This is a genomic window from Nocardia sp. NPDC059177 (assembly GCF_042755165.1).
Taxonomy (GTDB): domain Bacteria; phylum Actinomycetota; class Actinomycetes; order Mycobacteriales; family Mycobacteriaceae; genus Nocardia.
In genome coordinates this window covers 57,672-112,848 of sequence record NZ_JBHZBX010000005.1, presented here as the reverse complement: position 1 = coordinate 112,848, position 55,177 = coordinate 57,672, and the positions used below count along the sequence as shown (strand labels likewise).

The following is a 55,177-nucleotide window of genomic DNA, read 5'->3' as shown; positions in this document are numbered from 1 at the left end:
GCAGCGAGCCGGTGGCCCGCCTGCGCGACACGGTGCGCGAATTCCTGTGCAGCGGAGGCGGTATCGGCGCCACAGCGGCCCGTCTCGGCGTCCACGCCAACACCATCCGCTACCGCCTCCAGCAGGCGGAACGCCGCCTGGGCCACCCGATCGAAACCCGCCGCGTCCACATCGAGCTGGCCCTGCGCTGCCTACTGATCTTCGGCGACGATCTCCTCCCCGCGGCGTAGTCGGGCCCGGCGGCGAGCTCCGGCGGCCATGCCCGCATGCCGACCCAGCCCTAGGCTGTGATGAACCGATCCTGCCCCTTCCAGAAAGCCGGCTCATGACCACGGAACTGCGTCGCCTCACCGTCCGGATCGACAACGACCGGTGGCAGGAGACCGTGCTGGCGGAGGTGGACCTCGTCGTGCCGCGTGGCCGGATCACCGCCGTTCTCGGCGGGCCCGGCGCCGGTAAGACCATGCTGGCCGCAGCGCTCACCGGCAGGCTGCCGTCGACGGCGCGATGCCAGGGGCAGGTCGTCGTCGATGGTGTGGTGATCGCACCGGATCAGGGGCCGCTGCCGGAAGATGTCGTCGGCTACGTACCTCAGGAAGGTGTGGCCGCCTTCGACTCCCAGCTGACCGTCGGCTCCCAGTTTCGCGCATCGGAGCAGCGCCACGGCGCATGGACGATCGAAAGAGCCTGCGCCGCAGCACATTACCCCGTCGACGCACTCGAGCTGCTCCCCGGCCAGCACTCCGGCGGCCAGATCCAGCGCGCCGCCCTCGCCGCAGCCCTGCTCCCCGCCCCACCAATCCTCGTCGCGGACGGCCCGGCCAACTCCCTCGACGCGGGCACGTCCTACGGAGTCTGGACATCACTGCGTGCCTACGCCGATTCCGGCGCCGCAGTACTCGCGATCAGCAACGAGGTCCGCCTACTGACCACCGGCGGTTTCGCCGACCACCTCGTAGTCCTGCACGAAGGCCGGATCCTCGACCAGGGCCCCACCACCCACCTGGCCGCCTCCCCCGACCCCTACGTCCGGGCCCTGATCAACTCCGGCCGCTGACCACGAATCCCGGTGCACACGAACCCGAATCGCCTGCCTCGGTGACCGCCCCGATCTCGTTGCGGCCCTGTGCCGTAACCACCGCGTCACCGGTCATCGGAGTAGCATCCACCGGCCCCTTCCATCCGCACCAGCCACCACATTCGGCAACGGTCTGACTGCACACCCGGCCATCGGCGAACTGCGCCGTGATCAACCGGGCGCGGGCCGGATGACCACAGATCGGGCAGGCACCGAAGTAGTTGAGAACGTCCTGAACCTCCGCGGCAACGACGGTGCGTGAGCGTTCGGCCATATTCGGGTCCTCCCTGACATCGAAAGCCTAGGTGGCGAAAGGCCTGACTCCGGCCGAATCAGACGTGTCGGTCACCGGCGACTCGCTCGACACCGCCCGCCGCGGCACCGAGCACACGGTAGCAGGTCAGCTCGAGGCTGGCGTATCCTCTATACCATCGCGTGACGCACCGCCTGAGGCTGTGGCATCGTGGCTTCATGAATCGGCGTCGCATCGACCACCGACCCAGCCTGTCAGCTCAATTCAATGCCGCACAACGCGCTGCGGAGTCGCTTCAACCCGTAGATCGACGACTGCTCGATGATCGGTACTCGCGCATGTACGCCGGACGGTTTGCTCCACTGCTGGCTTTCCCGCCCCTTGCGCGTGCCGCGCTGCTGGCGTCGGACCACTACTACACAGGCCTTCATTCCCACGTCGTTCTGCGGGTCCGATACACCGACGATGCTTGCCGTCGAGCGATTGCCACCGGCATCGATCAGATCGTCCTGCTGGGGGCGGGCTTCGATACCACCAGCCTTCGGATCAAGGATGTCGGCGTATCGATATTCGAGGTCGATGCACCGTCGACCCAACTCGAGAAACTTCGTCTCAACGACAGCAACGACATCCCTGCTGATTCTCGGGTCCGATGGGTTCCTTGCGATTTCGAACACGACTCGTTGCCCGAACGTCTTACCGAAGCCGGGTTCGACCCTTCGCGGCGGTGTTTGGTGACCTGGATCGGGGTCAGCTTCTACCTGACTCCAGAGGCGTTCGAGCGTACCGTCGCGGATCTCGCGGAATTGTCCGCGCCCGGTAGCCGATTGATTCTCGATTACGGCGACCCTGAAATCGTCACCGGTGATCATGTCATCGCTGGGGCTCGCCGTACCGCCAGGTCAGGCCGGTACGGTGGTGAACCGTACCGCAGTGGCTTCACGCCACGAGGTTTGACGACTTTGTTGGCCAAATACGACTTCGCTGAATGCGATCACGCACGGATACCAGATCTGGCGAGGCGATACGCACTTGGCGGGCAATTCCCGTACTCGACCGACGACTGGATAGGAATCGTCACGGTCCAGCGTTTCGATTCCGATCACCGTGAGACGTAACCACGCCGACATCTCCTGACCTGTACGCGCACCCCGTGTTGGCAGCCGCCGCGACCGAGTCCACACCCCCGCCGGCGAACGACCGGTAGTACGAGCGCGCCGTGGCTGTGCGAATCGTCTCCGCGATCACCTGGGGAGGCTCCCGATGCGTCCGTGGTGGCGGCGCAGTTCGCGGTACTGGCGGTGGCGTCGGCCGCCGGGGCGGTGGCGGGGTCGGCCTGGAGTCGGTCCGTGGCGCGAACCGGTCGACCAGCGGCACCAGCCCCGCCAGATACCCGATCGGCCCGCACGCCAGGGCGGTCCCGATCACCGCCGCCGAGGTGCCCAGCGAACCGGCGACCTCGGCGACGGCGGGGTGCAGCACCCGGATGCACGAATCCGGCGGGAAACAGACGGCACCGTCGGCCGTCTGTCCCGGTGCGATCAGGCCGGTTCGAGGACGTCCTCGCCCGGGTTCTCGGCGTAGAGGGCAGCGATCTCGGCGGCGTACTTCTCCGCGATCACCTTGCGCTTGAGCTTCATGGTCAGGGTCACCTCGTCGCCGCCGGCTTCCCAGAACACCGGCAGGATCCGGAACCGCTTGACCTGCTCGACCCGCGCCAGCTTCGTGTTGCCCGCAGCCACTCCGGCGGCGATCTGCTTGACCACTTCCGGGTCGACGGCCAGTGCCGCGGCCGAGGCGTCGGCCAGATTGTGTTGTGCCGCATACGGTTCCGCGCTCTCGGCGTCGAGCACGATCAGCGCGGTGTTGTAGGGCCGTCCGTCGCCGATGGTGGCCATGGCGCCGATCAGCGGGGTCGCCGCCTTGATCGCGTGCTCGATGGTGGTCGGCGACATGTTCTTGCCGGAGGCGTTGATGATGAGTTCCTTCTTGCGGTCGACCACCCGCAGGTAGCCGTCCTCGTCGACGGTCACCACGTCACCGGTGCTCAGCCAGCCGTCGGCGTCGACGGCCTCGGCGGTCTTCTCCGGCTCGCCGCGGTAGCCCTTCATCACCAGCGGGCCACGCACCAGCAGTTCCCCGTCCTCGGCGATCCGCGACTCCATGCCGGCCAGCAGTTTGCCGACGGTGCCGAGGCGGGTGTCGTCCGGGTGGCTGACGCTGCAGATGCACGACAGCTCCGACATGCCCCAGATCTCGGAGATCGGCACGCCGAGTCCGGCGAAGAAGCCGAGGGTCTGCGGCGGGATCGGCGCGGCGCCCGACAGCGCGAACCGCACCCGGTCGAAACCGAGCTTGGCGCGCAGCTTCGACAGCACGAGTTCGTCGGCCTTGGCCCATTCCGCGGCCACCTCGTCGGGGATGGGCTGCCCGGCCAGCTGGTATCCGCTGCGCTTGGCACCCACCGCCAGTGCCCACTGCATACCCTGCTTGCGGGTCTCGTCGGGCTCGTTGGCGACCACGAATTCGATTGCGGCCTTGAGCTTCTCCCACACCCGCGGCACCGCGCCCCAGATGGTCGGGCGCAGATCCGCCAGCGCGCCAACGATGAGTTTCGGGTCCGACACCGCGGTGACCTGCGTGCCGAACACCTCCTGGAGGTAGAGCGCGGTGAGCCGGTCGGCGATGTGGGCGCTCGGCATGAACGAGGTGATCGAGTCACCGAACTCGAAGCCGAGCACGTCGCCGAGGCTGAAGGCCTGGAACATCAGGTTCGCGTGGGTGGTCTCGACACCCTTGGGGTTGCCGGTGGTGCCCGAGGTGTAGATCAGGGTGGCCACGTCCTCGGCCTCGACCGCGCGCCAGGCGGCGTCGAAATCGAAATCGGCCGCGCCACCGGCGATCATCTCCGCCACCGGCACGGTCCCCTCGACCGCCTCGTCGACACAGACGATGTGATCGAGCGCCACGCCGCTCTCGCGCACCCGCGCCACGTACTGCGGCTCGCAGATCACCACGCGCGCACCGGCATTGCCGAGAACGTGGGCGAGCTGGTCGGCGGAGAGCGTGTTGTAGACCGAGAACGAGGTGGCGCCGATGTGCTGGGCGCCCACCTCGAGGGGATAGAACTCGACGCGGTTGCCCATCATCAGCGCGACGGTGTCGCCGCGCCGCACACCGAGGGCGGCCAGACCGGCCGCGGCGTCGCGGACCCCGGCGGCGTATTCGCGCCAGGTCGCGGTCTGGGTGTCGCCCGGGGTGCGCAACGCGACGGCGTCGGGGTCGATGGCCGCGTTGTACTGGAATGCGGCACAGAGGGTTTCGAAACGTGGTGTCGACATGATGTGGAGTCTTTCCGTCTGTCAGACCGCGGTCGCGGCTTCGGTGTCGAGGAGAGAAGTGACGAATCGGCCCGCGGCGCCGAAGGCGAACCTGGCCTCGGGGGCGAGCGCGGGCATGACCTGGAACACGTGCATCTGATCGGCCCACACCTGTAGCTCGCACGCCGCCCCCGCGCGGCGCAGCCGGGCCGCGAGTTCGATGGCATCGGCGGCGAAGTACTCCGCGCCGCCGGTCTGGATCAGGGTGGGCGGCAGGTTCGTTCCGTGTTCGGGCCGCAGTTCGAGCTGTTCGCTGGTGAAGTGGGCGACCGCTTTGAGCGAGAGCGCGTAGGAGATCACCCCGTCACGATTGCGGTCACCGGTGTGTGCGATCCGCAGTCCGAGATCGGCCATCGGCGAGAACAGCACCAGCCCGGCCGGTGCGGGTCCGCGTCGGCCCGCCGTGGTGACGACGAGGTCGGCGGCGAGGAAGCCACCGGCCGAATCGCCGGCCACCACGATCCGGTCCGGCGCGTATCCGCGTCCCAGCAGCCAGCGGTAGGCCCGCGCGACGTCGAGCTGGGCGCACGGGCTCGGATGTTCCGGCGCCAGGCGGTAGTCGACGACGAACACCGGCGTGCGGGTCGCCGTCGACAGCCGTGAGGCCACCCCGCGATACGCGGCGACCGAGCCCGCGACGAAGCCGCCGCCGTGCACGTACAGGATCACCGCGTCGGTGCGCATCGCCTTAGGCCCGGTGACGAACTCACCGCGCACCCCGTCGTGGTCGCGGCGGTGCACGACCGTGCCCGGCAGGCTCGGCCCGACGATCCGCATCGCGGCGTCGATGACCAGCCGCGCCACCGGCAGGGTCGCGGTGTTGACCGGCAGTGCCGCCGCCAGCGGCCGCACCGTCTGCTCGGCGAACAACCGCGCGGCCCTGGCCCGCAACGACCCGCGCGCGGCCGGGGTTCTCATCCGATGGTCCGTTGCTCGACCCGCTCGAGCAGGTCCTTGACCTTTCCGCTGCCGGCCAGTTGCGCGTCCAGCACCACGTTGACCGCACCGCGCAGCAGCGCGTACGGCTCCCACCCGGCGGGGGCGATGGTCCGCGCCGCGCGCCGCGCGATCCCGTCGGCGATCACGGTCGCGGCCTGCTCGGCGCTGATCCGCACGTTCAACGGCCAGGGCAGCAGTTCGTCGAGTTCCCGGCCGAGATCGTCGCGGTCGAACATGGCGTGGGTCATCTCGGTGTCGACGACACCGAAATAGGCGACCCCGGCGCTGGCTCCGGCCGCGGCGAGCTCGACTCGCAGCGCGCGCCCGAACTGCTCGACCGCGGCCTTGCTCATCATGTACGGCGACCCGCCCATGCCCGGCGCGAACGACGCGCACGACGAGATGACCACGACATGCCCGCTCGCCGCGATGACGTGGTCCAGCGCCGGATGCACGGTGTTGAAGCAGCCTTCGAGGTTGATCGCCAGCACGCGATCGAAGTCGCCGGGGTCCATCGTGCGCACGGTCGCCGGTTTCGGGGTGACCCCGGCATTGGCCACCACGACATCGAGATGCCCGAAGGATGCCACGGCGAGCTCGGTGGCGGCGGCCATCGCCGCACGGTCGCGCACGTCGGCCCCGACGGCCAGCGCGCGCGAGCCGAGCCCCGCCGCGGCGGCCTCGGCGGCGACCGCGTCGACATCGACGACGACCACGAAAGCGCCACGCGCGTACAGGATCTCGGCCAGCTCCCGGCCGATCCCCTGGCCGGCGCCGGTGATCAGCACCGTCTTGTTACGCACGTCGTAGGACCGGCGGCCGAACAGGCCGAGCGGGTTGAACGCGGACAGCTCCATCAGGCACTCACCTCGTAGGACTCGGCGTCGAAGGCGCTGGTGCGTTTGCGGTACTCGAAACTCCAGCTCGGGTACAGACCGGCATTGCGCCCGTCCGGTGTCGTGTAATAGCTGTCGCAGCCACCGGTGAGCCACACCGTGGACTGGCTGCGGCGGTGCATCTCCTCGATGAACTCGTCCTGGGCCCGGTGCCGGACCTCCACCCGGTGCGCGCCCTGGTCACGCAGGGTGTTCAGCGCGTCGACGATGTAGGCGACCTGGGATTCGATCATGAAGATCGCCGACTGGTTACCGACCGCGCCGAACGGGCCGAGGGTGAGGAAGAAGTTGGGGAACCCGGCGATGGCGGTGCCCAGGTAGGTCTTGCGGTGTTTCCGCATGAGGTCACCGACCGAGGCTTCCTCGTTGCCGACGATGCGGTCGTAGACCGAGGGCGCGGTGTCGAATCCGGTGCCGTAGATGATCGTGTCGGCCGGGATCTCGACCCCGGCGCGGGTCACGACCGAGCGTGGCCGCACCTCGGCGATGCCGTCGGTCACCACGTCGACATTGTCCTGGTCGAGGGCGGGCAGATAGGCGTCGGAGAAGATCGCCCGCTTGCAGCCGATCATGTAGTCCGGGGTCAGCGTCTTGCGCAGCTGCGGGTCACGCACCTGACGGCGCAGCTGCCAGCGGCCGAGCAGTTCGTAGGGGTGCCGGAACCGGTTGTCGACGAAGCCGACCAGCCCGAACCCTTCGATCGCCGCGTACCAGGCACCGCGTACTGCCTTGCCCGCCAGAGGAATCCGGCGCAGCAGGAAACGTTCGAGGTCCAGTGTCGACCGGTCCATCCGGGGGATGATCCACGGCGCGGACCGCTGGAAGACGGTGAGCGCGGCCACCTTCGGCTGGATCTCCGGGATGAACTGCACCGCCGAGGCGCCGGTGCCGATCACCACGACTCGTTCGCCGGTGAGGTCGTGCTCGTGCTCCCAGTGCAGCGAGTGGAAGGTCTTGCCCGCGAAGGTGTCCAGACCGGGCAGCGTCGGGTACTTGGCTTCGGCGAAGATGCCCGCGGCCGAGATCAGGTAGTCGGCGGTGAGCGTGCCGCCGGAGGTCTCGAGCCGCCACAGCGAGCGCTTCTCGTCCCAGCGGGCGTCGAGCAGTTCGGTGTTGAGCCGGATGTGGCGGACGACGTCGAAGTCCGCCGCCACCGACCGGAGATAGGCCAGGATCTCCGACTGCTTGCCGTAGGTCCGCGACCAGTCCGGATTGGGCGCGAAGGAGTAGCTGTAGAGCTGGGAGGGCACATCGCACGCGCAGCCCGGGTAGGTATTGGCCTGCCAGGTCCCGCCCAGGTCGGCGGCGCGTTCGATGATCGTCAGATCGTCGAAGCCGGCCTCGCGCAGTTTGATCGCGAGGGCGATGCCGCCGAATCCGGCACCGATCACGACGATGTGACGGTGTTCGGTTGCTGCCATGGTTACCGATTCCTTCCGTGCAGCACGGTGACCAGGCGATCGACGATCGCGTCGGTGGTCTCGCTGCGGGTGAACGTGGTCAGGGCCAGCGGCAGCGGGAAGCGCTGCCGCGTGGTCGCCTTGGCGTAGGTGAATTCCTTGAGTCCGTCGGCGCCGTGCACGCGACCGAAGCCGGAGTCGCCGATGCCGCCCAGCGGCAGGCTGGTGATGGTGGCGTGGGCGACATAGGCATTGATGGAGGTGCCGCCGGTGCGCAGCCGGTCGGCGATCCGCTTGCCGTTGTGCCGGGAGAACACGGTGCTGCCCAGCCCGTACGCGCCGGCGTTGGTGCGTTCGATCGCCTCGTCCATGTCGCGGACGCGGGACACGGTGAGGGTGGGGCCGAAGGTCTCCTCGGTGATCGCGGCAGCGTCCTCGGGAACGTCGACCAGGATGGTCGGTTGCACGAACTGCCCGTCGATCGCGCCGGCACCCCCCAGCAGTGCCCGCGCGCCGCGTGCCAGCGCGTCCTCGATGTGGTGGCGGATGATCCCGATCTGCTTGGGCATGGTGATCGGGCCGATCTTCGCGGTCCCTGTCCCGGCCCGCAGCTCGGCCGCGCGGGCCACCAGTTCGGTCAGGAACTCGTCGTATACGTCGGTGTGTACGTACACCCGTTCCACACCCAGACAGGTCTGGCCGGCGTTCGACATCCCGCCCCAGACCGCGGCGTCGGCGGCCGCGGCCAGATCGGCGTCGGCGTCGACGATCAGCGCGTCCTTGCCGCCGAGCTCCATGAGCACCGGCGTCAGGGTCTCCGCGCACGCGGCCATGACCCGCTTGCCGGTAGCGGTGGACCCGGTGAAGCCGATCTTGCCGACCCCGGACCGGCACAGCGCCGCACCCGTTCCGCCCAAACCGGTGATCACCTGGAACACCGGCTGTTCCGGCACCACCTCGGCGAAGCGCTCCGCCAGCCACAGCCCGACCCCCGGGGTGTATTCGCTCGGCTTGAACACCACCGCGTTGCCCGCGGCGAGCGCGAACGACACCGACCCCAGCGGGGTGAACACCGGATAGTTCCACGGTCCGATCACCCCGACCACGCCGAACGGACGGTACTCGAGTGTGCATTCCTGGTTCATCGACAGCAGATTCGGCCGGACCTGACGCGGTCCGAGAACCCGACGCGCATTGGCCGCCGCCCAGGCCAGATGTTCGAGCGCCATGGCGATCTCGAGCTTGGCGTCGGAGAGCGGCTTGCCCATCTCCTCGTGTATGATCCGCGCGAGTTCGCCGCGCCCCCTGGTGATCTCGCCGCGCCAGGCATCCAGCCGGCGGGCCCGCTCGGTGAAGCCCAGTCCGGCCCACCAGTCCCCCGCCCCGCGCGCCGTGGCGACGGTGGCCTCGACCTCGGCGGTGTCGAAGATCCGGTAGCTGCCGACCACCGCGCCGGTCGCCGGGGAGACGACGTCGAACGAGGTGTCGAGCTGCAGTGTTGTTCGCCCCATGTGGACGACCTTTCTGATTCGGCCCTGCTCAGAGATCGAGGACGAGGGAGTCGCCTGCCGCGCGAGAGACGCAGGTCAGCATGTGCGAGCCGCGCTCGCCGTCGAGGAGTTTGCGGTCGCGGTGCTCGACCGCGCCGGCCAGGACGCCGACCTTGCAGGTGCCGCAGAAGCCCTGCCTGCACGAGTACACCGCGTCCGGGCGCACCCGGGTGATGGCGGCCAGCGCGGTCTCGTCGGCGCCGACCCGGACGGTGGTCCCCGATCGGGCCAGCGTCACCTCGAATTCGCGGCCGTCGACCACCGGCAGCGCGGAGAAGCGTTCGGTGTGCAGCGAACCGGTCGGATTGACCGCGAAGGCATGGCGTTGCGCGGCGTCGAGCACCGGCGGCGGACCGCAGACGTAGATCGACGCGCCCGCCTCGGCGCGAGCGAGCAGCGCGCCGAGCTCGGGGGCGCCGGACTCGTCGTCCGGACGGATCTCGACCCGGCCACGACCGCCGTCGAGCGCGGCGAGCTGGTCGAGGAACGGCATCGTCGATCGGGAACGTCCGAGGTAGATCAGCTGCCAGCGGGCACCGGCGCGGGCCGCCGCCCGGACCATGGGCAGGATCGGCGTGATCCCGATCCCGGCCGCGACGAACAGATACGAGGGGGCAGCGATGAAATCGAACGCATTGCGCGGGCCCCGGATCCGCAGGGTCGCGCCGACCGTGAGCTGGTCGTGCACCTCGATGGAGCCGCCGTCACCGTCGGCGATGCGCCGCACCGCGATCCGGTAGTGGTGGTGGTCCTCGGGGTCACCGCACAGCGAGTACTGACGCTGGCGGCCCGAGGGCAGCACGAGATCGAGGTGCGAACCGGGCCGCCACGCGGGCAGTGCGTCGCCGGTCGGCGAGGACAGCGTCAGGCAGACGACGTCCTGCGCGATCGTCTCGATCCGGCTGATCGTGAGCGGGATCTCGAAACCGCTGTGCCGCACCGGGTTCGGCCGCGAGATCAAGGTCGCGGCCGGGCCTTCGACGAACAGCTGCCGGTAGCCGTCGACGACGACGCCCAGCGCGCGCAACGCGGCCGGTGGGGTGTAGTGGCGCGCCATCGTGTCCACCGGGGCGGTCATTGCTCGGCCGCGCGGGCCGCGGGTGAGTGCGCGAGGTAGCGCAGTGCGCGGTCCATCGGGCCCAGCTGTGACGGGTGGAAACCCGGGCGCAGGTAGCGCGGGATCTCGCTGAAGAACAGCCCGAAGTTCGGCACGATGCCGCGCGCGGTCGCCCGCACCAGCTGCACCGGCCAGAACGGGCCTTTACGCGGTGAGGGGTCCTTGGCGTACAGGTAGGCCGAGGCGACCATGAAGGTGGCCAGCAGCGCGGTACTGGCGGCGACCGCGGTGCGCGCCTTGCGCACATAACCACCGTCGACGTACATGTAGGCGTCGTAGACCACGCTGCGGTGCTCGACTTCCTCGGCGCCGTGCCAGCGGATCAGGTCCAGCATGGTCGGATCCATGCCGAGGCCCTCGAATTTGTCGTTCTCCAGCAGCCATTCGCCGATGACGGCGGTGTAGTGCTCCATCCCGGCGAACAGCGCGAGCCGTTCCTTGAGCCATTCCTCCTTGGCCCGGCCGGTCAGGCCGTGATCGCCGAGGATGCGGTCGACGAACCAGGCGAAGGTCTGCACCATCGAGTCGACGTCGAGGCCGATGGACTGCAGGTGGTCGCGGGCGCCGGCGTGGCTGCTGGCATGCATCGTCTCCTGACCGACGAAGCCCTGCACCTCCTCGCGCAGTCGCTGGTCGTCGATGTAGGGCAGGGCCTCGGCGAGTGCCTGCGCCATCGCCCGTTCGCCTTCCGGCAGTACCAGGTGCATGACATTGATGACGTGCGTCGCGAAGACCTCGCCGGGGATGTAGTGCATCGGCACATCACCGAAGTCGAAGTGCACGTCCCGAGCATTGATCGCGTGCGCTTCCTCGCGGTGATGACGCCTCGTTGCGTCAGCGGAGTGAGCCATGCCTCAACCGTACGATGCGACACAAAGGATTGCAATGTTGCAGCGACAAATTCTGTAGATATGTTGCAAAGGCCCGGGAGTTGGTACCGTGGCAGCATGACCGCCGCGCCTGTCACCTCGACGAATGCCCCCGAAACCGACGATTCCGCGGCGGCACGCATTCTCGACGCGGCGCTCGTCCAGTTCGGCCAGGTCGGCGTCAAGAAGACGACCGTCGAGGACATCGCCCGGCAGGCGGGTGTCGACCGCGCCACCGTCTACCGCCGGGTCGGTTCCCGCGACGACGTGGTCACCGCCGTGTTCGCCCGCGAGGTCGCGCGCGTGCTCACCGATCTGAAGGCCCTGCCGGACAAACACGACAACCTCGACGATCTCGTCGCCGACATCCTGGTGACCGTGGTCGGCAGCTGGCGCGATCACCCGCTGGTCCAGCGCCTGCTGGTGCTCGAGCCCGACCGCGTGATGCCGCACCTCACCACCGAGAGCGGGCCGACGGTCGCGATGTCGATCCTGACCACCGAGGCCATCCTGCGCGATGCGGTCACCGCCGGGCTGCTGGCCGAGCCGCCGGACATGCTGGCACGCGCCGAAGTGCTGTGCCGCGTGGTGCATTCGATGATCCTGGCGCCGTCGGGTCTGCTCGAACTGCGCACCGACGAGGATCTGTCCGCGTTCGCGCGCACCTATCTCGTGCCGATCATCACCCGCTGAGCCATTCCGCCCACGGCGGCGCCCGCACTGCCCAGAATGCGAGGATGACTCGCGGACCGATGCAGGTGGATCTCCAACTCGACGGGCGTCCCGGCGACGCCGCGTCCCGGGCGGCGCAGCTGGTGGGCGCAGGCGCCGACGGCCTGTTCACCTTCGAAGGCCCGCACGATGTCTTCCTGCCGCTGGCGCTGGCCGCGGGCACGGTCGCCGCCGACCTGATGACCAATGTCGCCATCGCCCTGCCGCGCAGCCCCCTGCATCTGGCGCATTCCGCCTACGACCTGCACCTGCTGAGCGGTGGCCGGTTCCGGCTCGGGCTCGGTTCCCAGATCCGTCCGCATATCGAGAAGCGCTATGGCGGCACCTGGTCGCGCCCCGCCGCCCGGATGCGCGAGACCGTGCTGGCGGTGCGGGCGATCCTGAGCGCCTGGCAGGACCGGACCCCGTTGCGCTTCGAGGGCGAATTCACCCGGCACACGCTCATGGCGCCCACCTTCGATCCAGGACCCAATCCCTATGGGATGCCGCAGGTCTGCCTCGGCGCGCTCGGTCCGATCATGACCAGGACCGCCGCCGAAGTCGCCGACGGGCTGCTGGTCATGCCGTTCAACAGCGCCCGCCACCTGGCCGAGCGGACCTGGCCCGCGATCGCGGACGGCCTGGACCGGGCCGGGCGCGACCTGACTGATCTGGCCGTCTATCCGCAGGTCATCGTGGCGATGGGACGCACTGCCGCCGAACTCGACGCGGCGTCGGTGGGTGTGCGCCGCCTGCTCGCCTTCTACGGGTCGACCCCCGCCTACCGCCCGGTCCTCGAGGTCGAAGGCTGGGCCGATCTCCAGCCGAAGCTCAACGAGATGTCCAAGCGCGGCGAGGTCGCGGCCATGACCGACCTCGTCGACGAACGGATGCTCGCCACCCTCGCGGTGTACGGCACACCCGAGCAGTGCGCGGCCGCCATCCGGAACCGCTTCGGCGGGTTCGCCGACCGGATCTGTTGCTATTTCCCGGGTTACGCGGTCGCCGACGCGCATATCCGCGACCTGATCACCGCGCTGCGTTCGGCGTGACCACCCGCCAGGCTCACGGCAGGGTCCACCACACCCGGGTCACCAGGTAGAACAACACCGCGGCGAAGGTCAGGAAACCCACCGAGCAGGCGAGTCCGAGCAGATCGGTGCGCGGATCGCGGTGCGGCGACGGTCGCAGCCAGAAGCGCAGCGCGCGGGTGACGATCGGCATCACCACCCAGGTCAGCAGGCTGACCGACAGGATGTTGCCGATCAGCAGGCTGATCCACAGCGGCGCGCCGGGCCAGATCTCGTCGATGGCCAGGGTGAGGATCACGACCGTCGGATACAGGCCGACCAGCACCGACAGCGCGGTCTTCCACGACGCGGGCCCACCCTCTGCACCGGTCTCGGACGGCGGAAACCACGACCCGTACGGGTTGGCGATGCGATGCACCTCGAAGTCGTGGAAGTCCGGCGCCTCGGCGAGCAATGCCTGGCGCTGGGGTGATTCGAGCCAGCGATCGAGGTCCTCGGTCGTGGCGAAGGAGTAGATGATCGTCCAATCGTCCTGCAGGCCGGGGATCGGGCGGTGCAGTTCGGAGCCGCGGAAGCCACGGAATGTCCGTTCGACCTCGGTCACCCGGTCCTGCCAGGCGATGAATTCCGATTCGCGTCCGGCGGCCACCGAATGGGACACGACAGCGGTCACCGCCGCGCCGCCCGGCTCGTCGATCAGCACATGCTGGGTCGCGGGCCGGGCGAAGAACCCGGCGCCGCGGGCGAGGAGTTCGCGGCGGGTAGCGCTGTCGAGCCAGCGTTTCAGGTGGGTGGTGTCGTCGAAGCGGTACACGACCGACCATTCGGAGCGCACGTCACCGGGCGGGGTCACCTCGGCGCCGAGGAATCCGGGGAAACCGGCCGCTGCGTCGTCGACCGCCGCCTGCCAGCGCCGGAACTCGGCTTCGCGACCAGCGCGCGGTTGCTGGGTGACGACCACCGTCGCCGGTGCGGGTCGCGGCGGTGCCGATTCCGAGGCGGACATGTCAGTAGGGGTGCTTGTCGGCCTTTTCGGCCCAGGTCTTGTACGCCTCGGCGCCCAGGTCCTGGCGGAACTGCTCGATGCGCACCCGGCGTTCGGGCAGTGGCCGGGTGAAGTCCTCGTATTGGTACGCGTCGTCGAAGCCGATGGCGCTGGTGTCGGCCAGACCGCTCGCGAAGTGCACGGCGTCGAGCCGTGCCCAGTAGATCGCGCTCATACACATCGGGCAGGGTGCGCCGCTGATGTAGATCTCCATCCCCATCAGCATCTTCGCCCGTTCCGGGACCGGGTCCACCGATCCTTCGGGCCGCTCCACCAATTCCAGTGTCGACTCGTTCTGATGCGCTTTGGCGATGCTCGGCGCTTCGCTGTTGAGCACCTGTGACGCCTTGCGAATGGTTTCGATCTCGGCGTGCGCGGTGACGTCACCGGTGAGCAGCACCCGATTCTGTCCACGGGCGACGATCACGCCGTCTTTCGCGATGACGGCGCCGAACGGCCCGCCCCAATCGTTGTCGACCGACTCCTTGGCCAGCCGGCAAGCCTCTTCCATGAGCTCGTCCGGTGTCATCGAAGACCCACCTCGCACCATCGGCACTGCCGCGGCCCCGGCCACACCTCCACCGCCCATCCAATTTACCGCCGAGCCACCTGCCACGGAATAGCTGAACAGTTGCCCTCAGGCAGGACCGGACGTCCCACGAAGCACTTTCGCCAGCTCATCGCCATACTGCTCGGCCGGTCCTCCCGGCAGCGCGGCAGTGAAATCGATGACGAGCTGTCCCCGATAGGTGTGGATCATGTGCACCGACGTCCGCAGCAACGGATGATCCCGGTATCCCGAGGCCGCCATCATCGCGACGACCGGCGCCCAGTCGAACCGCAACGAGTGCCGCAGCGCGACGACCGCCGTTCCCTCGGGCGTGGGGATCGGCGCGACAACACCCAGGTTCGTCGCGATCGTGCGCGGCACCAACGGCCGCGGCCGGTCGACGGTGTCGGCCATGTGCAGAAAGGATTGGTGGATCACACCCGCCGCCAGGTCCTCGGCCAGCTGCCCGGTCACCCCCGACCCGATCACCACGGGATCCGAGCAAGGGCGCACCGCGACAACGGCATTCGCCATGCCGAGAATGTTCGTGCCCGCCCAGACCGGCACCGGAGGTTCCAGCCGCGTCCGGATATCCACCGGCGAGACGACATTGATCTCGGCGGCCCGGTCGTCCCCGAGCGGCAGGAATCGCCGGGTGACGACCGCGATCGCACCGGCGACAAGGCTGTGCACTGTCAGACCTCGACGTTTCGCATCGGCGAGCACCCCCGTGGTCTCCTGCGCGCTCAGCCGTATCTGCTGCCACCGCGCTGGTAGCACCGACCGTCCACTGGCGACCGCAGTGGGAGTCGCTCGTTCGAGACGACCCGGCGGCAGCGCCGTCCGCACAATGCCGTGTGCGGCGAGCAGCGTCTCCGGCGAGTCCGGTACCGGGCGCGGCCGGATCGCCGGGGCCCGCCCCGCGACGAGATCGGTGTAGTACGACCACAATTCGCGGTACCAGTAGTGTGCGAGCCGACCGTCGGCGATCGAGTGGTGGACCGCGAACGCGACCAAAGCCGGATCTCCGTCCGTGACCGTCAACATCGCGACCGGATCATCCACGCCCAGGGTCCGAACCCGGTCGTCGGCCCGCCCGATCGGTGCGGCCGCCGGCACGGCCGGAACGACGATCCGCAGCCCACGCAGTCCCACGACCGACCGGTCGTCCCGGGTGGGCGCGAGGTGGGCGGTGAGCACGGAATGGGCTCGGCACAGCAGGCCCCACGCCCGCCGTAACGTGCCGAGGTCGAGCGGGCCGCTTACCTCGCCGGTGAGCCAAATCGTCGCCGAGGTGACGGCGAAATAGGACTCGAACGGCGACAGAGGACGGTCGACGGCAACCGGCAGCGAAGAACGACCATTCACAAAGACCCCGAACCGATGCTGGTAGCCGCCAGGCTAGCGCACCGTCGTTGTCGAGTTGTGTTGTCCGGAACCGTGTTCGGGCTCGGCGGCGCGTCAGGCCGCGTGGGTGAGTTTCGTTGCGGCGGCGCCGACGGTCGGGCCCGCGCTGACCAGGGTGCGCATGAACTGGGCCTGGGCCTGGGTGCCGCGGGTGGCCGCGCGGTCGAGGCCGCCGGGGAGCAGGCGGGTGGCGGTGCGGACCATGTTGACGGGGATGCGCAGGGCCGGATACCAGGGGACGATCATCGTCGGGAGGCCGAGGGCGCGCATGGTCCGGCGGCCGAGGAAGGTGCCGGTCACCGACAGGTGCTGGGCGTAGGCGAGGCGGCGGCGCAGCGCGGGCAGCGTGTCGTAGTTCCAGGACAGCGGGTCGCGTGACATCGGGATGGCGAGCTGGCGGGTCGACTCGTCGGGGTCGGCCAGGGCCGACAGCGTGTGCACGAGCACGCGTACACCGTCGCGGAAGGAATGCGGCAGCCACTGCTCCTCGACGCCGAGCAGCCAGCCGACATAGCGGACCAGATGCGCGACGGCCTCGGTTTCGGCGGGGGTGAGCAGCAGCCCGAGGCCCATCCCGCCGATCGACGGCGCGATGAAGGCGCCGACCAGCGTGGCCGCCATATCGGTCTGGTTGATGGGCAGGCCCCAGTCCTCGGTCTGCCAATCCGGCATGGCGGCCACGTGCCTGCGGACGAACGCGTGGATCAGCCGCACCCGGATGGTGGACTGATAGCCCAGTCCCGACGGCGCCAATCCGTCTTCCGACAGCACGTCCATCGCCCACTGCATCGTCTCGGCCCACCGCTGGTTGGAGCCCTTCTCCAGTGCCCCGGTGCGCAGCAGCGTCTTGTTGAAGCCGGAGAACTGGTACCCGCCCAGCATGGCGACATCGCGGGCGACGTACATGCCGTCGGCGCCGCCGGTGCGCATGACCTTGGCTCCGCGCACGAGCTTGTCGTAGTCGACCCAGGACGGCACCGTCTCGACCGCGGTGAAGAACTCGCGCAGCGGTTCGGGTGCCTCCGGGACCGCGGTGATGCCGTGGGCGAGCGCGCGGTCGAACAGCGGCCGCGTCTGCCGGGAGCCGGTGGTGACCATCCAGTCGACCAGCCGGTCCATCGCGTCGTCGCCGACGAGCAGGCCCTCGCCGAGGCGCCGCCACTGGTCCCGGTCGGGACCCCGCACGCCCAGCACGGCCGCGAAGCCGCCGACGACCGCCGGGACGCGGTGGGGTCGATCCGGGTGGCGGGTGGGAACGGTGACCATCGGCACTCCTCGTTGAGCGACGCAAAGTGGATAACAACTGATATCCAAAGTAGGTCGGCTGCTAAAGTCCTGTCAATGGCACGCGCGGAGGTGGTCCGGTCCTACCGGGGTATCAGCGCGGCCAGCCGACGCGACGAACGCCGCGACAAGCTGCTCGCCGCGGCCCGCGCGCTGTGGGGCGAGGCCGGGCTGACCGAGGTCACCGTGCGCCGCGTGTGCGCCGCCTCCGGCCTGACACCGCGCTACTTCTACGAGCAGTTCACCACCAGGGACACCCTGGTCCTCGCCGTCGCCGAGCAGCTGCACGAGGAACTGTTCGCCACCATGGTCGCGGCCAGTCAGGGCGAGCCGGGCGGCCTGCGACGCAAACTGCTGCGCGCGCTGACGACCTACCTCGACACCATCGCCGCCGACCCGAGCATCCACCGCATCCTCACCAGCGACGCCCACAGCGTCGCCGGGCTCGAGGAGATCCGCCTGCGCGCCGTCGGCATCGTCACCGATCTGGTCGTGCAGTACAGCGCGGAGTTCCTCGCGGCACCCGCGAGCGCGGAAATCCGGCGCCAGGAAGCGCTTTTCGTCGTCGGCGGGGTCAATCAGCTCGTCGACGCCTGGCTGCGCGAGCCCCGGCAGTCGACCACCGAGGTCGCCACGCTCTGCACCGATCTCGCCCTCTCGGTGGTCAACAGGTCAGCCTGACGCGCCGCCCGCCACGTGAAGGCGACACCGCCCGCATCCGCTGACCTGTCGGATCGGGCTGGCACAATGACCCGCGATCGCCTGACCTCGCTCCTCCCTCCCGCCGAAGGGGTAGTTCATGCGGAAGTCATCCGGTGCGCGAATCACCGAGCCCTCACGTCCGGTGCGCAGGGCGGCGATCCTGACCGCGCTGTGTGTGGGCTGGGTGAACAGTGCCTGCGCGGTGGCGCTCGCCGCGACGACCGCGCTGATCGTGCCGGGCACCGGGACCAGCGATCCCGCGGTCGCGCACAATTTCGAGAGCAACGCCTACCGCAACTTCATCGACCCGGGCGCGCAGGGCTGCACCGACAATGCCTGTCCCGGTGTCGTTTTCGCGCCGGTCCCCTACGACGCGTCGCTGTGGCCGGTCATCACGTCGAAGGGCCCCGGCGCGTCGTCGGCGAAATGGGACACCTCGGTCGCCGGCGGGGTGGCGAATCTGGGGGCGATCCTGGCCGGGCGGATGGCCGATCCGCAGGGCACCGTGGTCGTCTTCGGCTATTCGCAGGGGTCGACGGTGGCGAGCGCGCAGAAATCGGCCGCGGCCGGACTGTCCCAGGACGACAAGGATCGCCTGTCGTTCGTGCTCATCGCGAACCCGAATCGTCCCAACGGCGGCATCATCGAGCGCCCGGTGCGTTTCGGCGGAATTCCCGTCGCCGACATCACCTTCGGGCCGCCCACCCCGACCGATACGGGCATCGCGACCACCGACATCGCCATGCAGTACGACGGTATCTCGGACTTCCCGGCCTATCCGCTCAACGCCCTGGCCGTCGCCAATGCCCTGTTGGGCACGGTCCTGATCCACCCGTCGTATCTGCAGCCCAAGGGCAACGGCGCCGGTAGTGAGCCCAGCGCGCACGCGGCGATCTACGGCTACCCCGACCAGGCCGACTACCGCGCACAGCAGAACTGCGCCGACTATCCGGGGCACTGCCAGCAGCACGGCGACACCACCTACGTGACGATCCCCAACCCGCAGGGCACGCTGCCGCTGCTGTATCCGCTGCGCGCGTTCGGCGAGCACACCAACACCACCGCCGTGACCGAACCCGCTGCCGCACTGGTGGAACCGGCCCTGCGGGTGCTCGTCGAGACCGGCTACGACCGCACGGACTACGCGGCGCCGACACCGCTGCGGTTCGACCAGCCGCTGAACCCGGCACAGACCGCCGCCCTGCCGGTCACCCTGCCCGCCGCGATCGAGCAGGGCATCGCCGACGCGACGGCAACGCCCGGGAATCCGCCCGCCGGGCGGACACTGCCGCCTGCCGCTGTGCTGGCCGATATGGCGGATCTGCTCCCAGAATTCCTGCGCTGACCGCCCCTTTTCCTGTCGATCACCGCGGCGTCTGTTTGTATGTGAGCCACGCGACGTTCAGGAGGTGAGGCGAGGATGACCGCACGACGATTCGCCCGGCAATGGGCCACCGCGCTGACCGCGGTGCACCCCTCGGCAGCGGTCGCCGAGCAACTCGCCGATACCCTCGCGCCGCTTGTCGACCGATTGCTGACCGCACTGGCCGCCCCCGGGTGGGATCCGGCGGTTGCCGAGCAGCTCGGCGACGCGATCGCCGAGCTCGGCTTCCACTCCTCCGATACCGTCGACGCCTCACTGCCGGTCCTGTCCGCGGTGTGCCGGCACGCCGACGTGACGCCCGAGGTCACCAGCTCGGTGGCCGCGCGGTTCGGTTTCGGTGCCGGGCGCCGAGGCGCGGCGACGACCGCGCAGGTGGGCGACGGTTTCGAGATCGCCTTCCGCCATGCCGCGGTGGCCGTGTCCATCGGCGACGCGCAGGGCCGCATCATCGACGCCAACCCCGCCTTCGAACGGCTGACCGGGCTCTCGCTGGAACAGCTGCGCGGCCTGGACGGTTTCGAACTGGCCGGTGACGAAGCCGACGCCGAACGGCAGCGGCTGTTCGACCAGCTCGCGGCGACCGATTCGGGGACCGTCCGCTACGAGCAGGAGTTCCCCCGCCCCGACGGTGAGCTGAGCTGGGTCTCGTGGACGGTCACCCAGTGCCTGTCGGCCAATGGCGAGCGCACCTACCTGCTCGGCTTCGGCCAGGACCTCACCGAACAGCACGCCGCCACCGAGCGATTGCAGTGGCAGGCCCACCACGACCCGCTGACCGGTCTGGCCAACCGGCGCCACCTGCACTCGGCCCTGCACGCCCTGATCACCGGCGCCGAGCCCGGCCACCGGGTGGCGGTGTTCGCCCTCGACGTCGACGATTTCAAATCGATCAACGACACCTTCGGGCACACCGCAGGCGACCGGATCCTGGTCGAACTCGGCACCAGGCTGCAGCAGCGTCTCGACGGCGAGGACACCCTGCTGGCCCGCATCGGCGGCGACGAGTTCATCGTCGTCCTGCCACCGGCCGCCGCAGGCCGGACCCGCGACACCGTCGAGATCCTGCGCGCCGCGGTCACCGAACCGTTCGACGTCGCCGACACCCCGATCTCGGTCACGATCAGCATCGGCGCGCTCGTGGCGCCCCTGCCCGGCACCAGCGTTCCCGAACTCCTGGCCGGCGCCGACGAGTGCCTCTACCAGGCCAAAGCGGCAGGCAAGAACAGCTGGGTGCTGCGCCCCGACGCCTAGCTCAGCGTCTTCAGCGCCGCCGCGTCGTAGGGCTTCAGTTCATCGATGCGGCCGCTGAGCACCTTCGCTGCCCACTCCGGGTCCTGCAGCAGGGCACGGCCGACCGCGACCATGTCGAATTCGTCGCGCTCGAGACGCTCGACGAGGTTGTCGATATTGCCGAGCGGGGCGCTCTCGCCGGTGAACGCGCGCAGGAAGTCGCCGTCGAGGCCGACCGATCCGACGGTGATGGTCGGCTTGCCGGTGAGCTGCTTGGTCCAGCCGGCCAGATTCAGGTCGGAGCCGTCGAACTCGGGCAACCAGTAGCGGCGGGTGGAGGCGTGGAAGGCGTCCACGCCGGCGTCGGCGAGCGGGGCCAGGATCGCCTCGAGTTCCTGCGGCGTCTCGGCCAGGCGCGCGTGGTAGGCGTCCTGCTTCCACTGCGAATAGCGGAAGATGACCGGGAACTGCGGCGAGACGACCGCCCGGACCGCCGCCACGATCTCGGCCGCGAACCGGGTCCGGGCCACGTGGTCGCCACCGTAGGCATCGGCCCGGCGATTCGTGCCAGACCACAGGAACTGGTCGAGCAGGTAGCCGTGGGCGCCGTGCAGTTCGACACCGTCGAAGCCGATGCGCTCGGCGGCCGCGGCAGCCTCGGCGAAGGCGCCGATGACATCGTCGAGGTCGGCCTGGGTCATCGCCTTGCCGGTGCCCTCGGTGCCGTCGAGGCGGATACCGGAGGGGCCGACGGCGGGCGCGTCGGGGTAGGGGGCCTCGCCCTGGTTGCGGACCATGCCGATGTGCCAGAGCTGGGGCACGATCGTGCCGCCGGCCGCGTGCACGTCCTCGACGACCTTGGCCCAGCCCGCCAGCTGGTCGTCGCCGTGGAAGCGCGGCACCCGATCGCTCTGCCCGGCCGACTCGTGGCCGACGTAGGTCCCCTCGGTGACGATCAGGCCGACACCCGCGGCGGCGCGGCGCGCGTAGTAGGACCGCACATCGGCGCCGGGGACACCACCGGGCGAGAACATGCGCGTCATCGGGGCCATCACGATCCGGTTCGGGACGGTCAGGCCGTTCAGCGTGATGGGCCGGGCCAATACCCCGGTCGTGCGGGCGGCGTCGGACGCGGTGACGATCACTGGAGACTCCTCGTAGTTACTTGACAACATCGAAGGTTGAGAACTTCAAGCAATGCAGCCACGGTAGAGGTAATTATTTGAGATAGTCAAGTTTCCGGGGCTAGGCTGGGCAACATGACAGCAGGTCCCCACGTCGACGCCGCCGAGCTCATGGAGCTGCTCTCACTGTCACTGGGCGCCTACTACGCGGACTTCACCGCCGCGGCGGCGAGCGAGAACCTCACCGCGAGCCAGGGCAAGACCCTGACCGCATTGCGCCGGGGACCGATCGCGATGCGCACCCTGGCCCAGGCCCTGTCCTGCGACGCCTCCAATGTCACCGGAATCATCAACCGGCTGGAGAAGCGCGGCCTCGTCCGGCGCGAGACCAACCCCACCGACCGGCGGGTGACACGTCTGGTCATCACCCCCGAGGGCGAGCACGTCACCGATGCGATCCGCGCGCGGATGCGCCGCACCCACGACGGACTGAGCAGGCTCGACGAGCAGGAACTCGGCAGCCTGCACACCCTGCTGACGCGGGTCTTCCACCCGCGCGCCGACTAGCCGATTTCCGCCGATCACCGGGCATCTCCCCGAGAAGAGATACCAACATAGTCGTGCGCAAATACATTCAAACTGCGAAAACTGACACATGTTCCGCGCCACGGTGCGAGAATCACCAGTAACTTAATGGTGGAGCGGTCAGACCGCTCCGCAACCGGACGACATGTCGAGCCGGTTCGGCGACAGCGGAGACACCCATGCGCACTACACCGATCACGGCCCTCGCCGTGCTCGCCGCCGGTCTGCTCGTCACAGGCTCCCAGGCCGCGCCGGTGGAGCGCGCCGATGCGGCGCCGCGGGTCGACGAACAGCTGTCGACCACCGTCGGACTGCTCCCCGTCCGGGCCGAGGCTCCCCGGGTTCGCGCCGCGACTTCGCCGGTGCGCGAGACGATTTCGACAGTCGCGCAGGTCGCGCCGAGCGGCGGAGTGGCAGGTATTCCGGAGACCGTGCTCGCGGCCTACCGCAACGCGGAGCTGACGATGGCCGCCACCAGCCCGGACTGCGGCGTCAGCTGGCATCTACTGGCCGGCATCGGCCGCATCGAGTCCGGGCATGCCTTCGGCGGCGCGGTCGACGACGCGGGCACCACCGTGCGCCCGATCTACGGGCCCGCACTCGACGGCACCCTGCCCGGCAACGAGGTGATTCCGGATGCCGCGGGCGGTTTCGTGCGCGCGGTCGGCCCGATGCAGTTCCTGCCGAGCACCTGGAGCCGGTACGCCGCGGACGGGAACGGCGACGGAGCCAGCGATCCGCAGAATGTCTTCGACGCGACCCTGGCCGCGGCGCGCTACCTCTGCGTCGACGGCTCCGACCTGCGCGATCCCGCCGCCCAGCAGCGCGCGGTGCTGCGCTACAACTACTCGAGCTCGTATGCCGCCGACGTGCTCGGCTGGTCGGAGGCGTACCGCACCGGCACCGCGACCCCCGGACCCGTTGTACCCCAACCGATTCCGGACGTCGATCGATCCGCCGCCCCGTCCACCCCCGCCCCGGTGGACCTCGTCGCGGCACCCGCGCCGGACGAACCGCTCCCCCTGGAACCGATGCCGGCGGCACCCGCGCCCACACCCGCCCCCGTGGTACTGGTGACGCTGCCGGTGATCGGCCCGGTCTACTGCGGCGTGCTGTGCGAGAGCCCCGCCGCGGACTCCCCGCAGCCCGAACCGGCCCCCGACACCACTTCCACCGTGCCGCCCAGTGTCACCCTGCCCTTCGGCATCGTGATCCCCCTGCCCATGCCACAGGGCTGACACCACACCCGAAAAGTGAATACCTAATCATGACGAGCCGCCCCGCGCAGCGCGTGCGGTGCGCGGGGATCTCACACGTTGACAGCCCTCCCGGTCGCGAACTATGTTAACGCTCATTCTCAGCCTGAGGAGAGCATGTCCGACACAGAGCCGAACGACACCGACGTCGTTCTCACGCCCGCGGAGCTGACCGCGCTGACCACCTGGATGGACGAGCGCGGACTCGGATCGGGCCCGGTGACCTCGGTCGAGCCGGTGACCGGCGGGACCCAGAACGTCATGATCCGCTTCACCCGCGAAGGCCGCGATTACATCCTGCGCCGCGGTCCGCGCCATCTGCGTCCACGCAGCAACGACGTGATCCGGCGGGAATTCCGGGTCCTGGACGCCCTGGGGCGCACGCCGGTGCCGCACGCCCGACTGATCGCCACCTGCGGTGACGAGTCGATCCTCGGCGGCGCCGTCTTCTATCTCATGGAACCGGTCGACGGATTCAACGCAGGCGTCGAACTCCCCGCCGCCCACGCCGGTTCCGCCGATATCCGGAAAGACATGTGCCGCAGCCTGATCGACGCGCTGGCCCGGTTGGGCGCGGTCGACCACACCGCCGTCGGGCTCGGTGATTTCGGCAAGCCGACGGGCTTCCTCGAACGTCAGGTGCCCCGCTGGCTGAGCGAACTCGAGTCCTATTCGGCCTTCCCCGAATATCCGGGCCCCGCGATCGGCCCGGTCACCGAGGTCGCGCGCTGGCTCGACCAACACCGGCCCGCCGGCTTCACCCCCGGCGTGCTGCACGGCGATTTCCACGCGGCCAATGTCATGTTCTCGCGCTCGACACCCGAGGTGGTGGCCGTGGTCGACTGGGAGATGTGCACGATCGGTGACCCGCTGCTCGACCTCGGCTGGCTGCTGGCGACCTGGCAGCTGCCCGGTGCGCCCGACGAATTCGCCGGGGAACTGACCAGGGCGGGCGGGCTGCTCACCGCCCGGGAACTGATCGCGCGCTACGCCGAACAGTCCGATCGCGATGTCGCGGCGATCGACTGGTACACCGTGCTCGCCTGCTTCAAGCTCGGCATCGTGCTCGAGGGCAGCTATGCCAGGGCACTGGCGGGCAAGGCGCCGATGGCACTCGGTGAGCGACTGCACCACACCACCCTGCGCCTGTTCGAACGCGCGCACACCCTGATGAGTGGAGAGCAATGATCGACTTCGAGATCCCCGCCGAGGTAGCCGAACTCCGTGACCGGGTACGGCATTTCGTCGAGACGGAAGTCGTGCCGTACGAGCGTGACCCCCGCGTCACCCAGCACGGTCCGACCGATGAGCTGCGCGGCGAACTGATCGCCAAGGCGAAGGCGGCGGGTCTGCTGGCGATCCAGCAACGCCCCGAGGGCATGACCCATCTCGAACAGGCCGTGGTCTTCGAAGCCGCGGGCTGGTCGACGCTGGGTCCGGTCGCGATGAACTGCGCCGCCCCCGACGAGGGCAACATGTTCCTGCTGTCGAAGATCGCCGATGCCGAGCAGGCCGCCGAATACCTGCATCCGGTGGTCGCGGGCGACACCCGTTCGGTGTTCGCCATGACCGAACCCGACGGTGCGGGTTCGGATCCGGGTCAGCTGACGACGACCGCGGTCCGCACCGGCGACAAGTTCGTGATCAACGGCCGTAAATGGCTGATCACCGGCGCCAACGGGGCAGACACCTGGATCATCATGGCCGATGTTCCCGGCGAGGGCGCGACGCTGTTCCTCTGTCACGGGAACACGCCGGGGATCGTCATCGAGCGGGTCATGAACACGATGGACCGCAACTATGTCGAGGGACATTGCGTCGTCCGGTTCGAGGACCTGACCCTGCCCGCCTCAGCGGTCCTCGGAGCGGTCGGCCAGGCCTTCCGCTACGCGCAGCTGCGCTTGGCCCCGGCCCGGCTCACCCATTGCATGCGCTGGCTCGGCGCCGCGTCCCGCGCGCAGTCGATCGCGATCGAGCACGCGAAGACCCGCACGGCTTTCGGTAAGCCGATCGGTCAGCACCAGGGTGTCGGTTTCCTGCTGGCCGACAACGAGATCGCGCTACAGCAGTGCAGGCTGATGATCTGGTGGGCCTGCTGGCACCTCGACAAGGGCGCCAAGGGCCGCCACGAGTCCTCGATGGTCAAGTCGATGGTCTCCGAGGAGTTGTTCAAGGTCGCCGATCGCTGCGTCCAGGTCCTGGGCGGTATCGGGATCAGCGACGAGACCCCGGTCGCGGCGATCTTCACCGATATGCGCGCGTTCCGGCTCTACGACGGTCCGACCGAGGTGCACAAGTACGCGATTTCGCGTCAGCTGCTGCGGACCTCGGCGGAGTAGCCCACCCCCGGGACGGGGGTCGCACCTGCGGCGGCTCCCCATCCCGGGGGTGTGGTCGGCATCGGTTCCGGCCGCGCCGCCACCGCGCGGCGCGACGTGTTCGGGCCCCGGCCGCCAGCAGGCGACCCCCTCGGGCCGCGCGGGCCGATCCACGACGGTCGGCCGGGTCGCCTGTGCGGGCCAGGTGGTCCATGCGGTGGCGGCGGCGTGTTCGGCGAGAGTCTTTCCCCAGTTCCACATCGCTTCGCTCCTCCCCAGAGCTCGTTCGCGGGCACCACCAGGGTATCCAGCGAAATTTCAGTGCGCCAATGATTTTCGGCCATGCGCACCTCCCATCGCCCCCGTGTGGCGACCGCGGTGATGCGGGCCGCGGTCGTTCGGGCGCATCATGGAGGGCATGGACGACCCGGACCTCGAAGCCCGCCGCGTGGCGGCCCAGGCTGTCGTCGGCAAACACGGCAGGCTGATCCGCAGCCCGCGCGACGGCAAACGGCTCAGCGCGGCGATGCTGCCGCTGGTGCGCTACGGCAGACCACGCGGCTACGGCGTCCTCACCACCACCGGCCGCAAGACCGGTCTGCCCCGTCCGAAATGCGTGCGGGTACTGCGCGAGGGCGATCGCGCCTACCTCGTCCAGCTGATGCCACCCAACGTCACCCTCGAGCGACCGGCCGCCGTCAACGCGTGGTTGCGCAATGTCCGCGCCGATCCGCGGGTCACCCTGGAACTCCGCGACGGCACCCATCGCGGCACCGCCAGGGAGATCACCGACCCGGCCGAACTGGCGACCGCGCACGCCCTGCTGTGCGATACCGTCGTCCCACTCGACTTCGGCGAATGCGTCCTCCACCTGCGTGGACTCCCGTCCCGCGCGAAGATCCGCGACCTGCACGCCTACTGGTTGCGCACCGGCCGAGCCGTCGCCGTCGACCTCGAGTCGTGAACGGCACCTACCCGGCCCGGCGCCGCTCCCGCCTCGTCGCGCGCAGCATGCGCAGCAGATAGCCCGGTGACGGCGGATTCCAGCCGAGCTGGACCGACCGCGACCTCCCAGGATCAGGATGAACCCACTGGTCAGTTCAAGCGTTCGGTCAGCCGGACGGTGACCTCGTCACCGTCGGTCTTGCCGATCTGGCGCCGGATCGCCGCGGCCACGGGCAGCTTGTGCGTGCCGTCCCCGAGCGCCATGAACGACGACGTGAACGGCACCCCGTCCACGGTGCCTTTCACCTTGACCAGCCCCCGCGTACCGAAGATCCGCGCCGAATCGGCCAGCTGCACACACGTCCAGACATCGCCCTCCCTGACTTTCCCGAGTACAGCGGTGAACGTGATGTCGATCGGTCCCGCCACGGTGTTCATGAGAGCCTCCCGTCGAGGTTGGGTCGGTCTTACACCCAATCTAGAAGGGTGTTCGTCCGGCGGGGGTTGAAAGCGGGCGGTGGTGGGTACATATCTGTCGATACTGTTCGCGAACCGCGCGGACGGTCCTCTTGCGGGCGGTCGCGGGGCGGAGAACAGGGTGCTGAAGCTGATCGAGCTCATTCGGGGTAGCGGCGCGGTCGAGAGCGCCGGCGGCGCGCCGACGACGGCGGGACGGCTGCGGGCCGGCGACATCGTGGTGACCGCCAAACGTAGCTACCGGGTGATCAGCACGAGCTTCACCGATGACGCCCGCCGGGTCGGGCGCGTGGTGGCCGATACCGCCGACCTCGTCACCGGGCGGCTGCGCGTCCTCGACTTCCCCAGCGCCGACACGATGGTGACAGTCAAGCCGGCATAGTCCGGCACCCGACTCACCCCGCGCCGGCGAACACACACGTCTTCGCACATTCCCACGGGCCGGCACCCACTCACCAGACAGTAAAACTGGGGTATTTCACAATGATTCTCCTCCGCTAGTGTCAGCGCACACATTCCAGGAGGTAGTCATGACGAACCTGCTCACCAAAACCCTTGCCGCCATTACCCTTTCCACCGCACTGGCCTGCGCAGCCCTGGGCCCGGCCCAGGCCGCCCCGGCCGCCGTCGCCCCGGTCGCCGATTCCGGATCCGCCGCGGGCTCCGGCGACTCCGGATCCTCGCTGAAACCACTGCTCACCTTCCCCCTCGGCGCCCTGTACATCCTGCTCTGCGACGCCGAACCGAACGGCCCACTGTGCGCCCTGATCTACGAGATCGGCAGCGGCAGCAGCGAACCCGACGCGGCGTGACCGCGGGCAGCGCCGCTGCGCTGGACTGATCCGGCACCGGAAACGGCGCAGGCTCGAAGCCTGCGCCGTTTCTGCGTTCCGAAAAGCCCGCCCTTGAGGATAATTAGAACACGTTCTAATATTTGCTGATGGACCTCATCGCGATCGAAGAGATCAAACGCCTCAAATACCGTTACTTCCGCACCCTGGACCTCAAGCGATGGGACGAATTCGGCGATTGCCTGGCCGTGGACATCAAGGCCCGATACGGCACCCAGTCGATGAAAGAACCACTGCACTACGACACCCGTGAAGGCGTGGTCGGATTCATGTCCGCGAATGTCGGTCCGGGGATCGTCACCACGCATATCGCCAATCATCCCGAGATCGACGTCGACGGTGACACCGCAAGGGGCTCATGGGTTTTCGAGGACACGGTGATCGTGCCCGAATATCAGGCACTGATCCGGGGATCAGGCTACTACCTCGATGAATACCGTCGCGACGCCGACGGGAAATGGCGTATCTCGGCCACCGAATACGAGCGTATCTACGAGGCATCGACCTCCCTGCGGGACACGCCGAGCTTTACCCTGATCGCGAATCGCTGGGACCCGAACCTGCAGCACTGAACCGCACCACGATCAATGGCCGCTGACCCGGCCGAATATCTCGACCGGGTCAGCGGCCCGAATTGTTCATGTAATCGATCAGGCCGAATTATTGGCCGCGGCGCCAGCGTCGATCGGAATGACCAGTCCGGTCATGTGCGCGCTCGCGTCAGCGGCCAGGAACAAGACGATTCGCGACACCTGGTCCGATTCGATCGCGGCGATCGGCAGCACATGGATCTTCCCGGCGAGCACCGGCGCGACATCGTCCCAGGACGGCTGCTCGAGATCGGGCCGGAATTTGCGATACATCGCGTCGTTCATCACCATCGGCGTCGCCACATTGCCCGGCGCGATCGCGTTGACGGTGATGTTGTGCGGCGCCAGTTCCAGCGCGACGGATTTCGTCATGCCGATCACTCCCCACTTCGACGCGGAGTAGGCGGTCATCGTCGCACCGCCGGTCCGGCCCAGCATCGACGAGGTGGTGATGATGCGCCCGTATCGGCGGGCGATCATGCCGGGGGCCACTGCGGCGAGGGTGTTGAAGACGCCCGTGAGATTGCTGGCGATCACCTCCTCCCACAGCGCCGCCGGATAGGCGTCGATCGGGGACATCCCCACCACCCCCGCGTTCGCGACAGCGATATCGATGCCACCGAACGCGCTGTCGGCGCGCTGCACCAGCGCCTCCATCGCGTTTCGGTCGGCGGTGTTCACCGTCGCGCGCAGGCAACGACGCCCGAGCGCGGTGATCATCTTCTCGGTCTGCGCGAGATCGGCCTCCGAGGCCAGCGGATAGTCGAGCGCTTCGCTGTCCGCGCACCGATCACAGATGACGACATCCGCGCCGCGCTCGGCGAACGCGACTGCGTGCGAACGCCCTTGGCCGCGCCCCGCGCCGGTGACCAGCACGACCTTGCCTTCGAACCCGGTCGACATGTTCCTCCTGCTTTGTCGCGCGTCACGTTCCGTCTGCACTGCGATATCCCGGATCAGCTGCGGCCGAGGAGTTTTCGCATGGCGCGCGCCGCGCCTTCGACGAGCTGGGCACGGGGGAAACCACTGCGCTGCCGGGCCGCGTCGTAGTTGCCGCCGGCGACCCAGACCGGGCCGTCGGCCAGATGCGCGAGCCCTTCGCGCGCCACCTCGCCGGGCTCGGCGACGAGCATCCCCGGAATGTCGAAGTTCAGTCCGGCGCGTTCCATCGCCGGGGTGCGGGTGACACCGAGGACCAGTTCCACGACGTGCACGCCGTGGGGCCGCAGCTCGAGCCAGAGGCCCTCGGCGAAGACCCGGCTGAACGCCTTGGCCGCCGCGTAGATGCTCTGGTGTTCGGCACCCAGATAGCCGGACAGCGACCCGAGCAACACGATTCCACCGCGCCCGCGTGCGGTCATTCGCGCACCGAAGTGGTGCGCGAGCTCGAGCTGGCGGTCGATATTGAGCGTGATGACACCCCGGAACCCGGCCAGCTCGCCGGTGACGAACTCGTGGCCGTAGCTGTTGGCACCGGCGTTGAAGATCAGCAGGCCGACCTCGAGGTCGGCGGTGGCCGCGCTGATCCGGTCCACCGCGTCCGCGTCGAGCAGATCCAAGGCCAGCGTCCGCACCTCGACGCCGTTGGCGCGTACCTTCGCCGCGGTGCCCTCGAGCGGACCCGGTTTGCGCGCGATGAGTACCAGGTTCAGGCCGGCCGCGCTCAGCTGCTCGGCGAACGCGGCGCCCACACCTTCGGACCCGCCGGCGATCACGGCCCACGGGCCGTAGTGGTTCTTGTCGATCATGGGCCTGCCTCTCAGCCGGCCGCGGGCGCCGCGAACGGCGCGCCGACCAGGATGGTACGGGCCTCGACCGTCGGAGACGACGCGTTGGCGAGACGGCGCGCGTCCGCGATCGAGTCGAGCACCCCGGTGACGGTGAGAGCGGCCGATGCGGCTGCGGCGGTGAGCTTTCCGATGGTGGTCATGTTCGTGGTTCCAATCCGGTGGTCGATGCTTATGCAGGTGTCTACTGGAGTGGACCAGGTCACGGTCCGGCCCTCCCGGTGGCTGGGACCGACGCGGAACCCGCCGGTGCGCCGGGCCGGCGGGCGGGGTCTGCGATGATGGGTGCGGTCCGCCGGCTCGATCTCACTGAGCGGGCGGAGCGCACCGCGCGGGACGCGGGCCGGGCAGCATCGACGCCGACGGTGTGGTGCCGGACGGAAGGGGAGATGATGCCGAGAATCGCCGAGTCACGCGATGCCGCGGCACCGAGTTCCACCGAGCAGCATGCCCGGGTGCAGCGCATACTCGACGCCGCCGCGGCCCTGGCCAGGGAGAACGAACTCGAGCGTGTCCAGATGAGCGAGGTGGCCAAGCTGGCAGGCGTGGCCGTGGCCACCCTGTACCGCTATTTCCCGTCGAAGACGCATCTGTTCGTCGCGGTCATGGTCGACCAGATCGATCAGATGAACGAGGTGTTCGACCGCAGGCCACGGCCCGCGCTCAGCGCCACCGCCGCGGTCCACGACACGCTGGTCCGGGTCGTGCGCGCGCTGTTGCGCCAGCCGCTGCTGGCCGGGGCGATGATCCAGTCCAACAGCACCGCCAAGGCGGCCGTCGTCCCCGACGCCGCGCGCGTCGAGCAGCATTTCCGGCAGCTGCTCTACGACGCGGCCGGTATCGAGGTGGCGACCGAGCGGGACGCCACGCTGGTGCGGGTGCTGATCCACGCGGCGTTCGGCGTCATCCAGTCCTGCCTGAACGGGCGGATCACCGTGCCCGACGCCGAACACGACCTGCGGCTGATGTGCGATCTACTGCTGGCCGAATGGCCGGAATCGTTCAGCTGACCGGAACCGGCCGGGCACGGCGGCCCGGCCGGTGTGGACGTTCAGAATTCGATCGAGCGGCGGGCCAGTTTGCCGGTGGCGTTGCGCGGCAAGGCTTCTGCGGTGATCCGCCACCTGGTCGGCACCTTGTAGTAGGCCAGGTGCACGGCGGCGAAGTCGGACAGTTCCTGTTCGGTGATCCGCACCCCCGCATCGACCACGACCACCGCGGCCACCTCCTGGCCGAGATCCGGGTGCGCGACACCGAGGACCGCGCACTCGGTGACCGCGGGGTGTTCGTCGAGGCACTGCTCGATCTCGGTGGGATAGACGTTCTCCCCGCCGCGCAGGATCAGGTCGGAGCGGCGGCCGGTCAGCCGGAGCATGCCCGCTTCCAGGACGCCGTAGTCGCCGGTGCGCAACCAGCGGTCGGGGGTGATCGCGGCCGCGGTCGCCGCCGCGTCGTCCCAGTACCCGAGCATGACGAACGGGCTGCGCACGCACACCTCGCCCTCGCTGCCGTCGGGCACCGGCGCGCCGGACTGGTCACGGATCTCGAGGGCGACCGTGAGGATCGGCCGCCCCAGGGTGCCCGGCGTCTGTTCGAGATCGGCGGCGGTGGCGGCCGCGATCGCGGTGCTGCACTCGGTCAGTCCGTAGCTGTCGACCAGGGCGTCGCGGGCGAAGGGGAACCGTTGGCGCAGACGGTCTTTGAACGCCGTCGACGACGGCGCGGACGCCAGGGCGAATCCGGTCAGCGAGGACAGGTCGTAGTTGTCCGCGCCCGCGTGGTCGAGCAGCCGGGCGGCCATGGTCGGCACCGGACCCCAATGGGTGACCCGCTCGCGCTCGATCAGGCCGAGCACGGTGTCGACGTCGAAGCCGCCCTGATTCATCACCACCGCGCTGCCGGTGGCCAGGCGCGGGACGGCCAGATTGTGCAGGCTCGCGATGTGGAACAGCGGTGAGGTCATCAGGTACCGGCGAGGGCTCGGGTCGGAGTCGCGGTAGGTCCGGCCCGTCAGTTCGGTGACGACGGCGTCCGCGAACCGGTGGTAGTCGACGACGGCGAGCAGATTGCGCTGGGAATGCAAGGCGCCCTTGGGCTTTCCGCTGGTGCCGCTGGTGTAGAGGATGACCGCGGGGTCGTCCTCCGCGACCTCGGCCCGCGGGAGTTCGGCGCCCGCGTACTCGGCGATCAGCTGGGGCAGATCCGATTCCATGGTGAGCACGGTGATACCCGAGGTGTCGACGCCGGTGAGGGCCTCGGCGCGTTTGGCGTCCACGATCAGGACCGTGGGGCGGCTGTGCCGCAGTGCGTAGTCGATCTCGCGGGGCACCCACCAGCCGTTGAGTCCCACACTGATGGCGCCCAGGCTCTGCGCCGCCCAGAACGCCATCACCCACTCGGGAGTGTTGGCGGCCAGCACGGCCACCCGGTCGCCCGCGGCGACGCTGTACTCCGTGCGCAGCGCGGCCGCCAGCGCGGCTACCGCGTCCAGGTGCTGGGTGAACGAGATCCGCCGGTCGGTGGTGACCAGGTAGTCCCGATCGCCCCAGGCCCGCGAGGCGGCGAGCAGTTCGCCCATTGTCCGGGCGCGCTGCGCCAGCACCGGTATCTCGGTGCCGAGGACCTGCTCGGTGACGATCTCGAATCGTCCGCCGGGTCCGGTCAGCCGTCCGAGGACCTCCTCGACGTTCGGCTGTGCTGTTGATGCTGGTGTCGACATGGTGGCCGTCTCCTTCGCCGTGCTCTTCGCCACCGCAAGCTCTCACGCGTCGGCGACCGGCCGGCCCGCACTACCACTGAGCGAGACTGCGGGCCTGCGACCGGCCGGGCGTCTCTAGCGTTCGGGCACCACCACGAAGGAGGCGATATGACCACTGTTCCCGCCACGCCCGCAGCACGGGTCGACCCGCTGGCGCCGGCCAGACTGGGCCCGATCACCTTGCGCAACCGGATCATCAAGGCCGCCACCTTCGAAGGGCTGACGCCGAAGGGTCTGGTGACCGACAAGCTGATCGAGTTCCATCGCCGTCCGGCCGCGGGCGGCGTCGGGATGACCACCGTCGCCTATTGCGCCGTCGCGCCGGAGGGCCGCACCGCGCCGGGGCAGATCTACTGGCGCGACGAGGCGATGCCGGGGCTGCGCAAGCTCACTGACGCCGTCCATGCCGAGGGCGCGGCGGTGTCCGCGCAGATCGGTCACGCGGGACCGGTCGCCGCCGCGAAGTATCTCGGCATGTCGGCGCTCGCACCGAGCCGCGGCTTTCGGCTGACCTCGCAGAACTTCACGACACCGGCCACGACCGCCGATATCGCCCGCATCACCCGCGCCCACGCCGAGGCCGCCCGGCGCGCGGTGGAAGCCGGATTCGACGCGGTCGAACTGCATTTCGGCCACAACTACCTGATCAGTTCGTTCCTGAGCCCGCGCGTCAACAAACGCAAGGACGACTACGGCGGCAGCCTGGAGAACCGGGCGCGGTTCGCGCGGGAGGCCGCGCGTGCGGTGCGGGACGCTGTCGGCGACAAGATCGCGATTCTGGCCAAGCTCAATATGGACGACGGTGTGCCGGGCGGATTCTGGCTCGACGAGGCGATCCGGGTGGCGCGCTGGCTGGAGGCCGACGGCTCGCTCGACGCACTCGAGCTCACCGCGGGCAGCTCGCTGCTCAATCCGATGTACCTGTTCAAAGGTGACGCGCCGATACGGGAGTTCGCCGCCGCGATGCCGCAGCCGACCAAGCTCGGGGTCCAACTGCTCGGCAAGCACCTGCTGCGCGAATACCCCTACCGCGACGCCTATCTGCTCGAGGACGCCAAGCAGATCCGCGCGCAGGTCGCCATGCCGCTGGTGCTGCTGGGCGGAGTGACGAACAAGGCTGTCATGGATCAGGCCATGGCGGAGGGCTTCGAGTTCGTCGCGGTCGCCCGCGCGCTGCTGCGGGATCCGGACATGGTGAACAAGATCCGCGCCGACGAGCGCACGCGATCACTGTGCAACCACTGCAACAAATGTATGACCGCCATCTACGGGGGCACGCACTGCGTGCTGAAGGCGGCGTGATCGCGATGGGGACATTGGACGGCCGCATCGCACTGATCACCGGAGCCGGCCAAGGCATCGGGCAGGGTATCGCGTTCGCGCTGGCGGAGGAGGGCGCTGCTATCGCCGTCGTCGGTCGCACCGAGGCCAAACTCGTCGACACCGCGCAGCGGATCCGCGCGCGTGGTGCTCGCGCGGAGGTCTTCACCTGCGATATCGGTGACGGTACTCAGCTGACCCAGCTGGTCGATCAGGTCGTCGAGCGGCTGGGTGGGGTCGACATCCTGGTCAACAACGCCAACCAGTCGACGCTGGGTCCGCTGCTGTCGATCACTCCGGAACGAATGGAACAGGCGCTGGCCACCGGCCCGGTCGCCACGCTGCGGCTGATGCAGGCCTGTTATCCGCACATGAAGGCCCGTGGCGGTGGCGCCGTCGTCAATATGGTGACCTCGGCGGCGGTGCGCTGGGACACCAGCGGGTACGGGTTGTACGCCGCGGTCAAGGAGGCGATGCGGTCGCTGACCCGGACCGCGGCCAGCGAATGGGGCCGCGACGGCATCCGAGTGAACGCGGTGGCGCCGCACGCGCTCTCGCCGGGCCTGAAATGGTGGACCGAGCACAACCCCGAGGAGGCCGCGGAATTCGTCGCGACCATTCCGCTGGGGCGAATCGGCGATTGCGAAGCCGATATCGGCCGGGCGGTCGCCTTCCTGGTCGGCCCTGACGCGCGTTATCTCACCGGAGCGACCGTTCCGCTCGACGGCGGCCAGGCCCGCTGGTCCTGAACAGTATCGGGCCCCAGAGCACTTGGAATCCAGCGGTCGTCGCGACACTCTCGATGAGAGGTTGCGACGACCGTGTCGTTTCTGGGGACAGAGCCGAGCTCGGTGACCAGCCGATCGGCCGAATCTCGCGATTCTGTTCGCCGGTTCGCGGACCCGATGCTACGTTGAAACCAGAATTCATTTCAGTTTCTGGCTTCTTGGGGCCTCTGAACAGCGCGGTTGGAGGGATCGATGACCATCATTGATTCGGAAGAAGTCGGCGTGGCGCCGAAGCGGGAGCTGCCGCCGTCGATGGTCGAACGGATGACGTTGATCCTCGACGCCTTCGACGGGCGCGCGTCGCGGCTGTCGCTGGAAGACGTCGCCGACCGTTCGCGACTGCCCCGCTCCACGGCCCATCGCATCCTGCATCAGCTCGTGCAGCTGAGCTGGGTCGAGCACACCGAGTTCGGCTATCGCCTGGGCGGGCGGGCGCTCGGCCTGGGCGGCGGGGACGACGGGCGCGGCGAGATCCGCGCCGCCGCGGCGCCGCTGCTGCACGAGCTGCACCTGCAGACCGGCATGGTCGTGCACCTGTCGCTGCTCGAGGGTGGCGACAGCGTGTACCTCGACAAGGTCGGCGGCCGCTTCGCCGGCCAGGTCCCGTCCCGGGTGGGCGGGCGCGGACCCGCCTACGCCACCGCGGCGGGCAAATCGATCCTGGCGTGGCTCGCCCCGGAAGCGGTCGACAGCATCTACCGCGGCGCGCTGCGGGGTCTCACCGAGCGCACGATCACCAGTCTCCCGGCGCTGCACACCGAGCTCAACCGGATCAGGCAGCGCAACGGAATCGCGTTCGAGCAGGGTGAATCGGCGCGCGGCATCGCCTGCGTCGGTGTGGCGGTGCGCGGGCCCGACGGGCCGGTCGCCGGTGTCTCGCTGTGCGGGGACCTGCGCACGACCCGGCTCGAACGGGTCGCCCCGCTGGTGGTGGACGCCGCCAGGGCGGTCTCGCTGACGCTGTATCCCGAGCGGGAGGTACGGCGCAGGCGCGGCTGTTCGCACGGCAGGTCGACGGCAGGCCGCGCACCGCTGGAAGACGATCAGTGGATCGGCGCCGGATCCCGGTGATCCGCGATTCCCTCCCCACGACGACAGGAAACATGGTGTCCACCAGCAGACGACGATTCATCCTCGGTGCCGCGGCCGCGATGGCGGCCGGATCGGCGGCCTGCGGTACCGACCGCTCCCGCGCGAGCGCGGACATCGTTTTCACCGGCGGCCCGGTCGTCACTGTGGCGCCAGGCGCGCCCGAGGCCGAGGCACTGGCGGTGACCGGCGGCCGGATCAGTGCCGTCGGCTCGGCGGCGGAGGTGCTGGGGCTGCGGGGATCCTCGACCCGGGTGGTGGATCTGCGCGGCCGGGCCTTGCTGCCCGCCTTCGTCGAAGCGCACGGCCACCCGTTCAGCATGGGGACCGCGCTGGCACCACCGTCGATCGATGTGCGTCCCTTCACCGTGCCCACCGGCGCCGGGGTCTGGCAGAAACTCGCCGACGCGGTCGCCACCACGCCGAAGGGCGAGCCGATCGTGCTCAACGGCATCGACCTGCTGCTACAGACCGACCTGCGACTGCCCACCCGGGCACAGCTGGACCGGATCGCCCCCGATCACCCGGTCATCGTCGTCACCAACAGCGGGCATGCCGCGTACGCCAACAGTTCCGCGTTCGCGCTGGCCGGCATCACCAGAGACACACCCGACCCGATCGGCGCCGAGTTCGTCCACGACGCCGACGGCGAACTCACCGGCGAGGTGCGGGAGGCGGCGGCGATCATCGCGCTGTACTCACCCTTCGCCGCGGCCGCGGGCACCGGCGCCCTCGACAATGTCCGCTGGGCCTACACCCAGCTCGCGCAGGCCGGCATCGCGACCGCCAGCGAACACGCCTACGACGCGAAATCCCAGGCGGCGTTGTTCGCCGCGCTCGCGCGGGAACCGGACTGCGCGGTGCGGATCCGCGCCTACGAGGTCGGCAGCCCACAGCTGGCCGCCGATCCCGCCAACACCGCGGGCGCACCGGCCGCCGCGGACGCGCTGTTCGCCAAGATCGGGATGAAACTGTGGGCCGACGGCTCACCGTGGCAGGGCAACATCTTCACGACCTTTCCCTATCTCACCGACGAGACGACCGCCCGGATGGGTCTCGGCCCCGACCATCACGGCGGGATGAACTACACCCCGGAGCAGGTCACCGAGCTGGCGGCGGCGTTCGTCGACCAGGGTTGGCAGCTGTCCTGCCATGTCCACGGAGACGCCGCGGTCGACGTGGTCCTCGACGCCTACGCCGCGACCGGCGCGCCGGCCGAACGACGGCTGCGGCTCGAACACGTCGGCGCCATGCGGCCGGACCAGTTCGCCCGGGCCGCCGCGGTGGGCGCGTCCCCCAGCCTGTTCATCGAGCACGTCTACTACTGGGGCGACGTCCTGATCGACGAGTTGTTCGGACCCGAGCACGGCGCGCCGTGGATGGCGGCCAAGTCGGCCCTGGACGCGGGCCTGCGCATCTCGTTCCACAACGACGGCACCGTCACCCCGCCCGACCCGATCGGCAACATCGCCACCGCGGTCACCCGGACCACCCGGGGCACCGGCCGCGTCCTGGCCCCCGAACAGCGCATCGACGTCGACGCCGCCATCAAGGCCCAAACCCTCGACGCCGCATGGCAATTGCACCTCGACACCGAAGTGGGCAGCCTGGAACCCGGCAAGTACGCCGACCTCACCGTCCTCTCCGCCAACCCGCGCACCACCACTCCCGACCGCCTGCGCGATATCGAGGTCGAGGCGACCTATCTCATGGGCAGGCAGACACACGGCGACACCACGGCCTGAGCGGACCGGCCGAAATCCGCGCCACCGGCGCTGCCGCGACGTTTTCGCGATCCACGGCTCGTAGGCTTGCGCGCATGGCTGGCGACAACGGTAAGTCGATCGACATCAAACCCCGGTCCCGCGACGTCACCGACGGTCTGGAGAAGACCGCGGCGCGCGGCATGCTGCGCGCGGTCGGGATGGGCGACGAGGACTGGGGCAAATCCCAGATCGGTGTCGCCTCGAGCTGGAACGAGATAACGCCGTGCAATCTGTCGCTCGACCGGCTGGCCAAGGCGGTCAAGGCCGGGGTGCACGAGGCAGGCGGCTATCCGCTCGAGTTCGGCACGATCTCGGTGTCCGACGGCATCTCCATGGGCCACGAGGGGATGCACTTCTCGCTGGTCAGCCGGGAGATCATCGCCGACTCCGTCGAGACGGTGATGATGGCCGAGCGCCTCGACGGATCGGTGCTGCTGGCCGGCTGCGACAAGAGCCTGCCCGGCATGCTGATGGCCGCCGCGCGCCTGAACCTGGCCAGTGTGTTCCTCTACGCGGGCTCGACCCTGCCGGGCAATGTCGACGGCAAGGACGTGACCATCATCGACGCGTTCGAGGCGGTCGGCGCGTGCATCAAAGGCCTGATCACGCCCGCGGACGTCGATCGCATCGAGCGGGCGATCTGCCCGGGCGAAGGCGCGTGCGGCGGCATGTACACGGCCAACACCATGGCCTCGGCCGCCGAGGCGCTCGGCATGAGCCTGCCCGGGTCGGCCGCCCCGCCCGCCCCGGACCGCCGCCGCGACGACTACGCCCGCCGGTCCGGGGAGGCTGTCGTCGAGCTGCTGCGCCGGGGGATCACCGCGCGCGACATCATGACGGCCGAGGCGTTCGAGAACGCCATCACCATCGTCATGGCGCTCGGCGGGTCGACCAATGCCGTGCTGCACCTGCTGGCCATCGCCAGGGAGGCCGGTGTCGCGCTCACTCTCGCCGATTTCAACCGGGTCGGCGACAAGGTGCCGCATCTGGGCGATCTCAAACCGTTCGGCCGGTATGTCATGAACGATGTCGACCGGGTCGGCGGCATCCCCGTGGTGATGAAAGCGCTGCTCGACGCCGGGCTCCTGCACGGTGACGTCCTGACCGTCACCGGCAAGACCATGGCCGAGAACCTCGCGTCGATCGAGCTGAGCCTCGACGGTGAGGTCATCCGGCGGCTGGACCGGCCGATCCATCGCACCGGCGGGCTCAGCATCCTGCACGGTTCCCTCGCTCCCGAAGGCGCGGTCGTGAAGACCGCCGGTTTCGACTCCGAGGTGTTCCGCGGCACGGCGCGCGTGTTCGACGGGGAACGGGCCGCGATGGACGCGCTCGAGGCGGGCACCATCGTGGCGGGCGATGTGGTCGTCATCCGGTACGAGGGCCCCAAGGGCGGGCCGGGTATGCGCGAGATGCTCGCCATCACCGCGGCCATCAAGGGCGCGGGCCTGGGCAAGGATGTCCTGCTGCTCACCGACGGCCGATTCTCCGGTGGCACCACCGGATTGTGCGTGGGACACGTCGCGCCCGAAGCCGTGGACGGCGGCCCGATCGCCTTCGTCGCCGACGGCGATCCCATCCTGCTCGATGTCGCCAACCGCATCCTCGACGTCGAGATCGACGCGGACGATCTCGCGGCCAGGAAAACCGGCTGGGAACCGTTGCCGCCCAAGTACACCTCGGGTGTGCTGGCCAAGTACCGCAAGCTCGTCAGCTCGGCCGCGCACGGCGCCGTCACCGCCTGACGGTGCGGCGCAGCCTCACCGCGCCTCGGTGGCGCAGCGCCCACCCAGGTACCGGCCGAAATGTCGTTCCACGGCACGGTAGAACCGGATCTGGTTCTCCGGGTTGGCGAAACCGTGGCCCTCGTCCTCGGCGAGGAGGTACTCCACCGGGACGCCGCGCTCGCGCAGCGAGGCGACGATATTGTCGGATTCGGCCTGCACCACCCGAACATCGTTGGCGCCCTGGGCGACCAGCAGCGGCGTACGGATACGGTCGGCCATGGTGAGCGGTGAGCGGGCCAGCATGTCGGCTTCCTGGGCGGGGTCCGCAGGGTCGCCGACATACCGGTACCAGCTGTTGACGTTGTAGGGCCGGGTGAACGGCGGGAGGGTCCGAAGGAAGTTCGCGAGATCCGAGATTCCCACGTAATCGACGGCGGCGGCGAAGTATTCGGGGGTGACGGTGACCCCGACCAGGGCCGCGTAGCCGCCGTAGGAACCGCCCATGATGCCGATCCGCTGCTGGTCGGCGTATCCCTGGGCGACCGCCCAGTCGGCGGCGTCGACGAGGTCGTCGTGCATGGCGCGGGCGAATTCACCGATCGCGGCGGTGAGATGGTGCTTCCCGTAGCCGGTCGAGCCACGGAAGTTGACCTGCAGCACTGCGTAGCCGCGGTTGGCGAGGAACTGCGCCGACGGGTCGTAGCCCCACGTGTCGTGCGACCACGGGCCGCCGTGGACCAGCAACACCAGCGGCAGGCTCCGTGGTTCGACACCGACCGGCAGGGTGAGCAAGCCGTGCAACGGCAAGCCGTCGCGGGCGGGGAAACCGACCGCGGTCATCGGCGCCGCCGCCGCGGGGTCCCGGCGCGGATAGGCGCGGAACAGCTGCCGGGCAGCGCCCGTCGCGTGATCGTAGAACCAGGTCACCGCCGGGTCGCGGTCGTGGACGAAGGTCGCGACCCAGCGTCGCTCGGACTCGTCGGAGGACAACGTGCCGAGCACACCGTCGGAGAGCCGGGCGAGACCGGCGTAGACCTCGGCGAAATGGGGGTCGATCACTTCGATCCGGGGCCGGTCGCCGACGAAACGCGCCGCGAGGACCTCACCGGTCCGCCTGCTGCGGAACACCGTGGGCGGCAACACCTCCGGCGCCATCGTGCCGGTGATGTCGAGACTGTGTCCCGCGAGGGCGGCGACCACGGTCTGCTGTCCGGTCTCGCGATCGATGCGGACCAGGCGCAGATCATCGGAATCCTGGTAGGCGCCGACCAGCAGTCCCGTCCCGTCCGGGGTCACCAGCTGCGGCTGCACACCCACCGGATGCTCCGCACCTCCCATGCGGCACAGCGGCCGCTGGTCCCCGGTGCCGGGATCGATCGCGCGGAACTCGACGGCGCCGTCCTGGGTCACCTGCGAGACGAAAGCGGGCTGATCGCGACGGTCCAGCAGGACGGCGTCGCCCAGTTCGGTCTGCGGCAGATGCAGCGTGGTCGTCCCGGTGGCGACATCGATGCGGAAGATGTCGATGTACATGGGCCGCTGGTTCATCCACACCAGCACGGTCCCCGGCTCCTCGACCGAGGGTTCGGCGCCGAACACCCGGGAGCCGGACGCCAGCGGCGTCAGGTCGACGGCCGGTTCGTCCGGCGCGTCGAGGTCGACCCGGTACAGGTGCCAGTCCTCGTTGCCGTCGGTGTCCTGCAGGTACAGCAGCCAGCGCGGATCGTCGGTCCAGTAGTAGGTGGTGATGCCGCGCCGCGCGTCGTGGGTCACGCACACCGCGTCCGCGTGGTCCTCGTCGATCCCGCGCACCCACACATTGCGCCGTCCGTGCGCAGGGGCGCGATAGGCGATGCGGGTACCGTCCGGGGAGATCGTCGCCCCGGAGAACTCCGGATCGGCGAAGAACTCCTCGACGGCGAACAATTCGGGCCTGGTTCGGGTCTTCGACGTCGTCACGTGCGGCTCCTCCGGGTCGGGGACAGTCGTCGGCGGGCTCGGCGACCCACGATCGGTTATACCCGCAGCGGCGAATGGCCCCAGAGCGCCGACGGCTACTGTCCTGCCACGCCGCGTGCCCCACCTCGCCGAGTTCGGCGATCGTCGCGTCCATCGGGCGAGATCATCCCGTCGGTGCGGTCCTATCTCATCGGCCGCGCCTTCGGCGGCAAATGGGACGGCACCTATGTGATCGAGGACCTCGCCGGCTACCGGAATGTGGGCTGGTGCTCGGCCGTTTATGGCGGGGTTGAAGACCCACGCGAGAGGCCCGCCAAGGGCCGAGCGTTCTCTAAACGGGGCCGCCGTGCTGCTCGATGTACTGCTGCAGCACCGAGATCGGGGCACCACCGACCGAACCGGCGAAGTAGGAACCCGACCACAGTCGTTGCCCCCGCCAGTAGTGCTGGACCAGCTCGGGAAACTCTTGGCGCATCCGCCGCGACGACACGCCTTTGAGACTGTTCACCAATTTCGATAGGGCGACCTTCGGCGGGAAGTTCACGAGCAGGTGGACATGGTTGGCTTCGCCGTTGAACTCGACCAGCTCGACCTCGAAGTCCTCGCACACCGACCGCATGATCGCCTCCATGCGGTCGAGATGGTCGGGGGTGAACACGCGATGTCGGTACTTGGTAACAAAAACCAAATGGGCATGGAGAACAAAAAGACAGTGTCTACCAGTGCGAATAGTGTTTAAATTAGCCATAAACCAATGCCATCTTTTCGGTGTGCAGATTCGTTACCAGTACCGCCTCAACCCCACCCCGGGGCAGCAGGGGGCACTGGCGCGGGCGTTCGGATGCGCGCGGGTGGTTTACAACGACGCGATCGCCACACGCGAGCGGGCACATCGGGACGGTTCGCCGTACCCCAAAGACGCGGAACTGTCGAAAGCTCTCACCGCAGTGAAGAAGACACCCGAGCGTGCATGGCTTACCGAGGTGTCGTCGGTGGTGTTGCAGCAGGCCCTGGCCGACGCGAACACCGCCTACCGCAACTTCTTCGCCTCGATCACCGGGAAACGGAAAGGCCCGAAACTCGGGGCACCCCAGTTTCGGTCGCGCCGCGACAACCGGCAGGCGATCCGGTTCACCCGCAACGCGCGGTTCGAGATCACCGATGGCGGGAAGTTGCGGTTGCCGAAGATCGGCGAGGTGAAGGTTCGTTGGTCGCGACCGTTGCCGTGCGAGCCGAGCAGTGTCACGGTCATCAAGGATGCGGCCGGGCGATACTTCGCGTCATTCGTGGTCGAGGTCGCCCCCGCACCGCTGCCGGAGGTGGACGCCGAGATCGGTATCGACCTGGGGCTCACCACCTTCGCGGTCCTGTCCAACGGCAAGACCATCACCTCTGCGAAGTTCCTGCGCCGCGATGAACGCAAACTCCGCAAGGCGCAGCAGGATCTGTCCCGCAAGGACAAGGGCAGCAGCAACCGGGCCAAGGCCCGTATCCGTGTCGCCAAGACCCACGCGAAGGTGAGCGATGCCCGCAGGGACTGGGCGCACAAACATTCCACGACGATCATCCGCGAGAACCAAGCGGTCTACGTCGAGGACCTGTGCGTCAAGGGTTTGGCACGGACCAGGTTGGCGAAGTCGGTGCACGATGCCGGGTGGGGCATGTTCACCCGGATGCTGGAGGAGAAAGCCGCCCGGTACAGGCGGACGTTCGCGAAGGTCGGCCGGTTCTTCCCATCGTCGCAAACCTGCTCGGACTGCGGGCGAGTGGACGGGCCGAAACCGTTGTCGGTCCGGGCCTGGGCCTGCCCGTGCGGGGCGGTTCACGACCGCGACTTGAACGCCGCGAAGAACATCCTCGCCGCCGGACGGGCGGAGAGGCTAAACGCCTGCGGAGAGACGGTAAGCCTTTCCGCCTAGCGGGAAGCACGACTCGATGAAACAGGAACCCACCGACAGCGCCCCGGGCGCTGGTTGGAATCCTCGGCCTTCAGGCTGGGGAGGACGTCAATGGGAGTACCTCATCCACTGGGGCGACACCGGTTCAGTCGGGCAGGCACCAGATGGGTACAGCGCGCTCGATCCCCGCCGCCTCGAGCTCGGCCGGAGTGAACCTCCGGTCCGCACGATCACCGAGCAGCCCACGCAACAGCAGATCCAGCAACTCCTGATGCTTGTCCCGCGAAACCTCCACCGCCGCACGCAATTCGAATCCGAGCTCCCGGTGCGCCGCGCCGATACCCAGCCCGTCCAGCTGTTCGAGCAGCGCACCAGCCACGAGGTAGCCGTCCCACGGACTCCCGGTCCGCAGCAACGACTCCACGGCATTGAGCAACAGCCCGTGCACATACCGCACCGGCCCCGGCCCGACCGCCGCACGAGACGTCGGCAGCTCGGCCGCGAACAACCGGCACAGCCCCTCGAAGTAGGCGCGCCGCTGCGCGGCCAGTGGGCGCGGATTCCGTTCATCGGTCACCACATCCACGAACGCGTCCCGCAATGCCCCCAGCCCGAACCACGCCGGCGGGTTGGGCATCAAGCTCGCGTACTCATCGTCATCCGGTAGCACCACCGCATTCTCCCCGGCTCCGGACGACACCGCTACAGGACGACGACCGAGCGCAGGACGTTGCCGGAGTGCATGGTGTGGAAGGCGGTTTCGACCTCGTCGATCTTGATGCGTTCGGAGACGAATCGGTCCAGCGGGAGGCGGCCCTGGCGGTAGAGATCGACCAGGGTCGGGAAGTCGCGTTCCGGCAGGCAGTCTCCGTACCAGGACGATTTCAGGGCACCGCCGTGGGAGAAGAAGTCGAGCAGGGGCATCTCCAGGCGCATGTCGGGGGTCGGGACACCGACCAGGACCACCGTGCCTGCGAGGTCGCGGGCGTAGAAGGCCTGGGTCCAGGTTTCCGGGCGGCCGACGGCGTCGATCACCACGTCGGCGCCGAAGCCGCCGGTGAGGTCCTGAATCGCGGCGACGACATCGGTGCCGGTGGCGTCGACGACGTGGGTGGCGCCGAGATCGGTTGCCCACGAGAGCTTCCGGGTGTCGCGGTCCACCGCGATGATGGTCGACGCACCGGCCAGGCGCGCACCGACGATCGCCGCGTTGCCGACACCGCCGCAACCGATCACCGCCACCGAGTCGCCGCGGCCCACCGCGCCGGTGTTCACCGCGGCGCCCAGCCCGGCCATGACGCCGCAGCCGAGCAGTCCGACGACCGCCGGGTCCGCCGTGGGGTCGACCTTCGTGCACTGGCCCGCGTGCACCAGCGTCTTCTCCGCGAAGGCGCCGATGCCCAGCGCGGGCGTCAGTTCGGTGCCGTCGAGCAAGGTCATCTTCTGCTCGGCGTTGAACGTGTCGAAGCAGTACTGTGGCCGGCCGCGCTTGCAGGCACGGCACCGCCCGCACACCGCACGCCAGTTCAGGACGACGAAATCGCCGACCGCCACCGAGTCGACCCCCTCCCCCACGGTCTCGACGATGCCGGCCGCTTCGTGACCGAGCAGGAACGGGAACTCGTCGTTGATGCCGCCCTCCCGGTAGGTCAGGTCGGTGTGGCACACCCCGCACGCGGCCACGGCGACCACGACCTCACCCGGCCCGGGATCGGGGATCACGATGTCGGCGAGTTCGACGGGGGCACCCTTCGAACGGGCGATCACTCCACGTACCTGCTGTGGCATAGCGCTGCGGTTCCTCCGTGCTCGGTGCGGCCTGTCCTCCGGAACGGTAAGTGGTCTGGACCGGGGCCGTGACCTGGCCGGAAGACGGGTCGGACCTATCCCGAATGCCAGGGCAGCCGACCGTGGCTCTCCAGGTTCGCCGACCGGTAGGGTGGGGCGAATGTCGGAGTCGATCGTGTCGGCAACCGCGGACGGCGCGACGCCCTTACGTGCTCTCCGCGATGTCTTGGTGGGTCCGCTGCCCGAGATCGCCCGGCGATTCTCCCGCCTGCTGGCTGCCCGCTGGCCGCATTCCGCGCTGGTGATCTTCACCCACGAATGCACCGGCCGTCCCCGCAAGGTCGCGGGTGCCGCGAGTGTCGTCGACCGGATCACCATCGGCGAACTCGACGACGTGAAGTCCGTGCTCGACCCCGGTTCGGCGGCGGAAACCGTCGCCGCGATCGGTGGCGTCCGGCGGAAGGTCTGGGCCGTGCGGGATCCCACCGACACGCTGCTGGTCCTGGTACCACGCGCGCCCGCCAAGGAATTCACCGAATCAGCTGAACTGGCAGCGCTTTTCGGCATTGTCGCCACGTCTATCCGGCATCAGGTCACCCAGGCGAGCCCGGACTACCTGGCCGAATCCCGCGCCGCGTCGAGCGAGCGGGCGCGCACGATCGCCGAGCTGACGGCCTCGCACGAGTCGGCGCTGGTCGCCGTCCTGCACACCCTGCGTTCCCGCGGCCTGGACGACACCACCGCACGCCTGGCCGCGGCCGACTCCGCCTCTCGAGCCTTGCTCGCGCTGCGATCCATGCAGCATTCCGACCGCGAACTCTCCGAAGAACCAGCCGCTACGGCCTTTTCGCGGCTGCGCAAGGAAACCCGCCAGCTTCTGCGGCATCACCCCGCGCAGGTCGACTACGTGCCGCCGGTTCCGGGCGATGTCGCGCTACCCGGCGAAATCGCCTCCGCGGCACTGGCGATGACCCGCGCGACAGTTCTGGCATTCACCACGCAGCCGGCCTTGACGCGCGTGCGGATCGCCTGGACATGCGCGGGTTCCACGCTCACCATCGACGTCCGCGACCAGGAATCCGGCGAACTCGACACCTCGGCCCTGCGCCACCGCTTGCAGGACCGCTGCCGAACACTCGGCGGTGAGCTCCGCATCGAAACCGTGGCAGGCTGGGGCAGCCGGGTCGGCATCGATCTGCCCCTGCACGCACCGGCCGCCCACCCCGGGACGCATCGGCTGGCCGCACTGAACAAGCGGGAACGCGAAGTCCTGGCATTGATCAGCGCGGGCAAGCGGAACAAATCGATCGCGGACGAACTCGGCATCGCGGAGAGCACCGTCAAATTCCATGTCGCGGGCGTCCTGCGCAAACTCGACGTCACCTCCCGCGGCGAGGCCGCCGCGCTCGGCAGACCAACGACGGACACCGCCTAGCGCCGAGTGATGGAAGCGGTGCGGCCTCCGGTCTGCGGTCCGTGGGCCACACCGCTCTCACAACATACCAACCTCACTGTGCAACAACGCATTTCGTGGATGCCGGATGTGAGGTACCCCACCTCCGGCAGGCACGTCGCCGGTGCTCAGTCGGCGGCGACCTCGCTGCGGTCACCGCTCCAGAGCGTGTGGTACTTGCCGTCGGCGTCGATGCGCTCGTAGGTGTGGGCGCCGAAGAAGTCGCGCTGGCCCTGGGTCAGCGCGGCGGGCAGGCGCTCGGCGCGCAGCGCGTCGTAGTAGGACAGCGAGGACGCGAACGCCGGGACCGGGATACCGAGCAGGGTGGCGGTGGACACCACGCGCCGCCAGCTGTCGATCGCGGTTTCGATCGCGGTGCGGAAGTACGGCGCGAGGATCAGGCTCGGCAGCGCCGGGTCCTGCTCGTAGGCCTCCTTGATCCGGTTCAGGAACCGGGCCCGGATGATGCAGCCGCCGCGCCAGATCGTCGCCAGATCGCCGGGACGCAGATCCCAGCCGTATTCGGCGCTGCCCGCGGCGATCTGGTCGAAGCCCTGTGCGTAGGCGACGACCTTGGAGGCGTAGAGCGCCTGGCGGATGTCCTCGGTGAACTGCTCCACATCGGTGGGCTTGGCGGAGAGGGTGCCCGAGGCCAGCCCGACCGCGGCCTTGCGCTGGGCGCGCGAACCCGACAGCGCCCTGGCGAAGACCGCCTCGGCGATGCCGGTCACCGGCACGCCGAGGTCGAGCGCGGACTTGACCGTCCAGCGGCCGGTGCCCTTCTGCTCGGCCGCGTCGACGATGATGTCGACCAGCGGCTGCCCGGTCTTGGCGTCGACCTGCGCGAGCACCTCGGCGGTGATCTCGACCAGGTAGCTCTCCAGATCACCGGAGTTCCACTGCGTGAACACCTGGGCGATCTGGCCTGCGTCGAAACCGAGTGCGTCCCGGAACAGGTGGTAGGCCTCGCCGATCAGCTGCATATCGGCGTATTCGATGCCGTTGTGCACCATCTTGACGAAGTGTCCCGAACCGTCCGGGCCGATGTGGGTGCAGCACGGGGTGCCGTCGACCTGCGCCGCGATCGACTCGAGCAGCGGGCCCAGCGACTCGTAGGACTCCTTCGGTCCGCCCGGCATGATCGCCGGACCGTTGAGCGCGCCCTCCTCGCCACCGGAGATACCCGCCCCGACGAAGTTCAGGCCGCGCGCGGCCAGGGCGGCCTCGCGCCGGATGGTGTCGGTGTAGAGGGCGTTGCCGCCGTCGATGATGATGTCGCCCGGCTCCATCGCGGCGGCCAGTTCCTCGATGACGGTGTCGGTCGCGTCACCGGCCTTGACCATGATCAGCACGCGCCGCGGCTTCTCCAGCGCGGCGACGAACTCCTCGACGGTCTCGGTGCGGACGAAATCACCGTCACCGCTGTGCTCGGCGAGCAAGGCGTCGGTCTTGGCCACGGAGCGGTTGTGCAGCGCGACGGTGTAGCCGTGCTTGGCGAAATTGCGGGCGATATTGCTGCCCATCACGGCCAGGCCGGTGACACCGATCTGCGCACGCGCGGTAGAGGTCGACATTGATCAGCTCTCTTCGTTCGGCGGGTCCGACGGGTACGGAAGACGACTTCCTTCCCCCGCCAAGTTACTGGGTGCCGATCCGCGGCCGAACACTTACCACCGTCACCGGGACTGTGCGCGCAACCGGGCCGCGCCCGCGTGTCGGTGGGCGCTGCTAGGGTCGGTCGAGTTCCGACACGGGGTGTCTCGCGACCGCGAGGCTGAGAACAGACCCGCCGAACCTGTCCAGGTCATGCTGACGAAGGGATGTCACGGTGTTGCACGCCCACACCACAACCACACGCCTGTTCACCGACCGCGTCTGGGACCGGACCGAATCCCTGCGCGGTGCGATCGACGACCTGGAATTCCTGCGCCTGCTCGGCGAGGGCACCCTGCCGCTCGAGGTGTTCCGCACCTACATCGAGCAGGATTCGCTGTATCTGACCGGGTACTCGAAGGCGCTGGCGCTGCTGGCCGCCAAGTCGCCGGACCCGCAGACCGCGGCCTTCTGGGCGAGCTCGTCGGCGAATGCCGCCGCGGTCGAGTCGGCCATGCACGAGCAGCTGCTCACCGGTGGCGTGCTGCCCCCGAGGCAGGGCACGCCGGAGCATTCGCAGACCTGCCTGGCCTATGTCTCCTATCTGATCGCCGCCGCCGCGACCGAGTCCTACGCCGTGGCCGCGGCGGCCGCGCTGCCCTGCTTCTGGATCTATGCCGAAGTAGGTCGCGACCTGGCCGAACGCGCCGCGCAGGTGATCGCCGCCGATCCCGCCCACCCGTACGCGCAGTGGGTCACCACCTACGGCGCCGCGGAGTTCCAGCAGGCCGCGGCCACGGCTCGCGTGCTGGTCGACGCGGCCGCCGCGGCCGCGAGCGAGCCGGAGCTGGCGGCGATGGAGCAGGCCTTCGTCCTCGCCGTGCGCTACGAGTTGATGTTCTGGGACACCGCCCTGCATCCGCAGCCTTGGCCCGCCGCATGAACGGGCGGTTGCGCCGCGCGCTCGCGGTCCTGGCGACCACGGTCGCGACCCTGTCACTGCTCACCGCCTGCGGCTCGGGCGGGCACTCCGAGCACACCATCCGGTTCGCGCTGGACTGGACGCCGAACACCAACCACGTCGGGCTCTATGTCGCGTTGCAGCGCGGCTACTTCTCCGAGGCCGGCCTGGATGTGCAGGTCCTGCCGTACAACAACACCGCGGTCGACACGATGATCGATGCGGGCAACGCGGAATTCGGGATCAGCACCCACAATTCGTCGACCTTCGCTCGCGCGTCGGGCGCGCAGGTCAAGTCGGTGCTCGCCCCGCTGCAGCACTGGGCGACGGGCATCGGGGTGCGCGCCGATCGCGCCGACCTCGCGAGCCCGAAGGATCTCGACGGCAAGATCTACGCCGGTTTCGGCGACCCGGGCGAGCGGGAGGCGTTGCAGCAGGTCATCCGGAACGACGGCGGCACCGGCGATTTCACCTCGGTGATGCTGGGGTCGTCGGCCTACGAGGCGGTCTACTCCGGCAAGGCGGACTTCACCGTCTCGTATCTGGCCTGGGAAGGGATCGAGGCCGAACACCACGGCACCCCGATGCGCTACTTCCGGTACACCGACTACGGTTTCCCGGACGCCTACGCGATCGTGATCGACGGCAACGAGGAATGGCTGGCCCAGAACCCGGACCGCGCCGCCCAATTCGTGCAGGCGCTGCAACGCGGCTACCAGTTCGCCGCGGACAACCCGGACGCGGCGGCCCAGGATCTCATCGACGCCAATCCCGGCGCGTTCACCGACGAGTCGCTGGTCTTCGAGAGCCAGCGCATGCTGGCCCAGCAGTTCATGAAGGACGCCGACGGCAAGGTGGGCAGCCAGACACTGGAGCAGTGGTCGGCGAATTCGGGCTTCCTGTATCGGGGTGGTCTGCTGACCGGTCCCGACGGAAAGCCGCTGACCACCGAGCCCGACTGGTCGACCTATTTCACCAATGAGTACCTCGCCACCCCGTGAGCCGTCCGTAGACCCCTCGCCGCTGGTTCCCGACGGCGGGACGGGTCGCTGGGCGGGGATCCGGTGGGCGGTGCCGTCGGTGGTCACGGTGGCGGTGCTCGTGGTGATCTGGCAGGTCTATGTCACCAGCAGCGGTGTGCGTCCGCAGGTGCTGCCCTCGCCGCTGCGGGTCGTCGAGCAGGGGTGGGCGCACCGCGACGAGATCGGCACCCATGCGGCCGCCACCTTGCAGGTGACGCTGGCCGGGTTCGCGGTGTCGCTGAGTCTGGCGTGGCTGCTGGCGGTGGTGGTGGACTTCTCGCCCTGGCTGCGGCGGGCACTGGTGCCGCTGTTCGTCGCGTCGCAGACCGTGCCGATCGTCGCGATCGCGCCGTTGATGATCATCTGGTTCGGCTTCGGTCTGCTGCCGAAGATCCTGGTGGTCGCGCTGGTCACCTTCTTCCCCATGGCCATCGGCCTGATCGAGGGCTTCGCGGCGGCCGATCGTGACGCGGGCGCGCTGCTGCGGAGCATGGGCGCCTCCCGGTGGCAGGTGTTCCGTTATGTGCGGCTGCCGTCCGCGCTGCCGCGCTTCTTCACCGCGTTGCGGATCGGGATCACCTACGCGGTGGTCGGCGCGGTGTTCGCCGAGTACGTCGGCGCGAGTGCCGGTCTCGGCATCTACATGAGCTTGCAGAAGAATTCGTTCCGCACCGACCTGGTGCTGGCGGCGGTGCTGGTCACGGCGCTGCTGAGTATCACGCTGTATCTGTCGACGTTCGCGATCGAACGCCTCGTCGCACCCTGGTCGCGGGCACAGAACAGGAGCCGGCATGACTGACGCCGACGCCGATCGGATCGTCGTCGACCGGCTCACCAAGTCGTTCCCGCAGCCCGGCCGGCGCCCGGATCTCGCCGTGCTCGGCGGGGTGTCGTTCACCGTCCGCTCGGGCGAGTTCGTCACCGTCATCGGGCCCAGTGGTTGCGGCAAGAGCACCGTGTTCAACCTGCTGGCCGGACTCGACTCCCCCGGCTCCGGCAGCGTCGGTTTCCGCGCGGCCGACGGCGAGAACACCGCGTCGCACTGCGCCTACATGCCGCAGAAGGACCTGCTGTTCCCCTGGCGAACCGTCCTCGACAACACCATCCTCGGCCTGCTGGTCCAGGGCGTCCCGAAGGCGCAGGCCCGGCAACGTGCGCGCGAGCTGTTCCCGGTGTTCGGCCTGTCCGGTTTCGAGGACGCCCGTCCGTCGCAGCTGTCGGGCGGGATGCGGCAGCGGGCCGCACTGCTGCGGACCGTGGTCCAGGAGCGCGAACTGCTGCTGCTCGACGAGCCCTTCGGCGCGCTGGACTCGTTGACGCGCACCGAGATGCAGTCGTGGTTGCAGCAGGTCTGGCAGCGCTACCGCTGGATGGTCCTGATGATCACCCACGATGTCCGCGAGGCGGTGTTCCTGTCCGATCGGGTGATCGTGCTGTCGGCCCGCCCGGCCACCGTGCGCCACGAACTGCGCATCGACCTGCCGCGGCCCCGCGAGCTGTCCACCATCACCGCCCCCGAATTCGTCGCACTGGAAGAGGAACTCCTCGCTGTCCTGCACGAGGAGTCGCGCCGGGGATTCACCGCACAGCGGTAACCCGACCGGGATCTGCGAACGACGCGTGGACCGCGTCGTTGCCCTCCCCGCGGCGCGGAACGGGCCATAGTGGTCGGATGGGTAACCAGGCCACGGTCGCTGCCGCGTTCGAGCCTCTGCTGCGAGCCACCTTGGGTCCGCGGCCCGCCGTGGGGTTCGAGTTCTGGGACGGCAGCACGATCCGTCCCGAGACCGGGAACCACGGCATCATGCGGGTGCGCTCCGAAACGGCGCTACGCCACCTGATCTGGGCACCCGGCGAACTCGGCCTGGCACGTGCCTACGTCTGCGGCACGGTGGATCTCGACGGTGACATCTTCACCATGCTGCGGGCGCTCCAGTCGACCGCGCCCAACGACGCCCGGCTCGGTCCCGGCGCTGCCTGGCAGGCGCTCGGCGCGGCACGGCGGCTCGGGGCGCTCGGGCGCCGCCCACCGTGCCCACCGGAGGAGGCCCGACCGCGGCGCGGATCGCTGCACACCAAAGGCCGGGACGCGGCGGCGATCAGTCATCACTACGACGTCGGCAACGATTTCTACCGGCTGGTGCTCGGGCCGAGCATGACCTATTCCTGTGCCAGGTTCGTTCCGGACGAGGACGGCTCACTGGAGGCCGCCCAGCGCGCCAAACACGATCTGGTCTGCCGCAAACTCGGTCTGGCCGAGCAGCCGGGTCTGCGCCTGCTCGATGTGGGATGCGGTTGGGGTTCGATGGCGATGCACGCGGCGGGGACCTACGGGGCGCGCGTCGTCGGCGTCACGATCAGCACCGAGCAGGTCGAACTGGCCCGCCGCCGGGTTGCCGAGGCCGGGCTGTCGGACCTGGTCGAGATCAGGTTCGCCGACTATCGGGACCTGCGCGGCGAACAGTTCGACGCCATCTCCTCGATCGGCATGTTCGAGCATGTCGGCTCGCGCCGCGCCGCCGAATACTTCGACACACTGCGCGCCCTGCTGGGCCCGCGCGGACGGCTGCTCAACCACGCCATCTCGTCACCGGGCGGCTCGGTCATGCGGCGTCGTTCCTTCATCGGCCGCTATGTCTTCCCCGACGGCGAACTCCTCGACGTGGGCGAGGTGGTACTGGCCATGGAACGCGCCGGATTCGAGGTTCGTGACGTCGAGTCGCTGCGCGAACACTACGAACGCACCCTGCGCAACTGGGTCGCGAACCTCGAAAACGCTTGGGAACAAGCGGTTTCACTCGCCGGTGCGGGACGAGCGCGCATCTGGCGGCTCTATATGGCGGCCTCCGCACTGGGATTCGAGGATGGCGGACTCGGGATTCACCAGGTGCTCGGTGTGGTGCCCGACGCGACGGGGAACGCCGAGATGCCCGCGACACGACGTGGGTGGGGCTGAACATTCCGGACATTCCGGCCCGGCGGCGATGAATTCGTGGGTGATGGCCCGTCCTAACCGATAACCGCGCACACACCGAGCGCGCACGATCCGAAGGACGAGAAAATGACCACTACCGCTGCCGCCGCGAACCTCTCCAGCGCCACCGCCTACCGCCCCGGGAAGACCCGCAACCGCGTGCTGTGGACATTGCAGGTAGTCCTCGGCCTGTTCTTCATCATCGCTTCGGGTGGGCCGAAGCTGGTCATCCCGAACACATTGATGGAGAACCCGCCCCAGAATCTGACCATCTCGTTCGGGCTGCTGATCCTCATCGGCGTCGCCGAGGTGGCCGGCGGTATCGGCCTGATGGTGCCGCGCCTGAGCGGCTTGGCCGCGGCCGGTCTGTCCGTGCTGACCGTGCTCGCCGCCGCGTCACAGGCCTTCCTCGCCGGACTGCCGTCGATGGCGATCTTCCCGCTGGTGCTGGCCGCGATCTTCGCCTGGATCGCCTACGAACGCCGCGCCACGGTCACCTCGCTCCTGCGCTGACGGCCCGTGTAAGCGACGTCAACACTTGCTAGATTGATCCCATGACACCGTCGAGCACCTCGTATCACCACGGCGATCTCCCCGCCACGCTGGTGCGCGCGGCCGTGGAGCTCCTCGAGGAAGACGGCGCGGCGGACCTCTCGCTCCGCGCGGCCGCGCGCCGGGCCGGGGTGTCCACGGCCGCGCCGTACCGGCACTTCGCCGATCGCGACGCGCTGCTGTCGGCGGTCGCCGCCGTGGGGTATCGCGAGCTGGCCGAACAGCTCGTGGCCGCCGGTCCGGCGCCGAGCACGCCGGAGGATCTCGCCGCGATCGCCGTGGCCTACGTACGCTTCGCGCTCGCTCGGCCCGCCCTGTTCCGGGTGATGTTCGCCGATCCCTGCGATCCGACCAGCCCGGAACGCGTGGCCGCCACGACGTCGATCCACCAGTATGTCAGAGCGATTGTGCGACAGGTGTTTCCCGACGGCGACGAGGAATCCCTCGCGACGGCGATGTGGGCGCTGGTCCACGGCCTGGCCTTCCTCTACCTGCACGGGAAGTTCGACGCCGAGGCACTCGAGGATCGCGTTCGCGCCACCGTTTTCGCGGTCATCGAGCTCCCCCGCCCCGCCTGAGGCGCACCAGCTCAGCTGTCGCCTGAGCGGCTCGGTACGGAAGTCGGGACCGGCATGTGCAGGGCCAGTTGACCTTCCGTGGTCACGTCCAGCCGGATGGTCTTGATCAGTGCGAGCGAGCGCAGGTCCTCGGACAGGCGCCCGCGGCCCAGCCGCAGGTCGACACCGCGCGGGAAGCTCGTACTGCCGGCC

The 55,177-nt window shown here is 69.0% G+C and carries 55 protein-coding genes and 1 riboswitch (2 of these 56 only partly in view); of the genes, 31 read left to right on the top strand and 24 right to left on the bottom strand.

Going from position 1 to position 55,177, the window contains the following annotated elements; genetic code table 11:
• A protein-coding gene (locus ACFXK0_RS08475; RefSeq protein WP_379409324.1) for a PucR family transcriptional regulator crosses the window boundary here: on the top strand, positions 1-230 show its 3' portion. Its footprint begins 1,060 nt before the window's first position; 230 of the gene's 1,290 nt are visible here — the last part of the coding sequence; its start codon lies beyond the left edge, outside the window; the stop codon is at positions 228-230.
• A 95-nt stretch (positions 231-325) separates the two neighbouring features.
• Positions 326-1,057: an ATP-binding cassette domain-containing protein gene (locus ACFXK0_RS08470; RefSeq protein ID WP_379409322.1), complete on the top strand. Its 732-nt coding sequence runs from the start codon at positions 326-328 to the stop codon at positions 1,055-1,057.
• Here the strand turns inward: ACFXK0_RS08470 and ACFXK0_RS08465 are convergent.
• Positions 1,041-1,352, bottom strand: a complete 312-nt coding sequence (locus ACFXK0_RS08465) for a hypothetical protein (protein ID WP_379409321.1) — start codon at positions 1,350-1,352, stop codon at positions 1,041-1,043. The two genes, ACFXK0_RS08470 and ACFXK0_RS08465, sit on opposite strands and share 17 nt — an antisense overlap.
• Before the next feature lie 197 nt (positions 1,353-1,549).
• Here ACFXK0_RS08465 and ACFXK0_RS08460 point away from each other — a divergent pair, with 197 nt between their 5' ends.
• Positions 1,550-2,449 (top strand): class I SAM-dependent methyltransferase, encoded by a 900-nt coding sequence (locus ACFXK0_RS08460; RefSeq protein WP_379409319.1) that lies wholly within the window; start codon positions 1,550-1,552, stop codon positions 2,447-2,449.
• 423 nt (positions 2,450-2,872) lie between these two features.
• Here ACFXK0_RS08460 and fadD11 read toward each other — a convergent pair whose 3' ends face one another.
• The 7 genes from fadD11 to ACFXK0_RS08425 are packed head-to-tail and all read right to left on the bottom strand — an operon-like array spanning position 2,873 to position 11,464.
• Positions 2,873-4,672, bottom strand: coding sequence for a fatty acid--CoA ligase FadD11 (gene fadD11 / locus ACFXK0_RS08455; RefSeq protein ID WP_379409318.1), 1,800 nt, complete (start codon positions 4,670-4,672; stop codon positions 2,873-2,875).
• 21 nt (positions 4,673-4,693) lie between these two features.
• Positions 4,694-5,629, bottom strand: a complete 936-nt coding sequence (locus ACFXK0_RS08450; protein ID WP_379409317.1) for an alpha/beta hydrolase — start codon at positions 5,627-5,629, stop codon at positions 4,694-4,696.
• On the bottom strand, positions 5,626-6,507 hold the full coding sequence (locus tag ACFXK0_RS08445; RefSeq protein WP_379409315.1) for a short-chain dehydrogenase/reductase: 882 nt from the start codon (positions 6,505-6,507) through the stop codon (positions 5,626-5,628). The genes ACFXK0_RS08450 and ACFXK0_RS08445 overlap by 4 nt, the downstream gene beginning before the upstream one ends.
• Positions 6,507-7,967, bottom strand: a complete 1,461-nt coding sequence (locus ACFXK0_RS08440) for a flavin-containing monooxygenase (protein ID WP_379409314.1) — start codon at positions 7,965-7,967, stop codon at positions 6,507-6,509. Before ACFXK0_RS08440 ends, ACFXK0_RS08445 begins: the two co-directional genes overlap by 1 nt.
• Positions 7,968-7,969: 2 nt before the next feature.
• Positions 7,970-9,457, bottom strand: coding sequence for an aldehyde dehydrogenase family protein (locus ACFXK0_RS08435; RefSeq protein WP_379409312.1), 1,488 nt, complete (start codon positions 9,455-9,457; stop codon positions 7,970-7,972).
• Positions 9,458-9,485: 28 nt separating this feature from the next.
• Complete coding sequence (locus ACFXK0_RS08430) at positions 9,486-10,574, bottom strand: PDR/VanB family oxidoreductase (protein WP_379409310.1); 1,089 nt, start codon at positions 10,572-10,574, stop codon at positions 9,486-9,488.
• Entirely contained in the window at positions 10,571-11,464 is an 894-nt protein-coding gene (locus tag ACFXK0_RS08425) for a metal-dependent hydrolase (RefSeq protein WP_379409309.1), read from the bottom strand. The genes ACFXK0_RS08430 and ACFXK0_RS08425 overlap by 4 nt, the downstream gene beginning before the upstream one ends.
• Positions 11,465-11,560: 96 nt before the next feature.
• Here ACFXK0_RS08425 and ACFXK0_RS08420 point away from each other — a divergent pair, with 96 nt between their 5' ends.
• Both ACFXK0_RS08420 and ACFXK0_RS08415 read left to right on the top strand, forming a co-directional pair.
• Positions 11,561-12,175 (top strand): TetR/AcrR family transcriptional regulator, encoded by a 615-nt coding sequence (locus ACFXK0_RS08420; protein WP_379409308.1) that lies wholly within the window; start codon positions 11,561-11,563, stop codon positions 12,173-12,175.
• Positions 12,176-12,234: 59 nt separating this feature from the next.
• Positions 12,235-13,245, top strand: a complete 1,011-nt coding sequence (locus ACFXK0_RS08415) for a TIGR03617 family F420-dependent LLM class oxidoreductase (protein ID WP_379409519.1) — start codon at positions 12,235-12,237, stop codon at positions 13,243-13,245.
• Between the two features lie 13 nt (positions 13,246-13,258).
• On the opposite strand, the gene ACFXK0_RS08410 is transcribed toward ACFXK0_RS08415, so the two are convergent.
• The 4 genes from ACFXK0_RS08410 to ACFXK0_RS08395 form a co-directional block, all read right to left on the bottom strand.
• Positions 13,259-14,230 carry an antibiotic biosynthesis monooxygenase gene (locus ACFXK0_RS08410; protein ID WP_379409307.1) on the bottom strand — a complete coding sequence of 324 codons (972 nt, stop codon included), beginning with the start codon at positions 14,228-14,230 and terminating at the stop codon, positions 13,259-13,261.
• A 1-nt stretch (position 14,231) separates the two neighbouring features.
• A complete protein-coding gene (locus ACFXK0_RS08405) occupies positions 14,232-14,798 on the bottom strand; it encodes a nucleoside deaminase (RefSeq protein ID WP_379409305.1) in 567 nt (188 codons plus the stop codon).
• A gap of 108 nt (positions 14,799-14,906) precedes the next feature.
• Positions 14,907-16,187: a hypothetical protein gene (locus ACFXK0_RS08400; RefSeq protein ID WP_379409304.1), complete on the bottom strand. Its 1,281-nt coding sequence runs from the start codon at positions 16,185-16,187 to the stop codon at positions 14,907-14,909.
• A gap of 93 nt (positions 16,188-16,280) precedes the next feature.
• Positions 16,281-17,492 carry an oxygenase MpaB family protein gene (locus ACFXK0_RS08395; protein ID WP_379409302.1) on the bottom strand — a complete coding sequence of 404 codons (1,212 nt, stop codon included), beginning with the start codon at positions 17,490-17,492 and terminating at the stop codon, positions 16,281-16,283.
• A 75-nt stretch (positions 17,493-17,567) separates the two neighbouring features.
• On the opposite strand from ACFXK0_RS08395, the gene ACFXK0_RS08390 reads away from it, so the two are divergent.
• The 3 genes from ACFXK0_RS08390 to ACFXK0_RS08380 all read left to right on the top strand — a co-directional run bounded on the left by ACFXK0_RS08390 (position 17,568) and on the right by ACFXK0_RS08380 (position 20,847).
• On the top strand, positions 17,568-18,191 hold the full coding sequence (locus ACFXK0_RS08390) for a TetR/AcrR family transcriptional regulator (protein WP_379409300.1): 624 nt from the start codon (positions 17,568-17,570) through the stop codon (positions 18,189-18,191).
• Between the two features lie 118 nt (positions 18,192-18,309).
• Positions 18,310-19,557 (top strand): PE-PPE domain-containing protein, encoded by a 1,248-nt coding sequence (locus ACFXK0_RS08385; protein WP_379409299.1) that lies wholly within the window; start codon positions 18,310-18,312, stop codon positions 19,555-19,557.
• Positions 19,558-19,632: 75 nt separating this feature from the next.
• Complete coding sequence (locus ACFXK0_RS08380) at positions 19,633-20,847, top strand: diguanylate cyclase domain-containing protein (protein ID WP_379409297.1); 1,215 nt, start codon at positions 19,633-19,635, stop codon at positions 20,845-20,847.
• Here the strand turns inward: ACFXK0_RS08380 and ACFXK0_RS08375 are convergent.
• A complete protein-coding gene (locus tag ACFXK0_RS08375; RefSeq protein WP_379409296.1) occupies positions 20,844-21,971 on the bottom strand; it encodes an NADH:flavin oxidoreductase in 1,128 nt (375 codons plus the stop codon). The genes ACFXK0_RS08380 and ACFXK0_RS08375 overlap by 4 nt on opposite strands.
• 114 nt (positions 21,972-22,085) lie before the next feature.
• On the opposite strand from ACFXK0_RS08375, the gene ACFXK0_RS08370 reads away from it, so the two are divergent.
• From ACFXK0_RS08370 to ACFXK0_RS08350, 5 genes are all read left to right on the top strand, one after another.
• Positions 22,086-22,517, top strand: a complete 432-nt coding sequence (locus ACFXK0_RS08370) for a MarR family winged helix-turn-helix transcriptional regulator (RefSeq protein WP_379409295.1) — start codon at positions 22,086-22,088, stop codon at positions 22,515-22,517.
• A gap of 197 nt (positions 22,518-22,714) precedes the next feature.
• Positions 22,715-23,773, top strand: coding sequence for a lytic transglycosylase domain-containing protein (locus tag ACFXK0_RS08365; RefSeq protein WP_379409293.1), 1,059 nt, complete (start codon positions 22,715-22,717; stop codon positions 23,771-23,773).
• Between the two features lie 135 nt (positions 23,774-23,908).
• Positions 23,909-24,979, top strand: coding sequence for a phosphotransferase family protein (locus ACFXK0_RS08360; protein ID WP_379409292.1), 1,071 nt, complete (start codon positions 23,909-23,911; stop codon positions 24,977-24,979).
• A complete protein-coding gene (locus ACFXK0_RS08355) occupies positions 24,976-26,130 on the top strand; it encodes an acyl-CoA dehydrogenase family protein (protein WP_379409291.1) in 1,155 nt (384 codons plus the stop codon). Before ACFXK0_RS08360 ends, ACFXK0_RS08355 begins: the two co-directional genes overlap by 4 nt.
• Positions 26,131-26,527: 397 nt before the next feature.
• Positions 26,528-27,073 carry a nitroreductase/quinone reductase family protein gene (locus ACFXK0_RS08350; RefSeq protein WP_379409290.1) on the top strand — a complete coding sequence of 182 codons (546 nt, stop codon included), beginning with the start codon at positions 26,528-26,530 and terminating at the stop codon, positions 27,071-27,073.
• A 131-nt stretch (positions 27,074-27,204) separates the two neighbouring features.
• Here the strand turns inward: ACFXK0_RS08350 and ACFXK0_RS08345 are convergent, their stop codons facing one another.
• A complete protein-coding gene (locus ACFXK0_RS08345) occupies positions 27,205-27,492 on the bottom strand; it encodes a DUF1905 domain-containing protein (protein WP_379409289.1) in 288 nt (95 codons plus the stop codon).
• 160 nt (positions 27,493-27,652) lie between these two features.
• Here ACFXK0_RS08345 and ACFXK0_RS08340 point away from each other — a divergent pair, with 160 nt between their 5' ends.
• The 3 genes from ACFXK0_RS08340 to ACFXK0_RS08330 all read left to right on the top strand — a co-directional run bounded on the left by ACFXK0_RS08340 (position 27,653) and on the right by ACFXK0_RS08330 (position 28,954).
• Positions 27,653-27,913 carry a hypothetical protein gene (locus ACFXK0_RS08340; protein WP_379409287.1) on the top strand — a complete coding sequence of 87 codons (261 nt, stop codon included), beginning with the start codon at positions 27,653-27,655 and terminating at the stop codon, positions 27,911-27,913.
• Between the two features lie 148 nt (positions 27,914-28,061).
• On the top strand, positions 28,062-28,343 hold the full coding sequence (locus ACFXK0_RS08335; protein ID WP_379409285.1) for a hypothetical protein: 282 nt from the start codon (positions 28,062-28,064) through the stop codon (positions 28,341-28,343).
• Between the two features lie 128 nt (positions 28,344-28,471).
• Positions 28,472-28,954 (top strand): nuclear transport factor 2 family protein, encoded by a 483-nt coding sequence (locus ACFXK0_RS08330; protein ID WP_379409284.1) that lies wholly within the window; start codon positions 28,472-28,474, stop codon positions 28,952-28,954.
• A 78-nt stretch (positions 28,955-29,032) separates the two neighbouring features.
• On the opposite strand, the gene ACFXK0_RS08325 is transcribed toward ACFXK0_RS08330, so the two are convergent.
• Genes ACFXK0_RS08325 through ACFXK0_RS08315 form a run of 3 tightly spaced genes read right to left on the bottom strand, consistent with a single transcriptional unit; the run spans position 29,033 to position 30,902 of the window.
• Positions 29,033-29,875, bottom strand: coding sequence for a mycofactocin-coupled SDR family oxidoreductase (locus ACFXK0_RS08325; RefSeq protein ID WP_379409283.1), 843 nt, complete (start codon positions 29,873-29,875; stop codon positions 29,033-29,035).
• Between the two features lie 53 nt (positions 29,876-29,928).
• Positions 29,929-30,720: an SDR family NAD(P)-dependent oxidoreductase gene (locus ACFXK0_RS08320; RefSeq protein WP_379409281.1), complete on the bottom strand. Its 792-nt coding sequence runs from the start codon at positions 30,718-30,720 to the stop codon at positions 29,929-29,931.
• An 11-nt stretch (positions 30,721-30,731) separates the two neighbouring features.
• Positions 30,732-30,902: a hypothetical protein gene (locus tag ACFXK0_RS08315; RefSeq protein ID WP_379409280.1), complete on the bottom strand. Its 171-nt coding sequence runs from the start codon at positions 30,900-30,902 to the stop codon at positions 30,732-30,734.
• Positions 30,903-31,151: 249 nt separating this feature from the next.
• On the opposite strand from ACFXK0_RS08315, the gene ACFXK0_RS08310 reads away from it, so the two are divergent.
• Positions 31,152-31,769, top strand: a complete 618-nt coding sequence (locus ACFXK0_RS08310; RefSeq protein WP_379409518.1) for a TetR family transcriptional regulator — start codon at positions 31,152-31,154, stop codon at positions 31,767-31,769.
• Positions 31,770-31,810: 41 nt separating this feature from the next.
• Here the strand turns inward: ACFXK0_RS08310 and ACFXK0_RS08305 are convergent, their stop codons facing one another.
• Positions 31,811-33,478: an AMP-binding protein gene (locus ACFXK0_RS08305; protein WP_379409278.1), complete on the bottom strand. Its 1,668-nt coding sequence runs from the start codon at positions 33,476-33,478 to the stop codon at positions 31,811-31,813.
• A gap of 147 nt (positions 33,479-33,625) precedes the next feature.
• Between ACFXK0_RS08305 and ACFXK0_RS08300 the strand changes: the two genes are divergently transcribed.
• The 5 genes from ACFXK0_RS08300 to ilvD all read left to right on the top strand — a co-directional run bounded on the left by ACFXK0_RS08300 (position 33,626) and on the right by ilvD (position 40,225).
• The gene (locus tag ACFXK0_RS08300) at positions 33,626-34,819 is read left to right on the top strand and encodes an NADH:flavin oxidoreductase (protein ID WP_379409276.1); all 1,194 of its coding nucleotides are present in this window, start codon (positions 33,626-33,628) and stop codon (positions 34,817-34,819) included.
• A 5-nt stretch (positions 34,820-34,824) separates the two neighbouring features.
• A complete protein-coding gene (locus ACFXK0_RS08295; protein WP_379409274.1) occupies positions 34,825-35,586 on the top strand; it encodes an SDR family NAD(P)-dependent oxidoreductase in 762 nt (253 codons plus the stop codon).
• Between the two features lie 231 nt (positions 35,587-35,817).
• Positions 35,818-36,696: an IclR family transcriptional regulator gene (locus ACFXK0_RS08290; protein WP_379409273.1), complete on the top strand. Its 879-nt coding sequence runs from the start codon at positions 35,818-35,820 to the stop codon at positions 36,694-36,696.
• A gap of 35 nt (positions 36,697-36,731) precedes the next feature.
• Positions 36,732-38,459 (top strand): amidohydrolase, encoded by a 1,728-nt coding sequence (locus tag ACFXK0_RS08285; RefSeq protein WP_379409272.1) that lies wholly within the window; start codon positions 36,732-36,734, stop codon positions 38,457-38,459.
• Positions 38,460-38,533: 74 nt separating this feature from the next.
• Positions 38,534-40,225, top strand: coding sequence for a dihydroxy-acid dehydratase (gene ilvD, locus ACFXK0_RS08280; RefSeq protein ID WP_379409270.1), 1,692 nt, complete (start codon positions 38,534-38,536; stop codon positions 40,223-40,225).
• Positions 40,226-40,240: 15 nt separating this feature from the next.
• Here ilvD and ACFXK0_RS08275 read toward each other — a convergent pair whose 3' ends face one another.
• The gene (locus ACFXK0_RS08275) at positions 40,241-42,166 is read right to left on the bottom strand and encodes a S9 family peptidase (protein ID WP_379409269.1); all 1,926 of its coding nucleotides are present in this window, start codon (positions 42,164-42,166) and stop codon (positions 40,241-40,243) included.
• Between the two features lie 331 nt (positions 42,167-42,497).
• A complete protein-coding gene (gene tnpA, locus ACFXK0_RS08270) occupies positions 42,498-42,914 on the bottom strand; it encodes an IS200/IS605 family transposase (RefSeq protein ID WP_379409267.1) in 417 nt (138 codons plus the stop codon).
• 22 nt (positions 42,915-42,936) lie between these two features.
• Between tnpA and ACFXK0_RS08265 the strand changes: the two genes are divergently transcribed.
• Positions 42,937-44,085, top strand: a complete 1,149-nt coding sequence (locus ACFXK0_RS08265) for an RNA-guided endonuclease InsQ/TnpB family protein (RefSeq protein ID WP_379409265.1) — start codon at positions 42,937-42,939, stop codon at positions 44,083-44,085.
• A gap of 124 nt (positions 44,086-44,209) precedes the next feature.
• Here ACFXK0_RS08265 and ACFXK0_RS08260 read toward each other — a convergent pair whose 3' ends face one another.
• Positions 44,210-44,737 carry a hypothetical protein gene (locus ACFXK0_RS08260; RefSeq protein ID WP_379409264.1) on the bottom strand — a complete coding sequence of 176 codons (528 nt, stop codon included), beginning with the start codon at positions 44,735-44,737 and terminating at the stop codon, positions 44,210-44,212.
• Between the two features lie 29 nt (positions 44,738-44,766).
• The gene (locus ACFXK0_RS08255) at positions 44,767-45,852 is read right to left on the bottom strand and encodes an S-(hydroxymethyl)mycothiol dehydrogenase (RefSeq protein WP_379409262.1); all 1,086 of its coding nucleotides are present in this window, start codon (positions 45,850-45,852) and stop codon (positions 44,767-44,769) included.
• A 160-nt stretch (positions 45,853-46,012) separates the two neighbouring features.
• On the opposite strand from ACFXK0_RS08255, the gene ACFXK0_RS08250 reads away from it, so the two are divergent.
• Entirely contained in the window at positions 46,013-47,287 is a 1,275-nt protein-coding gene (locus ACFXK0_RS08250; RefSeq protein WP_379409261.1) for a LuxR C-terminal-related transcriptional regulator, read from the top strand.
• Between the two features lie 146 nt (positions 47,288-47,433).
• Here the strand turns inward: ACFXK0_RS08250 and gndA are convergent, their stop codons facing one another.
• A complete protein-coding gene (gene gndA / locus ACFXK0_RS08245; RefSeq protein WP_379409259.1) occupies positions 47,434-48,879 on the bottom strand; it encodes an NADP-dependent phosphogluconate dehydrogenase in 1,446 nt (481 codons plus the stop codon).
• Positions 48,880-49,046: 167 nt separating this feature from the next.
• Positions 49,047-49,143, top strand: a riboswitch (TPP riboswitch).
• Between gndA and ACFXK0_RS08240 the strand changes: the two genes are divergently transcribed.
• The 7 genes from ACFXK0_RS08240 (at position 49,134) to ACFXK0_RS08210 (ending at position 54,985) form a co-directional block, all read left to right on the top strand.
• On the top strand, positions 49,134-49,841 hold the full coding sequence (locus tag ACFXK0_RS08240) for a TenA family protein (RefSeq protein WP_379409258.1): 708 nt from the start codon (positions 49,134-49,136) through the stop codon (positions 49,839-49,841). (Overlaps the previous riboswitch by 10 nt.)
• Positions 49,838-50,860: an ABC transporter substrate-binding protein gene (locus ACFXK0_RS08235; protein ID WP_379409256.1), complete on the top strand. Its 1,023-nt coding sequence runs from the start codon at positions 49,838-49,840 to the stop codon at positions 50,858-50,860. Before ACFXK0_RS08240 ends, ACFXK0_RS08235 begins: the two co-directional genes overlap by 4 nt.
• On the top strand, positions 50,838-51,680 hold the full coding sequence (locus ACFXK0_RS08230) for an ABC transporter permease (protein WP_379409255.1): 843 nt from the start codon (positions 50,838-50,840) through the stop codon (positions 51,678-51,680). Before ACFXK0_RS08235 ends, ACFXK0_RS08230 begins: the two co-directional genes overlap by 23 nt.
• The gene (locus tag ACFXK0_RS08225) at positions 51,673-52,476 is read left to right on the top strand and encodes an ABC transporter ATP-binding protein (RefSeq protein ID WP_379409254.1); all 804 of its coding nucleotides are present in this window, start codon (positions 51,673-51,675) and stop codon (positions 52,474-52,476) included. Before ACFXK0_RS08230 ends, ACFXK0_RS08225 begins: the two co-directional genes overlap by 8 nt.
• Positions 52,477-52,553: 77 nt before the next feature.
• Entirely contained in the window at positions 52,554-53,837 is a 1,284-nt protein-coding gene (locus ACFXK0_RS08220; RefSeq protein ID WP_379409252.1) for a class I SAM-dependent methyltransferase, read from the top strand.
• 105 nt (positions 53,838-53,942) lie between these two features.
• Entirely contained in the window at positions 53,943-54,368 is a 426-nt protein-coding gene (locus ACFXK0_RS08215; protein WP_379409251.1) for a DoxX family protein, read from the top strand.
• Between the two features lie 41 nt (positions 54,369-54,409).
• Entirely contained in the window at positions 54,410-54,985 is a 576-nt protein-coding gene (locus tag ACFXK0_RS08210; RefSeq protein ID WP_379409250.1) for a TetR/AcrR family transcriptional regulator, read from the top strand.
• 11 nt (positions 54,986-54,996) lie between these two features.
• Here ACFXK0_RS08210 and ACFXK0_RS08205 read toward each other — a convergent pair whose 3' ends face one another.
• Positions 54,997-55,177, bottom strand: partial view of an acetoacetate decarboxylase family protein gene (locus ACFXK0_RS08205; protein WP_379409248.1) — the 3' end only. The gene runs 746 nt beyond the window's last position; only the last 181 of its 927 coding nucleotides appear in the window; the start codon falls outside the window, past its right edge; its stop codon occupies positions 54,997-54,999.

What these genes read in the sequence shown, in the direction of transcription:
- ACFXK0_RS08370 (WP_379409295.1), top strand. Translation starts at nt 22,086, where the DNA reads ATGACAGCAGGTCCCCACGTCGACGCCGCCGAGCTCATGGAGCTGCTC.
- ACFXK0_RS08320 (WP_379409281.1), bottom strand. Translation starts at nt 30,720, where the DNA reads ATGATCGACAAGAACCACTACGGCCCGTGGGCCGTGATCGCCGGCGGG.
- ACFXK0_RS08225 (WP_379409254.1), top strand. Translation starts at nt 51,673, where the DNA reads ATGACTGACGCCGACGCCGATCGGATCGTCGTCGACCGGCTCACCAAG.
- ACFXK0_RS08440 (WP_379409314.1), bottom strand. Translation starts at nt 7,967, where the DNA reads ATGGCAGCAACCGAACACCGTCACATCGTCGTGATCGGTGCCGGATTC.
- ACFXK0_RS08410 (WP_379409307.1), bottom strand. Translation starts at nt 14,230, where the DNA reads ATGTCCGCCTCGGAATCGGCACCGCCGCGACCCGCACCGGCGACGGTG.
- ACFXK0_RS08250 (WP_379409261.1), top strand. Translation starts at nt 46,013, where the DNA reads ATGTCGGAGTCGATCGTGTCGGCAACCGCGGACGGCGCGACGCCCTTA.
- ACFXK0_RS08300 (WP_379409276.1), top strand. Translation starts at nt 33,626, where the DNA reads ATGACCACTGTTCCCGCCACGCCCGCAGCACGGGTCGACCCGCTGGCG.
- ACFXK0_RS08355 (WP_379409291.1), top strand. Translation starts at nt 24,976, where the DNA reads ATGATCGACTTCGAGATCCCCGCCGAGGTAGCCGAACTCCGTGACCGG.
- ACFXK0_RS08460 (WP_379409319.1), top strand. Translation starts at nt 1,550, where the DNA reads ATGAATCGGCGTCGCATCGACCACCGACCCAGCCTGTCAGCTCAATTC.
- ACFXK0_RS08365 (WP_379409293.1), top strand. Translation starts at nt 22,715, where the DNA reads ATGCGCACTACACCGATCACGGCCCTCGCCGTGCTCGCCGCCGGTCTG.
- ACFXK0_RS08390 (WP_379409300.1), top strand. Translation starts at nt 17,568, where the DNA reads ATGGCACGCGCGGAGGTGGTCCGGTCCTACCGGGGTATCAGCGCGGCC.
- ACFXK0_RS08380 (WP_379409297.1), top strand. Translation starts at nt 19,633, where the DNA reads ATGACCGCACGACGATTCGCCCGGCAATGGGCCACCGCGCTGACCGCG.
- gndA (WP_379409259.1), bottom strand. Translation starts at nt 48,879, where the DNA reads ATGTCGACCTCTACCGCGCGTGCGCAGATCGGTGTCACCGGCCTGGCC.
- ACFXK0_RS08335 (WP_379409285.1), top strand. Translation starts at nt 28,062, where the DNA reads ATGACGAACCTGCTCACCAAAACCCTTGCCGCCATTACCCTTTCCACC.
- ACFXK0_RS08235 (WP_379409256.1), top strand. Translation starts at nt 49,838, where the DNA reads ATGAACGGGCGGTTGCGCCGCGCGCTCGCGGTCCTGGCGACCACGGTC.
- ACFXK0_RS08425 (WP_379409309.1), bottom strand. Translation starts at nt 11,464, where the DNA reads ATGGCTCACTCCGCTGACGCAACGAGGCGTCATCACCGCGAGGAAGCG.
- ACFXK0_RS08415 (WP_379409519.1), top strand. Translation starts at nt 12,235, where the DNA reads ATGCAGGTGGATCTCCAACTCGACGGGCGTCCCGGCGACGCCGCGTCC.
- tnpA (WP_379409267.1), bottom strand. Translation starts at nt 42,914, where the DNA reads ATGGCTAATTTAAACACTATTCGCACTGGTAGACACTGTCTTTTTGTT.
- ACFXK0_RS08360 (WP_379409292.1), top strand. Translation starts at nt 23,909, where the DNA reads ATGTCCGACACAGAGCCGAACGACACCGACGTCGTTCTCACGCCCGCG.
- ACFXK0_RS08310 (WP_379409518.1), top strand. Translation starts at nt 31,152, where the DNA reads ATGCCGAGAATCGCCGAGTCACGCGATGCCGCGGCACCGAGTTCCACC.
- ACFXK0_RS08295 (WP_379409274.1), top strand. Translation starts at nt 34,825, where the DNA reads ATGGGGACATTGGACGGCCGCATCGCACTGATCACCGGAGCCGGCCAA.
- ACFXK0_RS08470 (WP_379409322.1), top strand. Translation starts at nt 326, where the DNA reads ATGACCACGGAACTGCGTCGCCTCACCGTCCGGATCGACAACGACCGG.
- ACFXK0_RS08350 (WP_379409290.1), top strand. Translation starts at nt 26,528, where the DNA reads ATGGACGACCCGGACCTCGAAGCCCGCCGCGTGGCGGCCCAGGCTGTC.
- ACFXK0_RS08385 (WP_379409299.1), top strand. Translation starts at nt 18,310, where the DNA reads ATGCGGAAGTCATCCGGTGCGCGAATCACCGAGCCCTCACGTCCGGTG.
- ACFXK0_RS08305 (WP_379409278.1), bottom strand. Translation starts at nt 33,478, where the DNA reads ATGTCGACACCAGCATCAACAGCACAGCCGAACGTCGAGGAGGTCCTC.
- ACFXK0_RS08330 (WP_379409284.1), top strand. Translation starts at nt 28,472, where the DNA reads ATGGACCTCATCGCGATCGAAGAGATCAAACGCCTCAAATACCGTTAC.
- ACFXK0_RS08435 (WP_379409312.1), bottom strand. Translation starts at nt 9,457, where the DNA reads ATGGGGCGAACAACACTGCAGCTCGACACCTCGTTCGACGTCGTCTCC.
- ACFXK0_RS08345 (WP_379409289.1), bottom strand. Translation starts at nt 27,492, where the DNA reads ATGAACACCGTGGCGGGACCGATCGACATCACGTTCACCGCTGTACTC.
- ACFXK0_RS08290 (WP_379409273.1), top strand. Translation starts at nt 35,818, where the DNA reads ATGACCATCATTGATTCGGAAGAAGTCGGCGTGGCGCCGAAGCGGGAG.
- ACFXK0_RS08465 (WP_379409321.1), bottom strand. Translation starts at nt 1,352, where the DNA reads ATGGCCGAACGCTCACGCACCGTCGTTGCCGCGGAGGTTCAGGACGTT.
- ACFXK0_RS08315 (WP_379409280.1), bottom strand. Translation starts at nt 30,902, where the DNA reads ATGACCACCATCGGAAAGCTCACCGCCGCAGCCGCATCGGCCGCTCTC.
- ACFXK0_RS08420 (WP_379409308.1), top strand. Translation starts at nt 11,561, where the DNA reads ATGACCGCCGCGCCTGTCACCTCGACGAATGCCCCCGAAACCGACGAT.
- ACFXK0_RS08215 (WP_379409251.1), top strand. Translation starts at nt 53,943, where the DNA reads ATGACCACTACCGCTGCCGCCGCGAACCTCTCCAGCGCCACCGCCTAC.
- ACFXK0_RS08220 (WP_379409252.1), top strand. Translation starts at nt 52,554, where the DNA reads ATGGGTAACCAGGCCACGGTCGCTGCCGCGTTCGAGCCTCTGCTGCGA.
- ACFXK0_RS08255 (WP_379409262.1), bottom strand. Translation starts at nt 45,852, where the DNA reads ATGCCACAGCAGGTACGTGGAGTGATCGCCCGTTCGAAGGGTGCCCCC.
- ACFXK0_RS08395 (WP_379409302.1), bottom strand. Translation starts at nt 17,492, where the DNA reads ATGGTCACCGTTCCCACCCGCCACCCGGATCGACCCCACCGCGTCCCG.
- ACFXK0_RS08405 (WP_379409305.1), bottom strand. Translation starts at nt 14,798, where the DNA reads ATGACACCGGACGAGCTCATGGAAGAGGCTTGCCGGCTGGCCAAGGAG.
- ACFXK0_RS08450 (WP_379409317.1), bottom strand. Translation starts at nt 5,629, where the DNA reads ATGAGAACCCCGGCCGCGCGCGGGTCGTTGCGGGCCAGGGCCGCGCGG.
- ilvD (WP_379409270.1), top strand. Translation starts at nt 38,534, where the DNA reads ATGGCTGGCGACAACGGTAAGTCGATCGACATCAAACCCCGGTCCCGC.
- ACFXK0_RS08325 (WP_379409283.1), bottom strand. Translation starts at nt 29,875, where the DNA reads ATGTCGACCGGGTTCGAAGGCAAGGTCGTGCTGGTCACCGGCGCGGGG.
- ACFXK0_RS08230 (WP_379409255.1), top strand. Translation starts at nt 50,838, where the DNA reads ATGAGTACCTCGCCACCCCGTGAGCCGTCCGTAGACCCCTCGCCGCTG.
- ACFXK0_RS08210 (WP_379409250.1), top strand. Translation starts at nt 54,410, where the DNA reads ATGACACCGTCGAGCACCTCGTATCACCACGGCGATCTCCCCGCCACG.
- ACFXK0_RS08430 (WP_379409310.1), bottom strand. Translation starts at nt 10,574, where the DNA reads ATGACCGCCCCGGTGGACACGATGGCGCGCCACTACACCCCACCGGCC.
- ACFXK0_RS08445 (WP_379409315.1), bottom strand. Translation starts at nt 6,507, where the DNA reads ATGGAGCTGTCCGCGTTCAACCCGCTCGGCCTGTTCGGCCGCCGGTCC.
- fadD11 (WP_379409318.1), bottom strand. Translation starts at nt 4,672, where the DNA reads ATGTCGACACCACGTTTCGAAACCCTCTGTGCCGCATTCCAGTACAAC.